Here is a 57,671-nt window from a genome sequence, read left to right on the forward strand (position 1 = left end):
GGATGTTGCTTGATGCGGGTTTCGATTTCCCGGGTGTGGTGGGGTTGACCGGTGGTGAGGAGTTGCCGGTGGGGTTGGGTCGGGAGTTGCGGTCGCGGGTGTCGCGGTTGGTGAATGTGTACGGGCCGACGGAGACGACGATCTGGTCCACCCTTGCGGAGGTGCCGGTGGGTGTGGGTGGGGTGTCGTTGGGTGCGCCGATCGGTAACACGCAGGTGTATGTGGTGGATCGGGGGTTGCGGCCGGTGCCGGTTGGGGTGCCGGGTGAGTTGGTCATTGGTGGGGCGGGTGTGGCGTGGGGGTATGTGGGGCGGGCGGGTTTGACCGCTGGTCGGTTCGTTCCTGATCCGTACGGGGCGCCGGGTGGGCGGTTGTATCGGACGGGGGACCGGGTGCGGTGGCTGCGGGGTGGGGGGTTGGAGTTCCTCGGTCGGGTGGATCATCAGGTGAAGGTGCGGGGGTATCGGATCGAGTTGGGTGAGGTGGAGGCCCGTTTGGTGGGGCATCCTCTGGTGGGTCAGGCGGCGGTGGTGGTGGCGGGTAAGGGTGAGGACGCCCGTCTGGTGGGTTACGTGTCGCCTGCGGCGTCGGGTGAGTCACCGTCGGGGCGGCAGTTGCGGTCGTATCTGGCGGAGTTGTTGCCGGGGTACATGGTTCCGGGGCAGGTGATGGTGTTGGACGCGTTGCCGTTGAACACCGCCGGCAAGATTGACCGACGCAACCTCCCCACCGGAGAGCTCGACGACCCCGAGGTGCACGACTACGTCGCGCCGCGTACGGAGATCGAGGAACTGGTGGCGGCGACCTGGGGTGAGGTGCTCGGACGGGAGCGGGTCGGGGCGCTGGACGACTTCTTCGACCTCGGCGGCCACTCCCTGCTCGCCACCAAGGCGGTCGCCCGACTCGGCGCCGCACTGGAACGGGACGTACCGATCCGCATCCTGTTCGTACGGCCAACCCTGGAGGGCTTCGCCGAGGCGATCGAGGAACTGCTCCGCGGGGAGGGCGGGTCAGCCCTTTCCGCGTGAGGTCCCCTCCGGGCGCATGCCGGTCTCCTCCTCGAGCGGGTTGTCGGCCAGGGAGCCGGTCGAACTCTCGTCCGGGAACGAGTGACGCCCCGGCGTGTCGGGGGTCAGGCCCGGTCCGCCCTCGTGGAACGGGGTCGGCTCGACCGTACCGAGGCCGTCGCCGCCCGCGGCGGCCGGCTCGCCGGCCCGGCGTTCGCCCCGCCGTCCCTCGCTGACCGCGGTCGGCTCGCTGCCCTCGTCGATCGGTGAGTCCTCCTCGACCCCCCAGGGCGCGTCCTGGTCGAGGCCACGGGTGGTGCCCCACGGGCCGACCGACTCCGGCCCGCCCTCCCCTGCGTTCACCGCCTCGCCGTTTGTCGTGGACTGCTTCTTCGCGGCCATGACTCTCACCTCGCTGACGGGTCTGTAGCGGTGCCCGTGTGTGTGCCCACTCCCACCCCGGTCATGCGGACGACACCGGAGCAGCCTCGACGTTTGCCAGCCCCCGAGACGGGTACCGGCCGCCCCGTCCCGAGAGACCGGCACCGCCGATCCTGCTGCCGCCGTGCCCCCGGATGGTCGGTTTCTCCACGGCGGCGGTCCGAGCCGGGTGACGATGGCTCGCGGCGGGGCGATTGGCCGCCCGAGCGGGGGAAAACGACGTGGCGGGTCAGACGATGGGGGAGCCGGGAGCGGGGCGGCCCGTTGGTGGGCTGCGCCGCTGGCTGCTGCACGGTCTGCAACCGGGGAGGGCCAGCGGGCCGTACACCACCGAGAGCGTCGAGCACCAACGGCCGTGGTGGCGCGTCATGTGCCTGACCGGCCTGGACTACTTCTCCACCCTCGGTTACCAGCCCGGCATCGCCGCCCTGGCCGCCGGGGTGATCTCGCCGATCGCCACCCTGGTGCTGGTGGCACTGACCCTGTTCGGCGCGTTGCCGGTCTACCGGCGGGTGGCCCGGGAGAGTCCGCACGGTCAGGGGTCGATCGCCATGCTGGAGCGGCTCCTGCCCCGCTGGAACGGCAAGCTGCTCGTCTTGGCCCTGCTCGGGTTCGCCGCCACCGACTTCATCATCACGATCACGCTCTCCGCGGCCGACGCCAGCGCGCACATCATGGAGAACCCGTACCTGCCGGAGTCGCTGGGCGGCCTGCAGGTCGAGATCACCCTGGTGCTGATCGCCCTGCTCGGGGCGGTCTTCCTCAAGGGCTTCAAGGAGGCCATCGGGATCGCGGTGGTGCTGGTCGGCGTCTATCTGCTGTTGAACCTCGTCGTGATCGTCGTGTCGTTCGGTCACCTGCTGGCCAATCCGGCGCTGGTCTCGGACTGGCGGCGGCTGCTGTTCAACGAGCACCCCGACGTGCTCGGCATCGTGGTGGTCGCGCTGGTGGTCTTCCCCCGGCTGGCCCTCGGCCTGTCCGGCTTCGAGACCGGGGTGGCCGTCATGCCGTTGATCAAGGGACACCCCAGCGACATCCCGCGCCGGCCGGAGGCGCGAATCCGGGGCGCACACCGGCTGCTCACCACCGCCGCGATCATCATGAGCGTCTTTCTCATCACCAGCAGCTTCGTCACCACCGTGCTCATCCCGCACCGGGAGTTCGAGGCCGGCGGTGAGGCCAACGGTCGGGCGCTGGCCTTCCTCGCCCATCAGTACGTCGGCAACGGGTTCGGCACCATCTACGACATCAGCACCGTGCTGATCCTGTGGTTCGCCGGTGCATCGGCCATGGCCGGGTTGCTCAATCTCGTACCCCGGTATCTGCCCCGGTACGGCATGGCGCCCGACTGGAGCCGCGCGGTACGCCCGCTGGTGCTGGTCTTCACCCTGATCGCGTTCCTGATCACGGTGGTCTTCGAGGCCGACGTCACCGCCCAGGGCGGCGCGTACGCGACCGGGGTCCTGGTGCTGATCACCTCGGCCGCGCTCGCCGTCACCCTGTCCTCGCGCCGTCGCCGCCGGCGCGGGGCGACCGTGGCGTTCGCGCTGATCACGGTGGTGCTCGGCTACACCACGGTCGCGAACGTGATCGAACGTCCCGACGGTGTCCGGATCGCCTCGCTGTTCATCGCCGCGATCATCGCCACCTCCATCCTGTCCCGGGTGTTCCGGGCGACCGAGTTGCGGGTCACCGGTGTGCACCTGGACCCGGTGGCGCAACAGTTCCTCGCCGACGTGGTCGAGCGTGGGGAGATCCACATCATCGCGAACGAGCCGAACGAGCGCGACGAGACCGAGTACCGGGAGAAGGAGGCCGAGCAGCGTCACGACAACCACATCCCGGTCGGGGAGCCGGTCCTCTTCCTCGAGGTGACCGTCCGCGACCCGTCCGAGTTCGAATCGGAACTGATCGTCACCGGCGAGGAGCGGTTCGGGTACCGGATCCTTCGGCTCGAGGGCGCCAGCATCGCCAACGCCATCGCCGGTCTCCTGCTGCACATCCGGGACACGACCGGGAAGCTGCCGCACATCTACTTTGCCTGGACCGAGGGAAACCCGCTGATGTACCTGCTCCGGTACCTCTTCTTCGGCGACGGCGAGGTTGCCCCGCTCACCCGTGAGGTGCTCCGTCAGGCCGAACCGGACCGGCGTCGCCGCCCCCTGGTCCACGTCGGCTGACTGACCCGCCGCCCGGCACAGGCGTCGGCGGATGTCGGGCGTGGCGTAATGATCGAGCGATCGGGGCAGGAAGACTCCTGTCCGGAGCCGGCCGTCCGATGGGCGGAGCGGCTGCGGGTCGCCGGAGACCAGGAGGACGCGTGGATTCGTCGGTTGTTGTCGCGCTGCTGATCGTGGCAGCCGCCGCGACACTCGTTGTCGCGATCGTGCTCGTCGTCAGGCTGCTCAGGATGAGGGCGTTGATCCGGAGCAGCCGGATGCCACTACCGGGCAAGTTCGCCTTCTGGGCGGCGGTGGTCTACAGCATCTCGCCGGTGGACGTCCTGCCCGATCCGATCTACCTGGACGACATCGGGATCCTGCTCGGCGCGATCACCTATCTCGGGCATCTCGCCAGACGGCACGGCATCATCGGAGGTCGGTCCACCGCAGGCCAGCTCGAGCAGCCGGCGGTCAAGAAGGTCGGGACGAAACCCTAGTCGCGGTCGTCGTCCGGCGAGTGCACGTCGCCGTCGACCTCGAACGGGGTACGCAGGCGCGTCATCGCGGCCAGGCTCACGTCCACGGTCGGCCGCTGGTCGACCGAGGGGTCGCCCTTCGGCAGGTCACCGAACGGGTTGGGGTCATGGGTGGTCACGTCGGTCAACATCTGCTCCAATGCTTGCGCGCCGGTGCTCGGCTCACCCGATGGCAGGCGCGAGTCGGGTGCGGAAGGGAAAGAACGAGCGGGGTGGATCCGGTCGGGGTGGATCCGGTCATGCCGGAAGATGCATCCCATTCGTGCCATGAGCGTACCCGTAGCCTGCGACACGACTTTGGCGTACGGTCGTCGTCCGTTCCCGGGCGGCGGGTAGAGTGGTACGTGCAGCCCGCTGGTCTCGACCGCTACCTGCGCTGATGTCGACCACCACGCGCCGCGACCGGAACGGTCAGCGCCGTGCAGGGCGATTCCTTCCACGTTCGGAGACACTCCATGGCGGCACGCCGCCCCAGTAAGACGCTCGATTCCGTACCCAGCTCCTTCGCCGAACTCGGCGTGCCCGCCCCGCTCGTCGCCGCGCTCGATCAGGTGGGCATCACCAGCCCGTTCCCGATCCAGACCGCGACCCTGCCGGACGCGCTGTCCGGGCGCGACGTGCTCGGCCGAGGCAGGACCGGGTCCGGCAAGACGTACGCCTTCGCCATCCCGCTGCTCGCCCGGCTGACCGCCACCCGCCCGACCCGGCGGCCCGGTCGTCCGCGATCGCTGATCCTGGCGCCGACCCGTGAGCTGGCCACCCAGATCGAGGCGACGATCGCCCCGCTGGCCGCCGCCCTGTCGCTGCGCACGATGACCGTTTTCGGTGGGGTCGGCGCACGGCCCCAGGTGAACGCCCTGCGGGCCGGGGTCGACATCGTGATCGCCTGCCCCGGCCGGCTGGCCGACCACGTGTCGACCGGCGAGGCGGTTCTCGACGCGGTCGAGATCACCGTCCTGGACGAGGCCGACCACATGGCCGATCTCGGCTTCCTGCCGGTGGTGAAGCGGCTGCTCGACCGCACGCCGGCCGCGTCCCAGCGGCTGCTGTTCTCGGCGACCCTGGACGCCGGGGTCGACGTGCTGGTCCGGCGGTACCTGACCAACCCGGTCACGCACAGCGTCGACTCCGCGACGTCCCCGGTCGCCGCGATGACCCACCACGTGCTCCGGGTACGCCACGACGACCGGCTGCCGGTCCTGATCGACCTGGCCGCCGCACCCGGTCGGACGCTCGTGTTCACCCGTACCAAGCGGGGGGCGAAGAAGCTGACCAGCCAGTTGGTCGCCTCGGGCGTGTCGGCCGTGGAGTTGCACGGCAACCTGGCGCAGAACGTCCGTACGCGCAATCTGGCGGCGTTCTCCACCGGCGACGCCCGTACGTTGGTCGCCACCGACATCGCCGCCCGCGGCATCCACGTCGACGACGTGACCCTGGTGATCCACGCCGACCCGCCGGCCGAGCACAAGGCCTACCTGCACCGCTCGGGGCGGACCGCCCGGGCCGGAGCCAGCGGCACGGTGGTCACCCTGATGACCGAGGACCAGGTCGCCGACGTCCGTGACCTCACCCGTCAGGCCGGCATCAACCCGACGATCACCCCGCTGCGGCCCGGTCACGCGTTGCTCGCCGAACTCGCCCCGGGCGAGCGGCTGTTCACCGCGCCGCCGGCACAGCGCCCGGCGTCGTCCGGGTCCCCGACCCGCAGCACCTCCGCCTCCGGCGGTACGGGTCGCGGCGGGTCGGCCCACGGTGGCTCGGCCGGTGGCGGAGCCCGTGGCGGCTCTGGCGGCGGTGGATCGGCCCGTGGTGGCGCTGGCGGTGGGGCGGCCCGTGGTGGCTCCGGCGGTGGGGGATCAGCTCGTGTGGGCTCTGCCGGTGGCGGGGCGGCCCGTGGTGGTTCGGCGCGCGGGGGCTCGAAGCGCGGTGGATCTCCCCGTAACGGGACAGAACAGCACGAAACCACCCGAGATACTGCGAATCACGCTGGCTCGGCGCGTCCGACCCGAGTGGCCGCGTCCCCGGCGGGCAGTGCGGCGGCGTTCTCCGCCGGCAGCCGGGTGGGTAGCCGCGGCCGGCGCTGACCGCACGCCTGAGCGTACGGCCCACGCCGGCCGGGGCGAAGGGGAAGAGGGTATGACCAGCGGTGAGGGCCGCTGGCCGTGGTCCGGCACGGGGGTAAGTGCCGTCATGATCGAGTAGCGCGGGGCGATGTTCGGTCGCCCCGCGCCGGCCGGCTGCCGGGCCTCAGGCCCGCGGCGGCCCGTCGTAGTCCGGTGCCACGTAGACCGGGAGGCGTTCGCCGCCCCCGCGGGCGTAGCGACGGGTGTAGGTGACGTGCCCGCGTGGCTGCGGCAGCCGTGAAGCCGCCGTGGCCGGGTCAGCGGACTCGCCGCCCTCAACCGCCGTTACCGGAACTTTCAGGTACATCGGCAGCGAGCGCGCCGCAGCCACAGATCGAGCGGGAGTCACCTCGTGGCGTTGGTCGTGCCACGGACCGCCAAGGAATAGGACCTTCATCCGCTTATCGTCCCCTGTCCAGGGCTCCAATGCCTCATCCGTCGGCCCTTGAATCCGTGGGACGCCCGAAAATCGTCCGATCAGGCGGTAAATACCGCACCACCGCCGGACGACAGAGGGTCTATCGTCCTGGCGGTGGCGGATATTGGAGCGGTCGGGCGCTTCACCTTCCGGAGGTGTCTTCCGGCAGGTCAACGGTGAGTGGTCGGACAGTTACCCGCCGATCAGGTCGAATCGTTCCCATGCTCCGATCGCACCTCTGTTCGCGATCAGAGGCGCGGCGCCGCTGTTTTCCGCGGCGACGTACTGGTTGTTCCCGATGGAGCGGAGACTGACGCTGCCGTCGGTGTTGCGGACGAGTTGGAACGTCTCCCAGGTGCCGATGGTGGTTTTGTTGGCGATCAGGGGAGCGGTGCCGTTGGCGGCGGTGACGATCAGCCCGTTGGCCTTCGACCTCAGCGCGATGTTGCCGTTGCCGGCGTCGAGGCGGTCGAACTGCTCCCAGGGGCCGATCGCGGCCCGGTTGGCGATCAGGGGCGCCGCCCCGGCGTTGTCGGCGGCGACGTACTGGTTGTTGATCCGGGCCCGCAGGCTCACCACCGGAGCCGTCGGCGCGCTCGGGTTGAACCGTTCGGCCCAGTAGCGGGTCCGGTCCAGGTACGCCGTCTGCGCCGCCGCCCCGGTCAGCCCGTACGCGCCGGAGTAGGTCAGGTAGCCGTGTCCGGCCGGCGGAGTGGAACTCGCCGGCTCGATCGTCGAGCCCTCGTGCCACTCGTTGAACGACGTGATCGACACCCAGTCCGGCGGGGTCGGCGTACCCAGGGCGTTGGTCCACTGCCGGTCGTACGCGGCCCCGTTGTCCCGGCCGAGCGTGGGAGTGGTGTTGCCCGGCACCGCCCGGTCGTCCAGGTAACCGGGCGCCACCGAGGGTGCCCAGACCAGCCCGTTCGCCCGGCAGTACGCCGCCGCGTTCGCCCAGCCCGGCGCGGTCGCCCCGGCGATGCCATCATAGGTGTACATGCCGCCGAAGTTGGCCACCTTCGAGGTGTCCGTCGTCTGGGCCAGGACGATGTTGTTCACCCGCACCTGGGCCAGCGGGGACCAGTCGGTGATCCGCAGGCTCTCGAAGACGTAGAACGCCGGGCGGTTGCCGTGCGCGGCGTCCCGGTAGAAGGCCGGGCTGGACCCGTACCGGGAGTTGATGTAGTTGATGTCGGCGACCGTGCTGGCCGCGGTCCGCCCGCTGTACGGCTCCAGGTGCCAGGCGACCTTGATGCCGTACTGGGCGGCGGCGGTCATGACCCGGGCGGTCAGGTTGTCCTCGTACGAGCCCTGACCCCACCAGCTGTAGACGATCGTGCCCACCCCGGCCTGGCTGATCCAGGCCATGTGCTGGTTGATCGTGGCGACGTCGCCGGAGTCGTACGCACCCCGGGTGGGGTAGTAGTCCGCGCCGATGTCCTGCGGAGGGGTGTGGTTGCCCTGCTGCCAGTGCCGGTAGCTGCCGGCGACGGTCGGGTTGCCGTACCAGGAGTAGTAGAAGATGTGGACGTTGGACGCCGGTGCGGCCAGCGCCCGGACGGGTTCCTGTGCTCGCGGCGCCGCCTGCGACGCCGGGCCGGGTGCGCCGACGAGCCCGACCGCGGTCAGCAGCAGGGTCGCCAGGGCGGTGCGCCCCCAGCGGGAGATCCGGTGCATGTGTTTCCTCCGTGGTTGCCGAGCCTGGCCCTGACCGGTGCGGGCGGTGGCACGCCCGCACCGGTCACGGGTGCGGCGATCAGCCGCCGATAAGGTCGAAGCGTTCCCAGGCACCGATCGCCGCTCGGTTGGCGATCAGCGCCTGGGCGCCGCCGCCTTCGGCGGCGACGTACTGGTTGTTGCCGAGGGAGCGCAGGCTCACGCTGCCGTCGGTGTTACGGACGAGTTGGAACGTCTCCCAGGTGCCGATGGTGGTCTTGTTGGCGATCAGGGGAGCGGTGCCGTTGGCGGCGGTGACGATCAGCCCGTTGGCCTTGGCCCGCAGGGCGATGTTGCCGTTGCCGGCGTCGAGGCGGTCGAACTGCTCCCAGGGCCCGATCGCGGCCCGGTTGGCGATCAGGGGTGCCGCCCCGCCGTTGTCGGCGGACACGTACTGGCTGTTCACCCGGGCCCGCAGGCTGATCACCGCGGGCGTGCTGGTGGTGCCCGTGGTGAAGGTGAACGCGTCCACGTCGAACAGGTTCCCCTGCCCGGTCACGCCCTTGAACACCAGGTAGAGCGTGGTGCTGCCGGTCGGTGCGTTGGACAGGTTGGCGGTCACGTTCGTGAACGTGTCCCAGCCGCCGGTCGGCGCGACCGCGACGCTACCGAGCAGGGTGCCGGTGGCGGAGCCGGTACGCACCTCGATGGTCCCGCCGACACCGCCGGAGGAGACCCGGGCGGTGAACTGGGTCGCGTTGCCCAGCAGGTACGGCTGGTACGAGATCCAGTCGCCGTTGTCGACGAAGCCGGCCGTACGGCCACCCTCGGCGGCGGCGTGGTCGGCCGTCTGGATGCCGGACTGGGCGCCGAAGTGCTCACCCTGCCGGTGCTTCGGCTGGAGCGTCCGGGTGCTGCGCGAGGTCAGACCACCGTTGTCGGTGTACGCGGCGTCGAAGACCCCGAAGATGTTCGCGGCCGAGTCGTGCTCCCCGTCGACCGGGATGGTGATCGTCCCGGTGCAGCCGGTCTTGGAGGTGATCTGGTGGGCATGGCTGTCATGCCCCAGCGAGTACGTCACCGTCACCCGGGCGCAGTTGATCGTGCCGTCCTCGTTGTCGGCGGCGCTGACCGTGAACGGGACGGTGTCCCCGAAGTTGAACAGCTGGCCGTTGGCCGGCAGTTGCAGGTTCACCGTCGGCGCGGTGTTGCCGACCGTCACCACCAGGCTCGCCGTACCGGTGAGCCCGGTCGGGTCGGTGACCCGCAGGGTCGGCGAGTACGTGCCGTTCGCGGTGTACGTCTTGGTCGGGTTGGCCGCCGTCGACGTGGTCCCGTCGCCGAAGGTCCAGAGGTAGGACAGTGCTCCGCCCTCGGGGTCCGAGCTGCCGGCCGAGGAGAACGTCACGGTCAGCGGGTTCGGTCCGGAGGTCGGGTTGGCCGAGGCGACCGCGACCGGGCTGCGGTTGCCGCCGCCGATGTACTCGACCCGGATCAGCGCCTGGTTGTTCGAGCCGGTGCCGTAGTCGAGCACGTAGAGCGCACCGTCCGGGCCGAACGCCATGTCCATGACCTGGGTGCCGGTCCACGGGAAGGCGGAGATCTCCCCGGGGGTGCCGTTGGAGTTGACCGCGATCGCCTTGATCCAGCGGCGGCCGTACTCGCCGGCGAAGTACTGGCCGTCGAGCGACTGCGGGAACTTGACCGGGGAGTTCAGCGAGGCGTTGTACCGGTAGACCGGGCCGCCCATCGGCGACTCCGAGCCGCCGCCGAACTCCGGCGGTGAGCCCGCGTCGCCGCCGTACCGGATCCAGCTCGCCTTGGCCGGCGGGAGGGTGGTCTGGCCGGTGTTGCGGAACGAGTTGTTGGTCGGGCCGGCGGTGCAGTTGTACTTCGCCTGCGAGGGGCCGGACGGGAAGGTGTACTCGTTGTACGTCTCCGCGCTGGTGTTCGTACCGGTGCAGTACGGCCAGCCGTAGTTGCCGGGCGCGGTGATCCGGTTGAACTCCACCTGGCCGCTCGGTCCCCGGTTCGCGTCGCTGACACCGGCGTCCGGGCCGTAGTCACCGAGGTAGACGATGCCGGTGGGCTTGTCGACACTCATCCGGAACGGGTTGCGGAAACCCATCGCGTAGATCTCCGGCCGGGTGTTGGCCGTCCCCGGCGCGAACAGGTTCCCGGCCGGGACGGTGTACGTCCCGTCCGCCTGCGGCTTGATCCGCAGGACCTTGCCGCGCAGGTCGTTGGTGTTGCCCGAGGAACGCTGGGCGTCGAACTGCGGGTTGCGGGTGGTCCGCTCGTCGATCGGGGTGTACGAGTTCGACTCGAACGGGTTGGTGTCGTCGCCGGTGCTCAGGTAGAGGTTGCCGGCGGCGTCGAAGTCGATGTCACCGCCGACGTGGCAGCACTGCCCCCGGTCGTTGTTCACCTGGAGCATGATCCGCTCGCTGCCCATGTTCAGCGTGTCGTCGCTGTTCAGGGTGAACCGGGACAGCCGCAGGTGCCCCTTCCACGCGTCGAAGTCGGCCGCCGTACCGGTGGTCGGTGCGTCCCCGCCGGGTGTGCTCAGGGTGGGGGAGTAGTACAGGTAGATGAAGCGGTTGGAGGCGAAGTTGGGGTCCGCCGCGACGCCCTGCAACCCCTCCTCGTCGTGGGTGTAGACCGGGATGTTGCCGGCGACCTTGGTGTTGCCGGCCGCGTCGGTCACCCGGACGGTGCCGTTGCGGGCGGTGTGCACCACCGAACGGTTCGGCAGCACCGCCAGGCCCATGGCCTCGCCGATCTCGGCGGAGCCGGTGGCCAGGACAACCTGCTGGTAGTCGGCGGGCGGGATCACCACGGCCTGGGCCGCGCTCGGGGCGGCGGCCACGGCGAGCGCGGTGCTCGTCGCGGCGACCGTGGCCGCGACGAGCAGTCGCGACCAGCGGTGGAGGGTGGGGGACATCTGGTTCCTTTCCGGGGGTGGTGCCGGTGGGGGTGAGGGGAAGCGCAGGGTCAGGAGCCGTAGACCTCGAACTCCCAGAGCGAGTAGCCGTAGGGGGTCAGGGCGCGCTGGGTGCCGTACACCCGCACGTAGCGGCCGGTGCCGGTCAGGGTCAGGTCGTCGATCCCACCGTCGGAGGCGGTGGTCGAGTAGGCGGTGGTCCAGGTGCTGTTGTCGGTCGAGGTCTGGACCTGGTACGCCCGCCCGTACGCGGCCTCCCAGTTGAGCCGGACCCGGCTGATCGACCGGGTGGCGCCCAGGTCAACGGAGATCCACTGCGGGTCGGCGTACGCGCTGCCCCAGCGGGTGGCCGGGTTGCCGTCGACCGCGTTGGCGGCCACGTGCGCGCTGCCGGTCTCGACGCTGGAGGTGGCGGTGGGCCGACCCGTCGACAGGAGCGTGGGCGTGCCGGTGACCGGGGTGCCGTACACGTTCAGGTCCCACAGGGAGTAACCCCAGGCGGTGGCGCGCTGGGTGCCGTACACCCGGACGTAGCGCCCGGTCCCGGTGAGGGTGACGTCGTCGACGCCGCCGTCGGAGGTCGTGGTCGAGTAGGCGGTGGTCCAGGTGCTGTTGTTGGGCGAGGTCTGGATCTGGTACGCCCGCCCGTACGCCGTCTCCCAGTTGAGCCGGACCCGGTTCAGGTTGTACGTCGCACCGAGGTCGACCGAGATCCACTGCGGGTCGGCGGAGAGGCTGCCCCAGCGGGTGGCCGGGTTGTTGTCGACCGCGTTCGCCGCCACGTGCGGGCTGCCGGCCTCGACACTGGAGGCGGTGGTGGGCTTGCCCTGGGCCAGGTCGGTGCCGGGCTGCGGCGGGTTGCCGCCCTCGGCCTTGATCCGGATGTTGCGGTAGTTGATGTCCATCCCGGCGCCGTCGTTCTGCACGCCGATGTAGCCGTTGGCGATGTTCCGGGTGCTGGTGTAGTCGTTGATCTTCACCCCGTTGAGCCAGATCTCCACCCGCTGCCCGTGCACCCCGATCTCGTACGTGTTCCACGACCCCGGCGGGTTCAGCGCGGCGGCCCGCAGGGCGGTGTCCGGCGCCCTGAAGCTGTAGACGCTCCCGGTGGTCCGGGACGGGTCGGCGTCGGTCGCGTCGATCTGGATCTCGTGGCCGGCGTCGACCGGCTGCCACGGGTCACCCTGCGGGTCGGGGAAACCGATGAACACCCCGCCGTTGTCGTCGCCGGGCATCATCCAGTCGAGCTTCAGCGAGTAGTTGGCGAACGTGCGGACCGGGTACCAGAGCAGGCCCATCCCGCCGACCGAGGTCAGCGTCCCGTCGGCCAGGGTGAAGCCACCCGGACCGGCCTGACGCCACTGGTTCAGGCTCGCCTGGGTCCCGTCGAACAGCGCGGTGTAACCGACCTCGGGACGGCAGTCGGCCGGCTTGGCACCGGCCGCGATCTGGATCCCGCCGAGCAGCATCCGGGTGAAGTTCGCCTCGGTGTACGTCTGCTCGGTGTGGCCGAGCCCGGTGTACCAGGACCGCCCGCCGCCGTAGTTCTGGCACCAGGTGATCGGGTGGTCCCCGCCCATCGACCCGCCGCTGTACGACGACTCGTCCAGGTTGGACAGCACCTTGACGTTCGCCCTCGGGTTGGCGCGGTAGTTGTACCACTCGTCGGTGCGGGTCCAGCTCTGCGGCAGGTGCGCGGTGGAGACGTTCGACCGGTCCTCGGTGCGTACGGTCGCCTGCTGGGTCGCCGGGTGCGAGGCGAAGTAGCCGCCGACGAGTCCGCCGTACCAGGCCCAGTCGTACTCGGTGTCGGCGGCGGCGTGCACCCCGACGTACCCCCCACCGGCGGCGATGTACGCCTGGAAGGCGTTCTGCTGGGTGGTGTCGAGCACGTCACCGGTGGTGGAGAGCCAGACCACCGCCTGGTACTGGGCCAGGTTGGCGGTGGTGAACTGACCGGCGTCCTCGGTCGCGGTGACCGTGAAACCGTTCGCCGCGCCGAGCTGCTGGATGGCGGCGATGCCGTTGGGTATGGACGAGTGACGGAACCCGGCGGTCTTGGAGAAGACGAGGACCTTGGTCAGGGGTGCCGCCGACGCCGCCGGTGGTGTCACCCCGACCAGGGCGGCCGTCGCCACCAGGGCGACGCTGAGGACCGTGGAGAGCGCACGGATGCGCATGGTTGCTCCTTCGCGGAGGACTGGAGGGGCTCGGGTGGCTCGCCGTCCATGGGCGTGGACGGAACCGGTCGTCCGCCCGGACGGAGGTCGTCAACCTGGCATCGCCCGCAGGGCGATCCTCGCGGCTGCCGACCCCCGCCGGGCGGCTCGTAGCGGGGGCGCTAGCTGGAGACCAGGGTGAACTTCTCCCAGGGGCCGATCGTGGCGCGGTTGGCGATGAGCGCCCCCGCACCCCCGTTCTCGGCCGACACGTAACTGTTGTTGACCGTGGCCCGGAAGCTCACCGTGCCGTCCGAGTTGCTCACCTGCGTGAACGTCTCCCACGAGCCGGCCGAGGGCCGGTTGGCGATCAGCGCCGCCGCACCGGCGTTCTCGGCGCAGACGAACTGGTTGTTCGCCCGCGACCGCAGCGCCACGTTGCCCGAGCCGACGGCGACCACGTCGAACTGCTGGGTGGTGCCGACGGTGGTGGAGTTGGCGATCAGCGGTGCACTGCCGGCGGTGACGTACTGGTTGTTGGCCCCGGCCCGGATCGCGGTGCCACCGGTCGGGGTGCCGCCGGTGAGGATCCGCAGGGCGTCGACCATGCCGACCGAGGTGGCCTTGTTGACGATCCGGATCGTGTGCGAGCCGTTGGTCAGACCGGTCTTGCTGTAGACCACCGCCTGCGCCTGTCGGGCGCCGCTGACGTACAGGTTCACGTTGGCCTGGAGGACGTTGTCGATGTAGACGTCGACGTTGCCCATGTCACCGTTGCGCTCGGACAGGTACTCCACCCCGGTACCGGTGAAGGTGTACGAGGCGGTCGCGCCGACGGTGTTGGTGTGGTGGGTGTCGTCGTTGTAGTCGCCGTACCCCCGGGCGGTGGTCAGGTGCCAGTTGGCGTCGTAGGTGAGCAGGGTGTTGTTGACCAGCCCGCCACCTCCGGTGCCACCGCCGAGGCCGAGGGTCGAGGCCGTGTTGAGCAGGCTCTTGGCGCCCTGGTTGGCGGTTCCGGTCAACGTCGTCGAGCTGTAGCCGCTCAGCGGCTTGGCGGTCCGCTCGACCACGTACACCGCGTTGGCCGCGGTGGCGAAGGTGATCTCGCCGGCCGAGCTGGTCGTCAGGATGGCGTTGTCCGACGTACGCCGGACCCGGACCTCCTGGGTGCCCCACGGGTTGACCACCCGAGCCTGCTTGCCGTACAGGCTCTTGATCCCGACGTACTTGGTCTCGTTGGCCTCGCGCTCCGAGCTGACCAGGAAACCGTCCTTGGCCAGGAGGGTGAACTTGCCGACGAAGCCCGACGGGATCGCCGGGAAGACCCGGATCTTGTCGTTGTAGCTCTGCATCAGCGACTCGTTCATCGCCGCCAGGTGGATGCCCAGGTACTCGAACACCCCGTTGGTGTTGTTGGTCATGCCGTTGGGGTAGTTCTGGTACTTCTGCAGCATCGTCCGCATGCCCTGGAACGCCTGGTCGGCGAGGCCGAGCCGGGCTGCGTGCACGTGGTCGTTGGACCAGACGTTGCCGTACGGGTGCGGCCGGACGTTGAACGTGTTGATCGCGGTCTGCTGGTCGGCGTACCCGATCCCGGTCTGGTCGTAGGGCCAGACCAGCTCCAGGGCAACGTTCTCGTTGTTGCGGGTCTGTGAGATCGGCGGGTCGTGCGGCAGGTAGGCGCCGTTCTGGATCTGGTATGGGGCCAGGTTGTTGACGATGTTCTGCCAGTTCGCCCGCAGCCCGCTGTCCAGCCCGAGCTGGTTGCTGACCGAGATGGTGAGCGGGAACAGCAGCCGTACGGCGGCCAGGTCGGTGATCGCGTTGCGCACGTCCCAGTACGTCTCGTGCGAGTTCGAGTTCGCCATGTAGTACCGGCCGCTGCCGTCGACCGACAACCGGTCCTCGTAGAACTTCACCGCTTCCCGCATGTACGGGTACGCCGTGTTGCGCAGGTAGTTCTCGTCGTTGGTGTACCGGTACTGCAGGTACATGTTGTACGCGGCCTCGGTGCCGGTGGAGTACAGGTCGTTGACGTAGTCGCTGTTGACCGTCCCGCGCGCGTTCCCGTCCCAGCCCATCGTCTCCGGCACCCAGAGCCCGTCACTGCCGTACCGGGTCGTCGTGTACGACTTCAGCGCGCTCAGGTTGCGGCTGTAGAGCCGGTTGAACCCGCCCATCAGTTCGGTGTGGTTCGAGGCGTAGAACGAGTTGTAGACGTCGCGTTGGTTCCAGTACCAGTACCCGTTGCTCCACTTGCTCTGGTCCTGGGTCGCCCGGAACACACCGTTGATGAAGTGCAGCGGGTAGTTGCCGTAACCACCGGCGGCGATCATGTACGTGGCCAGGTAGTAGACGTTCTCCAGGTAGTCGGCGTCACCGGCCGAGTTGGAGTACTGGACGAACGACTTCTCCCAGAACGCGTGCCACCAGTTGCGGTAGTTGTTCAGGGTGGTCGCGTACCCGGTGCTCTTGACCGAGGCGAGCTGGTTGCGGGCCTGGGTGACCGAGTTGAGGCCGGGGGAGTTGATCCGGCTGGCCGCGGTGAACCAGACCGTGTAGCTGGAGGTCGGGGTGATGTTCAACCGGACCTGCCGGCCGTTGACGACCTGGGAGGTGTAACTGGCCCCCTCGACCGTGGCGGCGAGCGTGTAGCCGAAGTTGTTCGGGTCGCTCTGCCCCCGGCTGATTCCGACCCCGCTCGCGTCCGCGAACGTCGAGTACGTCCGCCATGTGTTCAGGTCCGGCACGTCGGCGATGTTCTGGACCGTGTTCGGGTCCCACAGGCTCAGGTCCAGCCCGACGCTCGTGACACCCGGCCGGGTGTCCTCGACGTGGATGCCCATCACCTCGGAGTTGGGCGAGCCCATCACGGTCACCGTACGGTTGCTGTCGTACTTCGTGGTGAGCGTGCCGTCGTAGAGCGAGAGCCGCTGCTGGAACGTGGAGTATCCGGTGTCCATCTGCGGGTTGCTGAACAGGTTCACCAGGCCGGCCGCGTACGTCGACTGCTGCGACAGGTCGACCCCGGACACCTGCATGGTGAGGCCGTTCTGGTTCCAGGCCATCGCCCCGGTGCGCCCGTTGCCGACCGTCAGGCCGTGCAGCGGGTTGGTGTTCGGGCGGTTGTAGACGATGTCGTGCTTCGACAGGTAGTTGGCGTAGTTGACGTTCAGTGTTCCGGTGCCGGAGTTGAACGCGGCGTCCGTCGGTGACGCTGCCGCCGGGGTGCTCTGTCCGCTGACCGCCAGGCCGACCACGAGCAGGGCGGCGGCGGCGATGCGGGTCGGCGTACTCATCTTCATCGACACGATCCCCTCTAGATCGCTCGTTGGCGATGTGCCCGTGCCACGGACGCGGTGCGTCCGTGCGACTCCCCATCCGCCGAAGTGGGGAGCTACCACGAGCTGGTTTTACGTGAGTTCGGACGGGTTTTCCGGCGCGATGATCCGCCCCGGATGTCCAACCGACCCACATCTGTCACATGCAGTTAACATCGGATGTCTTTGCTAGTCAATCCTTGGCCGTCGATGTTCTGTCGCCCCAGCTCAGGCCGGGTGAAGTCGCTTCGCTGCGGGGTGATCCTTGGTAGCGGGGCAGGCACCGGAAGCCACCACGGCCCCGACCCGACCGGTGAACCATCCGATGTCGGGTCCCTCCTGGTGGCCGGAATTCATCCGATGACGTCCGCCTCCCGAGCTGTCGTGGCAGGACAGGTGGGCGTCCCGTGAGGGCGTGGCGGGTCGGACCCGGAGCCGTACTACGGGTGCCAGCGGACCCGTGGTGGGTCGACCGCCGGTCCGGGTTCCGGCGGATCCTCTTCGCCGGAGCGCGGCCCCGGCGTGCGGGACGGAACCCGCGTCGGATCGTCACCGACCGGATGGCGTTGCTCCACACTGGCCCGGATCGCCGCGAACGCGGTCTTCGACCGGCGGCGGATGTACCAGACATGCCCGGCCGTGCCGCCCAGCAGGACCAGCAGACCGCAGGTGCCGGCGGCCCATGTCGGCGCACCCGCGCGTCGCAGGGCCAGGCCGCTGCCGAGGGCGAGCAGGGCGCTGTTCACCAGGCCGATGGTGCCGGAGAGCCCGACGACCTCGCGCAGCCACGGCCCGCCGGGTGGCCGTCCCTGGTAGATGCCGCGATCGTCCAGGGTGGGCATGACGATGTACGGGGCCACCTCCGGCGCCCGCCGGGCCAGGTAGGTACGGATCGAGTCGGTCGCCACCGCGTACAGCCGGGCCCGGTTGGTGAACTCGACCTGCCGGACGAAGATGGTCGACCCGAGCAGCAGCACCAGCGCGCCGATCCCGGTCACCGCCCCGGTGATCGCCGGGCCGCCGCCCCCGCCGGTGATCAGGGCCGCCGCGACCGCGGTCGCGGCCGAGGTCACCACCAGGAAGAAATTGAACCTCGCGGTGGCCTGGTCGGTGTTCGCCCGGCGCGCCTCGCGCAGGTGCTCGTACTCGGCCAGCGCCACGGTCAGCGCGGTGTCCGGATCCTCGGCCACGGCCACTCCCGTCGATCGGCGACCGGGCCGAGCCTAGCCGTCCCGGTCGACGCGGAACGGACCGTCCAGGGCGGCCCACTGCAACAGCATGATGGTCTTGGCGTCGACTATCCCCCCGGTACGGGTCAGCTCCAGCGCCTCCCGGAACGGCACCTCGACCACCTCGACCACCTCGATCTCCTCGCCCTCGTCGGGCGACCGCGCTGTTAGAAGCGTGAGATCTGTGTTCGAAAGCGGATCGCCGATCAGGCGCGCCCGGTCACCCCCAGGTATTTCCGCAGGTGTCGGGCGGTGAGCGAGTCCCCGCCCGCGACCAGGTCCGCCGGGGTACCGGTGAACACCACCCGGCCGCCGTCCTGCCCCGCGCCGGGACCGAGGTCGATCAGCCAGTCGGCGTGTGCCATCACCGCCTGGTGGTGCTCGATCACCACCACCGTGTTGCCGTCGTCGACCAGCCGGTCCAACAGGGCGAGGAGCTTGTCCACGTCGGCCAGGTGCAGCCCGGTGGTCGGTTCGTCCAGCACGTACGTGGTGGCCTTCTCCGCCATCTGGATGGCCAGCTTGATCCGCTGCCGCTCCCCGCCGGACAGGGTGGTGAGCGGCTGCCCCAGCCCGATGTAGCCCAGGCCGGCGTCGGCGAGCCGGTCGAGGATCGCCCGCGCCGGTCCGCTGGTGAAGAAGTCCCGCGCCTCGGTCACCGACATGGCCAGGACCTCGCTGATGTCCCGGCCGCGCAGCTTGTGGGTGAGCACCTCGGGGGTGAACCGCTTGCCCTCACACTGCTCGCAGACCGACGCCACCCCGGCCATCATGGCGAGGTCGGTGTACACGAGGCCGATGCCCTTGCAGTTCCCGCACGCACCCTCGGAGTTCGCGCTGAACAGGGCCGCCTTGACCCCGTTGGCCTTCGCGAAGGCGGTCCGGATCGGGTCGAGCAGGCCGGTGTAGGTGGCCGGATTGCTGCGCCGGGAGCCCCGGATCGGGGACTGGTCGACCACGGCCACCCCCTCGCGGCGAGGCAGCGACCCGTGGATCAGTGAACTCTTGCCCGATCCGGCGACCCCGGTGACCACGGTCAGTACGCCGAGCGGGATGTCGACGTCGACGTCCTTGAGGTTGTGCAGGTGGGCGCCGGTGATGTGGAGCTGCCCCTGCGGCTGCCGTACGCGCTCGCGCAGCCGGGCCCGGTGACCCAGGTGGCGGCCGGTGAGCGTGTCGGATCTCCGGAGTCCGGCCACGTCGCCGGTGTAGCAGATCCGGCCGCCGGCCGATCCCGCGCCCGGTCCCAGGTCGACCACGTGGTCGGCGATCTCGACCACCTCGGGCTTGTGCTCCACCACCAGTACGGTGTTGCCCTTGTCGCGCAGCCGGATCAGCAGGTCGTTCATCCGCTGGATGTCGTGCGGGTGCAGGCCCACGGTCGGCTCGTCGAAGACGTAGGTGACGTCGGTGAGGCTGGAACCGAGGTGCCGGACCATCTTCACCCGTTGCGCCTCGCCACCGGAGAGGGTGCCGGACTCCCGGTCCAGGCTCAGGTATCCGAGGCCGATCTCGACCAGTGAGTCCAGGGTGTCGCGCAGCGTCCTGACCAGCGGCGCCACCGAGGGGTCCGTGATGGCGCGGACGAACGTGGCCAGGTCGCTGATCTGCATGGCGGAGCACTCGGCGATGTTGCGGCCGTCGATGGTCGAGCCCAGCGCCGCCGCGTTGAGTCGGGCGCCGCCGCAGGCCGGGCAGCCGGTGAAGGTGACGGCCCGGTCGACGAAGGCCCGGATGTGCGCCTGCATCGACTCGCGGTCCTTGGCCAGGTAGAGCCGCTGCACCTTGACCAGTAGGCCCTCGTACGTGGTGTTGAAGTTGTTCGTCATGATCTTGGTGGGAGGCTTGTGCAGGAAGTCCTCCCACTGCTGCGGGGTGTAGTCCTTCAGCTTCGTGTCCGGGTCGAAGAGGCCGGACTGGGCCATGGTCTGCCAGTACCACCCTCCGACGGCGAAGTTCGGCGCGGTGATCGCACCCTCGTTGAGCGACAGGTCGATGTCCACGAGCTGGTGGACGTCGATGGTGGACACCCGGCCGAGTCCCTCACACTCCGGGCACATGCCCTCGGCGCTGTTGAAACTGAACGCGGTCGAGGTGCCGACGTGTGGGGTGCCGAGACGGCTGAAGATGATCCGCAGCATGGTGTGGGCGTCGGTCGCCGTACCGACGGTGGAGCGCGAGTTGGCGCCCATCCGCTCCTGGTCGACCACGATCGCCGCGCTGAGGTTGTGCAGGGCGTCCACGTCCGGCCGGCCGAGGTTCGGCATGAAGGACTGGACGAAGGCGGTGTAGGTCTCGTTGATGAGCCGCTGGGACTCGGCGGCGATGGTGCCGAACACGAGCGAGGACTTCCCGGAACCGGAGACGCCGGTGAAGACCGTGAGATGGCGCTTGGGAATGTCCACGGAGACGTCGACCAGGTTGTTCTCCCGGGCGCCCCGTACCTCGATCATCCCGTGGCTGTCGGCGGGGCGGGTCGGGTTGGTGCGGTCGAGATCGGCGCGCTGACCGGGGGCGGCATCAACGGCGGCGCGTGGTTCCGGTCGGTTGCCGTCGGCGAGCAGCAGTCCGCCGCCCGGCCCGCCCCCGTTGCCCGACGGTTGGCTGGCGCGGTCGTTTCCCATACCGTTCCCCCTGATATTCTTACGGCATAAAAAGATAACCTGACGAGGTTAGTTTATGTGCTAAGGAGTTGCAAGTGGTGGTCTTTGCCGGCCAGGGCGATCCCCGCCGTTCGATGGCCCTGCTGTGGCGTACGCCGGGCTCGCCCGAGGTGCGGACCGGTCCGGGGCCCAAGCCGGCACTGAACGTGGACGAGATCGTGGACGCCGCGATCGAGGTGGCCGACCGGGACGGCATGGCGGGCCTGTCCATGCGCGCGGTGGGCGAGCGGTTCGGACGTACGGCGATGGCGCTCTACACGTACGTGCCGAACAAGGCCGAACTGCTCGACCTGATGTACGACCGGGTACACGCCGAACTACCCACCGGGTACGCCCCGGAGCCCGGCTGGCGGGCCACGCTCACCGCCTGGGCCGGGGACCTGTGGGAGTTCTACCTGCGCCACCCCTGGGTGCTCCAGGTGTCCCAGGCCCGACCGGTCCTCGGACCGAACGAGTACGTCGTACTGGAGACCCTGCTGGGGATCCTCTACCGGACCGGGCTGGACGCCAAGGCGCTGCGACGCACGGTCGGCACGCTGTTCCACTTCGTCCGGGGCATCGCCCAGACGGCGACGGAGGCCCGGCACGCGAAGGTGGCCACCGGGATGTCGGACGAGGACTGGTGGTACGCCCGCTCGGCCCTGCTGGCGGAGGTCGCCCCCGACTTCGCCGAGCGGTTCCCGACCGTGACCCGGATGGAGGGCGACCAGGGTTTCCAACTCGACGACGAGACCGTGCCCTACCTGGAGCAGGAGTCGCGGGAGACGTTCAGGTTCGGCCTCACCGTGCTGCTCGACGGCATCGAGTCCGCCAGGGCGACCTCCGCGTAGGGACGGTCGCCGAAATGCGCTGGCGGTCGGCGGCGGACTCGGCGACCATGGCCGGCGTGCCACAGACCCCGACAACCATCTCGATCACCCTGGTACGCCCCGACTCCGACGTCGGCAGCAGGATCCTGCGCGACTACTACGACGACATCGTGAGCCGCTACCACGGCCGCCGGGCGACCTCGGCCGAACTCGACGCGGTGCTGCTCGACGAGCCCAGCGACGACCTCGTTCCCCCGCACGGTTACTTCTGGGCGGCCACCGACGGCACCGCCCCGGTCGGTTGCGCCGGCCTGCGCCTCCTGCCCGACGCCCTCGGCGAGGTCACCCGCGTCTTCGTCGCCGGGACCGCCCGTCGACAGGGGATCGCGTCACGGTTACTCACCGGGTTGGAGGAGGTCGCCCGGAGCCGGGGGCTGTCGCGGCTGCGGCTCGACACCCGCCACGACCTGGTCGAGGCACGCCGGCTCTACACCGGGCACGGGTACGTCGAGGTGGAGCCGTTCAACACCAGCCCGTACGCCGAGCACTGGTTCGCCAAACCGCTCGACTGACGACCAGGGTCTCGCCGGGGCTGCGTCGACTGCTCACGGCTTCTAGGCTCGCGGGATGGTGAAGGTTCTGATCACCGGGATGTCGGGCACCGGCAAGTCGACGGTGCTGCGGATCCTCGCCACCCGAGGGCACCGGAGCGTCGACACCGACACCGACCGGTGGAGTCACTGGGTGACGCTGCCGGACGGATCGTCCGACTGGATCTGGCGCGAGGAGGCCATGACGGACCTGCTCGCGGGCCATCGAACGGGACACCTGTTCGTGGCCGGCTGCAAGAGCAACCAGGGCCGGTTCTATCCGGAGTTCGATCATGTCGTGCTGCTCAGCGCTCCCGTCGAGGTGCTGCTGTCGCGCATTGCCGCCCGGACCGACAACCCGTACGGCAAGCGGCCCGACGAACGGGCTGCCATCCTGGAACACGTCGCCGTCGTCGAACCCCTGCTCCGGGCCACCGCCACCGCCGAGATCGACGCGTCCGCCCCGATCGAATCGGTCGTCCGGCAGGTGGAGGACCTCTCCCGGGAGAGACCACGTCCGGTTGACACCCCTCAGCGGTGGGAGGAAGTGCCGTGCGGCGTTCGTACGTGGTGACCGGTGGTGGTCGAGGGGTCGGCCGGTCCATCGTGGAGCGACTCCTCGCCGACGGTCACGCGGTTGTGGTGATCGAACTCTCGGCGCCGGCCCTGACCTGGACGGCGGACCATCCGGCCGGTCCACGGCTGGTCGCGCTTCCCGGCAGCGCCGCCGACGAGGCGGTGACCGAGGCCGCCGTCGATCTCGCGGCGACGGCGGGGACCTTCGCCGGCTGGGTCAACAACGCCGCGATCTTCCGTGACGCGGCGCTGCACTCCGCCCCGGCCCGCGAGGTCGCCGACCTGATCGCCGGCAACGTCGAGCCGGCCGTGGTCGGGTGCGCGACGGCGGTCCGCCGGTTCCTCGCCGCCGGTACGCCTGGGGCGATCGTCAACATCTCCTCCCACCAGGCCCAACGCGCGGTACGCGGTGCCCTGCCCTATGCCACGGCCAAGGCCGCCGTGGAGGGCCTCACCCGGGCGGCGGCGGTCGACTACGGGCCGTACGGCATCCGGGTCAATGCCGTCGCGCTCGGCAGCATCACCACCGAGCGCTACGAGGGGCTCCTCGCCGGTCTCCCGCAGCGGGAGGCGGCCGGGGTGGAGGCGGAGATGGCCCGACTGCACCCGGTGGGGCGGGTGGGCCGACCCGACGAGGTGGCGGCGACGGTCGCCTACCTCCTCTCCGACCAGGCGAGTTTCGTCAACGGCGCGATCCTGCCGGTCGACGGCGGCCGGTCGGCGCTGGGACTGGACCCCGAGGCCACCTGACCGCGCCGACGCCGTCCACCCCATCGGTCCTCTCGCGGCGCCGAGCGCGACCGCCGGGCAGATCTTTACAGTGACAACATGCCGTCGCCCGGAATGACTTTGCAATGACAAGATTTGCCTGTCGGTGGTGGTACGGGGAGACTTCCTGTCGTACCCCGACGGCACGATGACGTGATGTCCGTCCCCGCCGCGCCCCGCCGACCCGGACAGTCCCGTCAGAGCGGACAGGGGAGTAGGTAGGCTCGCGGGCAGCGCCGGCCCGCCGACCGACGATCATGCCGATTCTCGGCGTGTAACACCGCACCTCTGGGAGTTCAGCTCGTTGACTGCACAGCCTGAGATTCTGTACGGGGCAGACGACCTCACCCATCTGGAAGGCCTCGACGCCGTCCGGAAGCGACCCGGCATGTACATCGGGTCGACCGACAGCCGTGGCGTGGGTCACCTGTTCAACGAGATCCTGGACAACTCCACCGACGAGGGCGTGGCCGGTCACGCCACCCACGTCGAGGTCACCCTGCACGCCGACGGTTCGGTGCAGGTGGACGACGACGGCCGAGGGATCCCGACCGACCTGCACGCACGGTCCGGGCTCTCCGGTGTCGAGCTGGTCCTGACCCGGCTGCACGCCGGCGGGAAGTTCGGCGGCTCCGGCTACAAGACCTCCGGCGGTCTGCACGGTGTGGGCGCCTCGGCGGTCAATGCGCTCTCCCACCGGTTCGACGTCACCGTCGCGCGCGGCGGACAGGTCCACCAGATGTCGTTCCAGCACGGCGTACCGGGTGTCTTCGACGGCGCGGGGCCGGATGCGACCTTCACCCGGCAGCCGGGCCTGCGGCCGTTGGGCCGGATGAAGCGCGGCGCCTCCACCGGCACCTCCATCCGCTACTGGCACGACGCCCGCTACTTCGAGACCGGCGCCTCGCTCGACGTGGACGCTGTCCGGACCAAGCTGCGCAACACCGCGTTCCTCGTGCCCGGCGTCACCTACGCGTTGCGGGACAACACCGCCGAGACGCCCACGACCGAGACGTTCCACTTCCCCAACGGCCTCGGCGACATGGTGGACTTCCTGACCCCGGCCGGGGACAAGCCGGTCTCCGGCACCCTCCTCATCAACGGCGAGGGCACCTACCGGGAGAACGCCGCCGACGAGCACGGCGTGATGCAGAGCAACGTGGAGCGCCGGGCCGAGGTCGAGGTCGCGCTCAAGTGGGGGACCGGTTACGAGCGGACGGTGGAGACCTTCACCAACACCATCCGCAACGTGCACGGCGGCACCCACCGCAAGGGTTTCGAGCGCGGTGCCGTACGTGCGTTGACGACCGCGATCCGCAACACCCGTGGTCTGCTCAAGCCGAAGGAGGATCCGCCGATCCTCGACGACGTGCTCGAGGGCATGACCGTCGTGGTGCACGTGCGGATCCCCGAGCCGCAGTTCACCTCGCAGACCAAGGACGAACTCTCCACCGCCCCGGTCACCAAGGTGGTCCAGACGGTCGTCGAGCAGCAGGTCAAGGCCTGGCTGGAAGACCGGCGGACCAAGGCCGAGGCGCGTACGGTGCTGCAGAAGATCGTGGACGCCGCGCGGGTCCGGCTGACCCAGAAGCAGCAGAAGGACGCGGCCCGGCGCAAGACCGCGCTCGAGGGCGCCTCGATGCCGCCGAAGCTGGTGGACTGCCGTTCCACCGGGGTCGAGCGCAGCGAGCTGTTCATCGTCGAGGGGGACAGCGCGCTGGGCACCGCCCGGCTGGCCCGATCGTCGGAGTACCAGGCACTGCTGCCGATCCGGGGCAAGATCCTGAATGTGCAGAAGGCCAGCCTGCAACAGGTCCTGGACAACGCCGAGTGTTCGGCGATCGTCCAGGTGCTCGGGGCAGGCTCGGGCCGTACCTTCGATCTCGACGCCCTCCGGTACGGCCGGATCATGATCATGGCGGACGCGGACGTGGACGGCTCGCACATCCGTACCCTGCTGATCACCCTGTTCGCCAAGTACATGCGACCGGTGATCGAGGCCGGTCGGCTCTTCGCCGCGGTGCCACCGCTGCACAAGGTCAGCACCAAGGGCCGCAACCCGGAGACCCACTACACCTACACCCAGGCCGAGATGTCGAGCACGGTCGCCCGGCTGGAGAAGGCCGGCAAGCAGGTCGTCACCCCGATTCCCCGGTTCAAGGGTCTCGGCGAGATGGACGCCGACGAGTTGTGGGACACCACGATGAACCCGGCCACCCGTGCGGTCCGCCGGATCAAGCTCGACGACGCCGAGGCGGCCGAGGAAGTCCTCGAACTGCTCATGGGGGAGAAGGTCGAACCCCGCAAGAACTGGCTCATCGACTCCGCCAGCCGGGTCGACCAGGAGACCATCGACACCTGACGGGCCGAGCCGGCCGCCGGCTCCGCCACGCCCGAGTCGTCGTGTAACAAGAGCGGTCGCCGAACCGGCCGACGGATGGAAGAGAGCACGCAGTCATGGCACGCCGTACCGGCAAACCCTCGAAGGTCGACCTGTCCGCCTTCGACCAGGCGGGGGCGCGGGTTCTCGACAACCCGCTCGCCACCGAGGTGGAGGACTCCTACCTGGAGTACGCCTTCTCGGTGATCCACTCCCGGGCGCTGCCGGACGCGCGCGACGGTCTCAAGCCGGTGCACCGCCGGATCCTGTACTCCATGAGCGAGCAGGGCTACCGGCCGGACCGGGGGCACGTGAAGTCGGCCCGCGTCGTCGGTGACGTGATGGGTAAGTACCACCCGCACGGTGACACCGCGATCTACGACGCGATGGTCCGGCTGGCGCAGAACTTCTCCCTCAACGTCCCGCTGATCGACGGCCACGGCAACTTCGGCTCGCCGGACGACGGCCCGGCCGCCGCCCGGTACACCGAGGCCCGGATGTCCCGCGAGGCGATGCTGCTGGTCGGCGAGCTCGGCGAGGGCACGGTCGACTTCCGGCCGAACTACGACGGGTCGCTGTCCGAGCCCAGCGTTCTGCCCGCCGCCTTCCCGAACCTGCTGGTCAACGGCACCTCGGGGATCGCGGTCGGGATGGCCACGAACATGATCCCGCACAACCTCGGCGAGGTGGTCGCGGCGGCCCGTTGGCTGATCAGGCACCCGGACGCGTCCCTGGACAAGCTGATGGAGTTCGTCCCCGGTCCGGACCTGCCGACCGGTGGCCTGCTGCTCGGCCTGGACGAGGTGCGCAAGGCGTACGAGACCGGGCGTGGGGTGGTCCGGATGCGGGGCCGGGTGACGATCGGCCCGCTGGAGGGCAGCCGGGGCCGGCAGGCCATCACCGTCACCGAACTGCCGTACGGCGTCGGCGCGGAGAAGGTCATCGAGGCGATCACCGACGAGGTACGCGGCAAGCCGATCACCTCCGGCCCGCGCAAGGGTCAGCGCCAGCCGGCCCGGTTGCAGGGCATCGCCGACGTGAAGGACCTGACCGACCGGGAGAACGGCACCCGCCTGGTCATCGAGTGCAAGGTCGGGGTGAACCCGCAGGCACTGCTCGCCGACCTCTACCGGCTCACCCCGCTGGAGCAGTCGTTCGGCGTGAACAACCTCGTCCTGGTGGACGGGCAGCCGCAGACCCTCGGGCTCAAGTCACTGCTCGAGGTGTTCCTTGCCCACCGCTATCAGGTGGTGACCCGTCGTACGACGTTCCGCCGACGTAAGCGCCAGGACCGGCTGCACCTGGTCGACGGCCTGTTGATCGCACTGCTCGACATCGACGAGGTGGTCCGGCTGATCCGGGGCAGCGACAACGCCCTGGCCGCCCGGGACGCCCTGATGGGCCGGTTCCAGCTCTCCGAGATCCAGGCCGGTTACATCCTCGACACCCCGTTGCGCCGGCTCACCAAGTTCGACCGGATCGAGCTGGAGGCCGAGCGGGACCAGTTGCGCAACGAGATCGCCGCGCTGTCGGCGATCCTCGACGACGAGGCAGTGCTGCGCCGGGTCGTCTCGGACGAACTGGCCGCCGTGGTGAAGGACTTCGCGACCCCACGGCGTACGACCCTGGTCGACGGGGACCTCAAGGAGGTGCTCGCCGCCTCCGCTCCGGCCGGTCCGCTGGAGGTCGCCGACGACCCCTGCCAGGTGATCCTCTCCGCGACCGGTCTGGTCGCCCGGACCGCCGCCGAGTCCGAGGAGACCTCCGAGGGGCGGCGCCGCAACGGCCGTACCAAGCACGACGCTGTCCGTACGGTCGTCCGGGCCACCGCCCGTGGCCAGGTGCTCCTGATCACCAGCGCCGGTCGGGCGTTCAAGACCGACGTCCTTCCGCTGCCGGTCCTGCCCGAGCAGGCCGGCACGGTGTCGGTCAGCGGCGGCATGTCCGCCTCCGAGTTGGTGTCGTTGCAGTCGGGCGAGACCGTCGTCGGGCTGGTGCCCCTGGGCGACCAGGGGGCCGGGTCACCGGGGCTCGCCCTGGGCACCCGACAGGGCGTGGTCAAGGTGTGCGCGCCGGAATGGCCGGTCCGGGCGGACGAGTTCGAGGTGATCGGCCTGCGCGAGGGTGACGAGGTGGTCGGTGCGACCTGGCTCGCCGACGGTACGGAGTCGCTCGTCTTCGTCACCTCGGACGCCTCGCTGCTGCGGTTCCCGGCGCAGCTCGTACGCCCGCAGGGGCTCAAGGGCGGCGGCATGGCCGGCGTCAACCTCACCACCGACGCGCAGGTCCTGTTCTTCGGGGCGGTCCGGACCAACGACCCGGAGCAGGGCGACCCGATGGTGGTCACCAGCACCGGCAGTGGCGTGAAGGTCACCCCGTTCGCCCTCTACCCGGCCAAGGGCCGAGCCACCGGCGGAGTACGGGCACAGCGGTTCCTGAAGGGCGAGACCCGGCTGGTCGTGGCCTGGGTGGGGCCGCGTCCGGTCGGTGCGAGCAAGCGCGGGGAGCCGCTCGCCCTCCCCGCCACCGACGAGCGCCGCGACGGGTCCGGCACCGCCATCTTCGGCCCGGACATCATCGGCCACCTCGTCGAGCGCGGCTGACCCGACCGTTCACAGCACCGCCGGTCGGCCCTCGCGGCCGACCGGCGGATGTCGTTCCGGGGCCGTTCGGGTCGCACAACGTGTACGGCAGATGAACGGACTTCCACCGTGGACCGCCGGCACCCGTCCTCGAGCAGTGGCCTGTGCCACTCGTCGGCCCCATGATGCGGCGGTCGCCTGACCCGGCCACAGCCCCAAGCATCACGAGCGTCACGGACAGTGACCAAATAGGACCCCGTTGGCGTATCGATCGCGTTCCAGGCGACGGATTGATACATCCGTTACCGGGCAATGGGTTGGCGCCGGGACTCTTCCCCTACCGGCCGACAAACTCTGCCAGATGCGCCGCTGGCGGAACGGCTATGGCAGCCGTATCCTGCTCCCGGCGCGTTTCCTGTTGCGCCAAACGGGGAGGTCATAAACATGTCGAGCTGGCCGACGGTGCGCCAGGATTCGGTCGGGCAACCCATCGACGAGGCGAACGGCCAGTCGGTACCGGTACCCGGCCAGGGGACGGCGGTCGGCGAGTTCGACACCGAGACGACGATCCCCAAACCCCGTACGGCGCGTGGACGGGCCACTGCACCGGGTAACTCGGGTCCCTCGCCGTACGCGACCACTGCGGTTCTGCCCTATGTCAGTTCCCGCGCTTCGGGACGTACCCGTGGTTTGCGGGCCTGGATGCTCACCGCGCCGGTCGACATCGTCGCCCTCCTGGCGCCGCTGCTGCTGACCGACCGCTACCAGCGCGGAACGTTGTTCGCCGCCGCGCTGACGGTCACCATCTTCGCCACCGGTGGCCTCTACCGGGCCCGCCGGCACGTGAGCATCCTCGACGAGCTGCCCAGCATCTGTGGCCGGCTGCTCGCCTCGGCCGGCATCGTGGCGGTCATCGCGGCCTCGCGGCACGACGAACTCCAGTACCTGGTCGGGTTCATGCACGGGGTGGCGCTCTCCGCCGGGCTGGTCATCGTCGGGCGGGCAATCACCCGGAAGATCGCGCTGGTCGCGCGCAAACGACGGTGGGCGGAGCACAACGCCATCATCCTCGGTGGCGGTCCGATCGCCCTCGAGATCGCCCGGTTGCTGCGCCGCTACCCTCAGTACGGCCTCCGCTTCGCCGGCTGTGTCGACGCCGAGATGCACAACGAACCCGGTGCACCGCCGCTGATCGGTACCTTCAACGACCTCGAGAAGCTCATCTCGGTTGTCGAGTGCGACGTGCTCATCATCGCCGACCCCACCTCCGACGAGGGCACTCTGATGGAGATCCTGCAACAGCCGGGCTCCGCGAGCTGTGACCTCTGGGCGGTGCCCCGGCTGTGGGGCTCCCGTTCCTACGCCGGGCTCCCGGACCACATCGGCGCGATCCCGGTCGTGCAGATCCGGCACACCACCCTGTCCGGCCCCAGGTGGGCGGTGAAGCGGGCCTCGGACATCATCTTCGCGTCCATCGCGCTGCTCGCGCTGAGCCCGATCCTGTTGCTCTGCGCAATCGCCACGTTCCTCGACGGTGGGCGCGGGATCTTCTTCTACCAGGAGCGAATCGGGCGTTACGGCCAGCCGTTCAACGTGATCAAATTCCGCTCGATGCGCCCGGTCAACGAGCGGGAGTCGCAGACGAACTGGTCCATCGCGAACGACCAGCGGGTCAGCCCGATCGGTCGGTTCATGCGGCGTACGTCGCTGGACGAGCTGCCTCAGCTCTGGAACATCCTGCGCGGTGACATGACGGTGGTCGGTCCGCGTCCGGAGCGTCCCTTCTTCGTGGAGAAGTTCTCCGCCGAGCACCCCGACTACGCGATGCGCCACCGGGTGCCGGTCGGTCTGACCGGGCTTGCCCAGGTCAGTGGCTTGCGCGGGGACACCCCGATCTCCGACCGGGCCCGGTTCGACAACTACTACATCGAGAACTGGTCGCTCTGGCTGGACATCAAGGTCGTGCTGCGTACGGTGGCCGAGGTGTTCCGTGGTGGGGGTCGCTAGCGGGGTTTAGGGGTTGGGGCGGCATGCCCCGCTCCGGGCGTTCAGGCTTGATTCCTCCGCGGGGCATGCCGCCCCAACCCCTTAGCCGCTTGGGTTGTGGCGGCAGCAGGGGTTGTTCTGTCTGAAGATGTGTTGGAGCGCCGGGTCACCTTTGGTGGGCCGGCGTTTTTGTGTATTGGTTGCGGTGACTATCTGTTGAGTGGCATGTGTCTTTGTGTGGTTGGGGTGTGTTGGGGTGGTGCGGTGGCCTGGTAGGGTCCGGCGTTGTGAAAACGACTTTCATTTCGATTATGGCCGTAGTGGCCCTTGGTGGTCTGGCTGCCTGCGGTGAGTCCCCGGCGCCGGAGGCGGCGGGGGTGACGGCGGGCGCGAGCCCGGTGGTGGTGAGTAGTTGTGGGTTGCCGCTGACCGTGGCGGCACCGCCGAGCCGGGCGGTCGCCCTGGAGCAGAACGCCACCGAGATCATGCTGACCCTCGGGCTGGCCGATCGGATGATCGGCACCAGCTACCAGACCGACCCGGTGCTGCCCGAGCTTCGCGCCGACTACGACCGGGTGCCGGTGCTGGCCAAGCTCTACCCCTCGCGGGAGGCGGTACGCGCGGCGAACCCCGACTTCGTGTACTCCACGTACTCGTCGGCGTACGCGCCGGACGCGGCGGGGGAGCGTAAGGAACTGGGTGCGCTCGGGGTGCCCGCGTACCTGTCCGCGTTCGCCTGCGAGGACCAGGCCATCGCCAGGGACGAGGTGACGTTCGACGGCATCTTCGCCGAGATCAGGGACATCGCCACCATCTTCGGTGTGGCGGCCAAGGGCGACCAGGTGGTGGCCGGACAGCAGGCCCGGCTGGACGCGGCGAAGCGAACCGGTACGGCCGCACCGGACACCTCGCTGCTCTGGTACTACTCCGGCACCAGCACCCCGTACGTGGCCGGACACGGTGGGCTGCCGGACACCATCAGTTCGCTGCTCGGGGCGACCAACGCGTTCACCGACGCGAAGCAGAAGTGGCCGGCCGGCAACTGGGAGGAGATCGCCCAGCGCAACCCGGACGTGATCGTGCTGGCCGACCTGACCCGTGGCGGCGACGGCGACAGCGCCCAGTCGAAAATCGACTTCCTGCGGAAGAACCCGGTCACGGCCAAGCTCGACGCGGTGGTCAACGGGCGGTTCATCACCGTGTCCGGCTCGTCGATGGACCCCTCGATCCGCAGCGTAGGCGCGTTGGAGCAGGTCAGCGCCGGTCTGCACACCCTCGCCCCGAACCTGCGATGAACACCGGAGAAGCCATGCTCGACCAGACCACCACCCACCCCGCCCGGCGGCTGCTCCGGCTCTGGGACGACCAGCAGGCCGCGTACGTCGCCAACCGCGAGGACCGGTTCGCCGCCATGCTCGACGTACTGCGGTTGCTGCTTCCGGACGACCTGACCGTGCTCGACCTGGCCTGCGGTCCCGGTGCGATCTCCGACCGGGTGCTCGGGGCCCTGCCGAACGCCCGGACCGTTGCCGTCGACTACGACCCGATCCTGCTGCACGTCGCCCGCGGTGTGCTCGCCGAGTACGGGGCACGGGCGCAGGTGCACGAGGTTGACCTGGTCGCCCCGGACTGGAGCCGGTTCCTCGACGGGCGGCGGATCGACGCCGTACTCAGCTCCACGGCGCTGCACTGGCTCTCGCCCGAGCAACTCCTGCGGGTGTACACCGCGGCGGCCGAGCTGCTCCCGCCCGGCGGCATCCTGCTCAACGCCGACCACCTCCGGTTCGCCCCGTCGACCACCCTGCACGACCTGTCGCGACTGCACGACGCGAAGGTGCAGCAGGCCGGCTTCGCCGGTGGTGCGCTCGACTACCAGCAGTGGTACGCCGAAGCCCTCGCCGATCCGGAGATCGCCCCGCTGGCGGTGGAGCGGGAACGGCGTTTTGCCGACCGGCCACCCCAGCCCCTGGCACCGCTGGAGTTCCACCTCGCCGCTTTGCGTACGGCAGGGTTTGCCGAGGTCGGCACGGTGTGGCAGTACCTCGACGACTACGTGGTGTTCGCCCGCCGATGAGGACGACATGGATGGGCGGGTCGGCAGGAGTCGCCGACCCGCCCCGGCCCCGGGCCACTGCCCGGCCGGGAGGTGGACTCGCCGGACCGGTCCTCGCCGGTGGTCTGGTGCTGCTCGGGCTGAGCGCGGCGGCGGCGGTCACCATCGGCACCGCCGACCTGTCGGTAGCCGACGTGGTACGCACAGTGGCCGCGCATCTCGGCGTACCGGTGCGACCGCTGCCCCGGCTTGCCGACAGCATCGTCTGGGACCTGCGGATGCCCCGGGTCCTGCTGGCCGGGCTGGTCGGCGGTGGGCTGGCGCTCTGCGGCGCGGTGTTGCAGGCGCTGACCCGTAACCCGCTGGCCGACCCGTTCCTGCTCGGCATCTCGTCCGGGGCCAGCACCGGTGCGGTCGCGGTGCTCGTGCTCGGGCTCGGGGTCGGCTCGGTCCCGCTGTCCACCGGGGCGTTCCTGGGCAGTGCCGCCGCGTTCGGTGCGGTGCTGCTCTTCGCCGGCCGGCAGTGGACCCAACCGAGCCGGATCGTGCTCGCCGGTGTCGCGGTCTCCCAACTCTTCAGCGCCGTGACCAGCCTGATCGTGGTCTCGGACGCGAGCGTGCAGAACACCCGCAGCGTCACCTTCTGGCTGCTCGGCTCGCTCACCGCGGCGTCCTGGCCGGCGGTGACCCTGGCCGCCGTGGTCACCGGCGCAGGCTTCCTGGCCTGCTGGTGGTACGCCCCCGCGCTGGACGCCTTCGCCTTCGGCGTCGACACCGCCGAGTCGCTCGGCTTCGCCGCGGCCCGGACCCGGCTCGTCCTGTTCGGCACCACCGCCCTGGTCGCCGCCGTGCTGGTCGCGGCGAGCGGCGCGATCGGTTTCGTCGGGCTGACCATCCCGCACGCGGCCCGACTCCTGGTCGGGGCGCAGCACCGGATCCTGCTGCCGACCTGCGTGGTCACCGGTGCGGTCTTCCTGATCTGGGCCGACACCGCCGCCCGGACGGTGTTCAGTCCGCAGGAACTGCCGGTCGGTGTGCTGACCGCCTTGATCGGGGTGCCGGTGTTCGCCCTGGTCATGCGCCGCCGGAGCCGACCGTGACGCGCCCCGACGACAGCGGTGCCGAGCTGACCGGGCGGGACGTCGACAGCGGTGCCGACATGGTCGCCCGGGAGGTCGACTGGGGGGCGCGTGGGGTGCGGATCTTGCACCAGGTGGCGCTGCGGGCCGTACCCGGCAGCACGGTCGGGCTGCTCGGCCCGAACGGGTCCGGCAAGTCGAGCCTGCTTAGGCTGCTCGCCGGGTTGGGTCGGCCCGACGCCGGAGGGGTGCTGCTCGACGGGGAGCCGCTGGTCGACCTGCCGCGCCGCCGGCTCGCCCGCCGGATCGCCGTGGTGCACCAGCAGGTCAGCCCGGACGTGGACATGTCGACGTTGGACGTACTCCTGCTCGGCCGGATCCCGCACCGGCCCCGGCTGGCGGCGACCAGCGCGACCGACCTGGACCTGGCCCGCCGGGCCTTGGCCGACGCGGGCCTGGCCGGGTTCGAGCGGCGTCGGTGGTCCGGGCTCTCCGGCGGCGAACGGCAGCGGGTCGACATCGCCCGCGCCCTGCTCCAGGAGCCGGACCTGCTGCTGCTCGACGAACCGACCAACCACCTGGACGTACGGCACCAGCTCGAACTGTTGCACTTCCTCGCCGGGTCACCGATGACGGTGGTGGTCACCCTGCACGACGTCGACCTGGCCGCCCAGTACTGCGACCGGATCGTCCTGCTGCACGAGGGGCGGGTGGCCGCCGCCGGCACCCCGGCGGAGGTGTTCACACCGGAGCGCCTGCTGGCGGTCTACCGGGCGGACGCCGAGGTGAGCATCGGATCCGACGGCCGGCCGAGGGTACGTTTCCGTCGCCCCCGTACGCCGGCCGCCGGTCCCGAAGCCGGTGACTAGTCCTTCGGCTTGCCGTTCGGTGCGGTGTCCCACTCCGGGTTGCCGAGCGTGGTCACCCAGTCCCGTACCCGGTCCACGTTGGTGGGGGCGAAGGCGAGGCTGAGCAGGAGGAGCAGCCGCGCCTTCTGGGGCAGCAGGTCGTCGCCGGCGATGATCGGCGCGGTGGTGCTGCTGCCGTAGACGGAACCGGAGCCGGTCCGGGTCGTACTCACGAAGACCACGCCCTGCGCGGCGGCGGCGGTCCGGGCGCTGCTCTGCGCGGACGACAGCCCACCGGCGCCGGTGCCGGCGGTGACGATGCCCTTGACCCCGGCGGCGGCGAACCCGCTGATCGCCTCACCGCCGGCCTGCTGGTAGCTGTAGACGACCTCGACCCGGGGCAGCGCGGTCGGCTGGATCCGGGACAGGTCGAACGGGGTCAGCCAGTCCCGGGTACGGTCGCAGTCGTCGACCCGCGCCGGTGCCCGCCCGACCTTGATGTTCGGCCCGTCGACCCAGCCCAGTACGCCGAACTCCCGGCTCTGGAAGGTGTCCATCCGGCTGGAGTTGGTCTTGGTCACGTCCCGGGCGGCGTGGAACTCGTCCCCGAGCAGCAGCACGGTGCCGTAGCAGTAGGTCGTCTGGCTGGCGGCCAGGACGATCGAGTTGTACAGGTTCGCCGGACCGTCCGCGCCGATCACCTGCGGCCCGTCCGGGGTGACCGCCGCCCAGGGCCGCATCGCACCCGTGATCACCACCGGCTTGCGGCTCTGCACGGTCAGGTCGAGCCAGTACGCGAACTCCTCCATCGTGTCGGTGCCACTGGTGACCACCACCGCGTCGGCCGACTTGAGCGCGTTCTGTACGGCGAGGGTGAGCGCGTGGAACTCGGCCATGGTGTAACCGCCGGAGCCCTTGTTGCCGAACTGCACCGTGCTGACGTCGGCGACCTGCCCGATCTCCGGTTGGAGTTGGCCGACCATGCTGGAGATCGCGATCTGGCCGGACCGGTAGTCGGTGAAGCTGCTCCGCGAGGTGGCGACGCCGGAGATGGTGCCGCCGGTGCCGATCACGGTCACCTTCGGCTTGCGGGTCTTCGCCGTGGCGAGCGCCTCGGTGTAGGCGACGCTGACGATCCCGGTGGGGGCCTGCACCCCGGTCACCGCGCCGGGCGGGGGTGCTCCCGCCTCGGCGGAGTCGACCTGGGTGGTCAGCCCGAGGACGAGGGCGGCGCCCAGGGTCGCGCTGAGCAGCGGCGTGAGTACGGCACCGAGTCGCCACGGCGCCGGTCGCGGCCGGGACACCGGTTCGGCGGTGCTGTGCACGGTCGTTCCGGGGCCGACGATCGGCTCGGAGCCGACGATCGGCTCGGAGCCGACGGTCGGTTCGGACGGGATGTTCGGGTCGGACATGGTGGCCTCCGCGGTGGGGTGCGGTGGAAGGGGAAACCGCATCCTCCGAGTCAGAGTTTTCGATCTTGTTAAGCATCGATTTCACCTCGTCCCCGCCGGCTGGCTCGCCTCCCGGCGGGCGCGCCTCTAGCCTGTGCGGGTGCGGATCAAGACTGGATCGTTGCTGCTCGCCGTCGGTGTCACCGTCGCCCTCCTGCCCGGCTGCGGGCGTACGGCCGATGTCGACCCGTCGTCGCCCACGCCGGCACCGAACGGGAGTGCGGCGGCGGCCGGGCCGGTGGCGGGTACGAGCGATGGGCTCGGTGCGGCACCGACGGGTAGCCCGTCGAGCACGCCGAGCAGGGCGGCGGTGGTGCCGGCGCGGGCGGGCAACCCCGGCGGCGGTGCCACGGTCCCGGCCGAGGGCCGCGCGGTGGACACCAGCCGCCCGACCCGCAAGGTCGGCACCGGCACACCCGCGAGTTGCACGAGCAAAGCGGTCGTCTCGGCGGTCGCGGCCGGTGGGATCATCACGTTCGACTGCGGCCCGGAGCCGGTGACCATCACCCTGACCGAGACCGCCAAGGTCAGGAACGCGAACGGTCCCCGGGTGGTGCTCGACGGCGGCGGAAAGGTCACCCTCAGCGGTGGCGGCAAGCGCCGCATCCTCTACATGAACACCTGCGACCAGGCGCAGGGCTGGACCACGTCGCACTGCGACAACCAGGACCACCCGCAGCTCACCGTACAGAACCTGACGTTCGCCGAGGGCAACTCCACCGGGGAGAAGACCGAGGGCGGCGGCGGGGGCGCGATCTTCGTCCGGGGCGGGCAGTTCAAGGTGGTCAACTCGCGCTTCGTCCGCAACCGGTGCGACCGTACCGGGCCGGACCTGGGCGGGGCCGCGGTCCGGGTGCTCAGCCAGTACCAGGGCAAACCGGTGTACGTGGTGGACAGCACCTTCGGTGGTGCCGCCGGTCAGGGTGGCTCCTGTTCGAACGGTGGCGCGCTGAGCAGCATCGGGGTCTCCTGGGTGGTGCTCAACAGCGTGTTCAGCCACAACGAGGCGATCGGACAGGGGGCCAACCCGGCTCGTGGCGGCACACCCGGCGGGGGCAGCGGCGGGGCGATCTACTGCGACGGCAACAATTTCACCGTACGGATCGCCGGCACCATCGTCGAGAACAACCACGCGAAGGAGGGCGGCGGCGCGATCTTCTTCGTCAGCAACGATCGCAGCGGAACGATGCGGATCGAGAAGTCCACCCTCCGGCGAAATCCGAGTGACGGTTTCGAAACCCAGGGCCTGCCGGGGATCTTCTTCCTCGGTGCGAGCCGGCCGACCACCACCGGATCGACATTGAGCTGATCTCCGCGGCGAAATACCGCAAGGGAAAGGAAAACAGCAAGAATTCAACTATGGCGGCCGGCCACGCGTCTCTATGTTCGGATGCATGAGTCTCCCGACCGAACCGATCGGAAGCATTCCCCGACCGCCGGCACTGCTCGCCGGCATCGCCGACTTCGAGAACGGGCGAATCGGGCGCGAGGCGCTCGACGCCCTGTACGACGACGCCGTCCGGGACACCATCACCCGGTTCGAGGCGCTCGGCTCACCCGTCGTCACCGACGGCGAACAGCGCAAACCGAGCTTCGCCACCTACCCCGTACACGGGTCTTCGGAACTGGCCGACGACGGTGTCGTCATCCCGTTCGCGGACGGCCACACCCGTACGCTGCCGAGCCTGACCACAGGTCCGTTCCGGTACGCGACCCGCGCCGAGGGCTACCTGCGCGCCGCCCAGCGGCACGCGACCGCCCCGGTCAAGCAGGCCGTGATCGCGCCGTCGGCGCTGAGTCTGCTCTACCCCGCGGCCGGCATCCCCGGCTACGACCGGGAAGCCTTCCTCGACGACCTGGTCGACGAGGCCGAGGCGGACGTCCGGGGCGCCCTCGACGCGGGCGCCCACGCGGTCCAACTCGACTTCACCGAGGGGCGACTGTCGGTCAAACTCGACCCGTCCAAGGGCATCCTCGACTCGTTCGTGGCGCTGAACAACCGGGTGCTGGACCGGTTCACCCCCGAGCAGCGGGCCAGGATCGGCGTACACACCTGCCCCGGTGGCGACCAGGACTCGACACACAGCCTCGACGTCGACTACGCCGAACTGCTGCCGAGCCTGTTCGCCCTGCACGCGGGAGTCTTCTACGTACAGCTCGCCAGCGAGTCCGAACCGGACCGCGTACTGGCGACGATCGCCGCCCACGCCCGTCCGGACCAGCGGGTGTTCGTCGGCGTCATCGACCCGATCGACCCGGTGGTCGAGACACCCCGGCAGGTCCGCGACCGGGTGCTGCGGGCCGCCGAGTACATCCCGCCGGAACGGCTCGGCACCTGCGACGACTGCGGGTTCGCCCCGTTCGGCGACGACCTGTCGACCTCGCGAGAGACGGCCTGGGCGAAGGTACGCGCCCGGGTGGAAGGCACCGAACTGGCCGCACGAGAACTGGGAGTGTGACAACGTGGCGCACATCAATCTGGGTATCGACGAAAGTGAGTTTCCGGGCATCACCGGCCCGATGCGGTACCGTCCGGAGACGGCCAAGCCGCTCAACGAACTGGCCGAGGTGCTGCTCCGGCAGGGCTCGGACACCTTCACCACCGGTGAGCGTGAGCTGGTCGCGGCCTATGTCTCCGGGCTCAACGACTGCGACTTCTGCTGTTCGTCGCACTCCGCGTTCGCCGCCCGGCAACTCGACGAGGGCATGACCCTGGTCGACCAGGTACGGGCCGACCTCGACAGCGCGCCGGTGTCGGCGAAGCTGCGTACGCTGTTGCGGATCGCGGGGGCGGTGCAGAACAGCGGCCGTAAAGTCACCCCCGACCTGGTCGAGGCCGCCCGCGCCGAGGGAGCCACCGATCTGGAGATCCATGACACGGTCCTGATCGCGGCGGCGTTCTGCATGTTCAACCGGTACGTCGACGGGCTCGGCACCCTGGTACCGGCCGATCCGGCGACGTACTACCCCGCGTCTGCGGAACGGATCGTCACGATCGGGTACGGAGTCTGAGCAGCCGTCACCGCTGACGGGTCTGGGTGAGCCGGTCCTGTAGGCGGGCGTGCCGGAACTGGTAGACCGAACCCACCACCCGCAGGATCTCCCGCTGGTGGGCGTTCTCCAGGAACCGCATTCCGCGTACGGGACCGTCTCCCCGGACCCAGAGCTGCAGGAACAGCAGCCCGGTCCGCCAGGTGCTGGACACGGTGATCGTGGCGGCGACCGCGGTCGCCAACCCGAGGGTCAGTCCGGTGATGATCCCGACCCCGGCGGCGACCGGGAGCGGGTCGTGCCGGACGGTGGCCATCGCGTCGGTGAATCCGGCGGCGAAGCCGACCACGAGTCCGAAGATCGCGCCGACCGACAGGCCACGCCGCCGGTCCTGCTGCCATGCGGTGATCGGGTCGATCGGTGCGGCGACGTCCAGCGACGCCGCCGAGAACCCGTCGATGAGCCCGAACGCGAGTACGAAGGCCAGCCCGATGACCAGCCCGGTGCCGAGCCCGGTCGGCAGCCCGTACGCGAGACCGACGGGTACGCCGGTCGCCAGCCCGATCGGCACCCCGGTCGCGAGTCCGGCCGGCAGCCCGTGGGTGAGCCCGGCCCGGATGGTCCGGCCGAGCCCGGACTGCGGTGCGAGTGCCGATCCGGTCGGCCTGATCCCGATCCCGGAGGCGATTCCGGTCGCGATCCCGGCGGCGAGGGCGGCGCCGACGCTGACCGTGAGCGCGGTGACCGCGCCGAAGCTCGGGCCGACGGTCAGTACGGTGGCGATCCCGACCGCGAGCCCGGAGACCAGCCCCATGCCGAGGCTGAACCGGGAGCCCGCGGAGCCGGAGAAGCCGCCCACCGGGGACTCCCGGCGCTCGACGGCCAGCCCGATCGCGAGCCCCAGCACCAGACCGATCACGGTGGCCGGCAACGGGTCCATGGTGGAACGTTCGCCCAGTTCCTCGGTGAACCGGGCGACGACGGCGGCGGTCGTCCCGGCGGCGAGGCCGACGAACAGCACGGTGGCGAGGATCCGTACTGGCGCCGAAGCCCACCGGTGCATCCGCCACCAGGCGAGGTCACGGGTGTTGTGGCTGGTCATCTGGGCTGCCGCGTGTCCGAGCCAGCGCCTGGCCCGAACCAGGTCGTACGGACCCACCGGCTTGCCGGGGCGGGGCCGGTACGCGGCCGGCAGCACCCGGTCGAGCAGGAAGTCCTCGATCTCGGTCGAGTCGTGGAAGCGCTCCGGTGCCAGTAGTTCGTCGACCTCGGCGGCGTCGACGAAGGTGTCCCGGAGCAGGGTCACGGTCAGCGGCGAGGAGAGGGCGTGGGCGAGCGGGCTGTCCGGCTGCTCGCGGAGCCGGGCCAGCAGCCGTCGCCAGGCCGGGGGAGGGTTGTTCACCAGCCACCGGGCGAGATAGTCGGCGGTGACGGTGGCCGGCAGCGGGCGCAGTTCGAGTGCCGCCGCGTCGTGCAGGTGCCCGGTCCGTACGGCCTCGGTGAACTCGTCGCTGCGGGTCAGCAGCACCAGCCGGAAGTTCGCCTGCTCGTCGATCGACTCCAGCGCGCTGGCCCGCGACTCGGCTGCCATCTCGTCGAAACCGTCGAGGAAGAGGGCGATCAGGCCCTCGTCGACCAGCCGGGCGGCGGCGTTCGGTCCGTACTTCGGTGCGTTCAGGAAGGCGAATTCGCTGACCAGCCGGCCCACTAGCCAGTGCCGCAGGGTCTGTTGCTGCGGCTCCCAACTCTGCGGGGTGAGCAGCACCGGCACCGGCACCCGCCGGCGTACGTCCGGGTCGAGCCGGCGCCGTTGGTGCAGCGCCTCGACCAGGGTCAGGATCGCGGCCCCGGTCTTGCCGGCGCCCTGGTCGCCGAGGATCACCAGCCGGCCGGAACTCAACCCGGCGTAGATCCGGAAGAGTTGTGCCAGCCCACCTGCCTCGATCATCTCGGCGGTCACGGTTTCGACGCCCGGCAGCGGCTCGAACCGACCCAGGGACAGGCCCTCGGGGTCGGCGACCGCGTCCTCGATCCGCCCGGTGACCGGCCGGGTCGACCAGACCCAGCGGACCGGGATCGGCGCGGGCCGGTACAGCCGTCGATCGGTTGCCGCCTCCTCCCACTGCTCCCGCAGCGCCTTGGCGAGGGCGTCGGCGGCCAGGGCGAGCGAGTCGGCGTCGTCCTGCCCGTGCAGCCGCCGGTGCCGCCACAGCACCGCCACCAGCCCGCTGATCAGGGGGGTGACGATCGCCGTGACAACGGAGATGACAATCCCGGTCGCCTCCCTGTTGCCCGCGGCGAGGGTGAAGGCGAGCACCGCCCCGCCGATCAGCAGGAGCCCGAGCGTGGCCAGACCGACCACTGGCCACAGTCGTAGGCGTTCGGCCGGCGGCATGTCTCGAAGTGTGACAGCCGGGCGTCACCGCCCACTACCCGAAAACGGTCGGCGGCGCCCACCGGCCGGTCAGGGTGATCTGCCGGCGGTCGGGACCTCGGTTGTGCCGGCTATTCGCCGGCGAGGAGGGCTGCCCGGACGGGTTCGGGTGTCATCTCCGGGAACCGTTCCTGGAAGTCGAGGGTTCCGACCCAGGTGGGCCGCAGACCGATCCGGACCATTCGCAGGCCGGGCTTGTCGATCGCCTCCAGGTAGGCGTTGCCCGCCTCGTCGCCCATCCCGGTGCGCTGCATGGTGGCGTACTCGGGGAGGACGCCCTCGACCTCGGTCAGGGTGACCTTCCCGCGCAGGGTGAGCACCTGCGGAAGACCGTCGGCGGTGTCGATGCAGATCGCGACGTCCGGTCGGACCCGCAGGTCCCGGATCTTGTACGTGCCGGCGAACGCGCCGACGACCACCTCTTCGCCGGTCCACAGGTAGTTCACCGGAATCAACCGGGGTGTCCCGTCCCTGCTGGTGTAGGCCAGACGGGCCACTGCGGTCATGGTGAGCAGGCGTTGCGCCAGCGGGGTGTCCAGCAGTCTCACGTCACCCTGCGGCAGGCTCGCGGCTCGCGTGTTGGGGAGGCTCATGGGAGTCAAGCTAGAGGAATAACTCCTGTAGAACAAGCACAACTCCTAGATTAGGATCTGAGGTAGCCTGAGGGCCATGGGCGGCATGCGTAGCTATGGGGATCCGTGTGGTGTGGCGCGTGGACTCGATGTCCTCGGTGAGCGGTGGGCGGTGCTGGTGGTGCGGGACCTCCTGCTCGGTCCCAAGCGCTTCAACGACCTGCTCGGCGGCCTGCGCGGCGTGAGCCCGAACGTGCTCAGCCAACGGCTCCGGGAGCTGACCGAGGACGGCGTCGTCCAGCGGCGGGACCTGGGTCCGCCGACCCGCGTCCGCCTCTACGAGCTGACCGAATGGGGCCGCGCCCTGGAGCCCCTCCTGCTGCAGCTCGGACGCTGGGGAAGCCAGGCCCCACCGCTGCCCGAAGGCGCACTCGGCATCGACTCCCTGCTGCTCAGCATCAGGGCGGCCTTCGACCCGGCTCGGGCGGCGGACCTCGGCGGCGTCTACGAGTTCCGCGTCGACGCCGACACGTACGTCGCCGAGGTCGCCGACGACTCGGTTCGGATCCGTCGCGAAACGGCACCCGGGCCGCCCGACGCGACGCTCACCACCGATATCGACACGCTCCGGGCCGTCTGCGACCACCGGATCACCCTGGCGGCGGCACTGGATTCCGGCGCGCTGCGGCTGAGCGGTGACATGCATGCCCAGCGGCGCCTCACCGATCTGCTGATGGCCCCGTTCGCGCCCCCACCCGAGCCGACCGCCATCACGTAGTCGCGTCGGCCACCGCGATCCAGGCGTCGGCCCGGAACCCCTTGCTCGGGATCTCCACCGTCACCGGACGGAACCGATCGGCGCGCAGGTCACGGGGCTCGTGCCGAACGATCTCGTCGTAGACGATCGCGGAGACGGCCACCACCAGGTCCGCCCCGGTCGCCTCCCGCAGCGCCGTACGGAGTGGAGTGCTGTCCAGCAGCCGGCTCACGTGGATGACGGCGTCGCCCGCGTAGCCGTTGTGCGCGGGGTAGACCAGGCCGGTGTGGATCGCCAACCGAAGCCGCAGCCGGGCGTCGTCGCGCAGGTCCCGGTTCAGGTGCCGCAGCGCCACCGCCAGTTCGCGCAGGAGGTCGGCGACCGCCCGTGGCTCGTCGAGCCCGAGCGGAAGCAGGACCAGTTGCCCGTCGCCCTGTTCCTGCCACTGCCAGAGTCCCCGGTCGAGGCCGGCGTACCGGGCGGCGGTGTCGAGGACCTCGACGAACCGGCGTTGCAGCGCGAGCTGGCCGGGCACGTCCCGCGAGCTGTACGCCTCCGCGTCGGCGGCCAGGCACAGCCTGGTGGTGCCCGTACCGATCGTGGACGGGCCGGTGTGGACCGGCGCGGTGGCGGCGGGCGTCGGCACCTCGTCCGGGTCGAGCAGGATGATCGGGGTGGAGAACTGTTCCGGGTGACGGGTCCTCGGCCGGCTGAGCTGCATCGATCCGAGGTAGGGCCAGCGCAGGGAGGCCAGGGCGGACAGCTCTCCGGACACCGTCGTGGCACCGGGTGGCATCCGCAGGACGGCCGCCACCACGTAACTCCCGTCCGCCAACGGGCCGCCGTCCGCGTCGCGCAACGACCAGCCGAGCGAGTCGCTGCCGTACCCGTTGACCTCGACGGCGATGGTGCCGGCGAGGACCGGCCCGCCCGGTGCCGCCGGCAGGTGCAGCGGGATCGGCACCGCGCCGAGCACGGCCGGCAGTCCGCCCGGACCGATCGGGCGCGGTGGCTCCAGGTCCAGCCCGATCGCGTCCGGCCCGGCCCGGCGGAGCCGGATCGTGACGTCCAGGAACTCCTGCCGTTGCGCCCGTGCCTCCAGCGCGAACGGCAGGACCAGCCGGACGTATCGCCACTGCCGGGCGTCGCGCAGCTCCCGGAACGCGGGCGGGAAGACCTCAAGACCGATCTCGTACGCCAGCGGCCGGCCGAACGTGATCGCGCCCTGCCGGATCGGTCGGACCGTATCCCCGCCGAGCATCTGCTCGAAGTCGCAGAGGTCCAGCCGGGCGAGCGGGTCGTCGACGGCCGGCGCGGCGACGGGTGCGGTGGTGACGCCCTCGCCCTGAACCGGCCCGGTCATGCGCTCGCTCCGAACAGGACGAACCCCAGCCACAGTTCCGGGTCGTCGGGATGGTCCTCGATCAGTTCGAGGTGGGCCCGGCGAAAAGCGGCCGGTACGGGGCGCCCACCGCCGAGCCACTCCCGGTGGAAGCCGTACATGATCTTCATGCTTGTCTCCTCTCCTACCGAACAGAGGCTGGTCAGCAGTTTGGTCGGTCCGGTCAACAGAAAGGCCCTGGTCATGCCGATGATGCCGTCGGCGGCCACGGCACCGCGTCCACCTCGGCAGCAGGAGAGCACGACGAGGTCGGCGTCGAGGCGCAGTCGCCGCAGGTCGCGCATGCGGACGATCCCGTCGTGGTCGGCCGTACCGGCCAGCGCCACGAACGGCATCCGCGCCTCGGACCCGGCGAGCTGGTCCGGTTCCGGCGGCAGCTCGACCAGTTCCGCGTCGGCGTGGGTGGCCAGGTAGAGCACGTCGGCGGGGGATCCCGGTGCGCGCAGGGCGGCCAGATTCGCCTGGTTGCCGTACCGCACGTTGGCGCCCGCGGTGTAGTGGCGGCTGATCGCACCGAACGCCCGCTCAGTCGCGGTCAGGGCCGGGAGGGTGCCGGAACCGTACGGCACCGGTGGCATCGGCTGCGGGTTGACCAGGGCCAGCAGGCGTGGCTCCCGAGCCGGACGGTGATCGAGCCGCTCCCGCAGCCCGCCCAGTACCGCGAGGCTGGGCAGCAGCTCGATCGCGTGCCGGGCGGCGAGCGGCCTTCCGTCCGGTCCGGTGAGGGCCGGGAACGGCACCCGGAGGGTGATCCCGTGCGGGACCACCGTGACCGGCTCGTCCGGATCGGCGGGGAGCAGCGTGGCCGCGACCGGTTCCCACAGCAGTGCCCCGAGGCGGGCGAGGATGTCCAGCATCTCCGGCCGGTCGGCGGGACCGAGATCGGTCTCCTCGGCCAGGCTGAGCAACCGGTTGACGTCCGTGGCGAGGGCGTCCGGGTCGATCACACGTACGGCGGTCACCGGCTCGCCGTCGCCGCGTACGGTCCAGACGGTCAGCCGGGACCCGTGCAGGAAATACTCGACCACGGTGCGTCGGTGGGCGCGGAGGATGCCGCGCAGGGTGGAGCCGTTCAGGGCCGGTGCGGTGCCGGGACTCGTCCCACCGGTGGGGTCGTCGCCGGTACGGTGCAGCAGGTCGGCGAAGGCTCGGGCCCGGCTCTCCTCGCTCGCGACCAGGGCCTCCCGGTGTGCGCCGAGATCGGTGAGCAGGTCGACCAGCCGGGCGAAGAACGGCTGCGCCCGTTCGGCCGCGAAGATCTTGTCCCAGTCCCGGTCGAGCAACGCCCGCCATCGTTCGACGTACCCGGTCAGCGGGCCGACCGCCGCGGGCGTTGCCCGTCGGACGTGCTCGGTGCTCCGGGCCACCCGTGCCCGGTGCAGCGCCGACCGCCGCTCCTCGGCGATCTCGGCGGCGGTACGCAGCACCACGACCGTTTCGGCCCGATGCTGGTGGCCGGTGCCGGCTGGGCGGCGGAGGGCCGGGGTGTCGGTGGCGTACTGATCCGGTGCCGGTTCTCCGGCCAGGAGGCGTATTCGTCGGGCGGTCGTCTCCAGGACCGTGATGCAGGCGTTGCCGGCGGAGGCGATGGTCGCCGGGTCGGTCAGCGCGGCCGTGGCAGCGGCGGCGACCAGGTCCCGGAGGGTGGCCGCGCAACCGGCGACGACCGCCACGGCATCGTCGGGAATCGACCCCGCCCTGTCGGCGGGTTGCGCCGGGTCGGTCGAGTGGCCGGAGGCCGGGGCGAGCGCGCGGAGCAGATCGGCCCGGGTGTCGAGGAGTTCGGCGGTGTCCGTGGCGAGCCGGAGCAGCAGGGTGAGTCCGGGCGGGGCGGTGGCGTACCGCTGCTGGATCTCGACGGCGGTGCCGAGCGCCTCGACCAGGGCGGGATGGTCACGCAGCGCGAACGCACCGACGATCTGGTGGTTGACCAGCAGGGCGAGGTCACCCAGTGCATGATCGGCCGCCGGGGTGCCGGGCGCATCGGTGAGCACCGCCCGGTACCGCGCGACAGCCGCCGCTGCGAGCGGAGCCGCCTGCGCCGGCCGTCGGGTGCTGTACAGGTCGAGTGCCAGTTGTCGAAGGGAGGCGGGATCCGTCGTGTCCGGCACCGGCGGCTGGAGCACCACCGCCCGCCAGCCCTCCCGCGCGGGCGCCAGGCCCACGGCGAGCCCGATGGTCGGCAACAGACGCAGCACCGTCGCACCGGACGGGGTGGACCAACCGGTCCGGTCCGGGTCGCTGCCGTCGAGCACCGACTCCACCGTGATCGGTCCGGTCGGGTCGTCGACCGGGAGCCACCGTCCGCTGAGCGTTGGTCGGGCCAGCCAACGGCGGTACCGCTCGACGTCGTGTCCGCGTACCGGGCCGGTGAACGTGATTTGCCGCTGTTCGTTCCGGTCGGTGACGATCCGGAGTTCGCCGGAGAGGACCAGTTGGTCGGGGTCGAACCGGAGGGTGAGTTCGGCTGTCGTCGGCTCGTACCGGTGCTCGGCGTCGTACCAGGTCGGGAGCGGGGCGACGGTCCGCCGTACCCGCAGTGGGGTGGCCTTGGCGAAGGTCTCGGGGTCCAGGTCGCCCAGCGACCACCAGAGCTGGTCCCCACCGCCGCGACCCGTCGTGGCCAGGGTGAAGGTGAACCTGCCTCGACCGTCGGGCAGGGTGAACACCGCCTCGGCGGGCGATGGTGACCCTGCCTGGTCCAGCCCGACGAGTTCCAGGTCGAACACCGGCATCAGCAGGTCGAACGGCGTACGCGGTGGGTGTGCCGCCGAGGCGGTCCGGAGGACCTCGAACGGCCACGGCTCGGTGACCGGGCCGGGCGGCGGTTCGGTGCCGACGGTGTCGAGCGGCCGAAGTGTCTGCGTCAGCCAGGTCACCACCGGACCGTCCAGTGTCGATCGAACGAGGATCGCGGCCAGCTCGATCTGTTCGGGTGACCGGTCAGTACCGCGTGCGAGCAGCGCGTCGAGGGTGGTCCCGGCGTGGGCGGCGGTCACCTCGACGGTCCCGTCGTCGTGCTGCCACCAGCGGCCGGCCAGGTCGAGGTCGGCGGCCCGGATCCGGGCGGTGCCGTCGGGCCGGAGTTCGTACCGGGCCTCGGGGGCGACCGGCTCCGGCTCGGGTTCCCAGTGGGCCCGGAGCCGGTTCGCCGACCACGACCGGCGCAGGGTACGCCCGTCGGCGACCTCGGCCCCGTACGCCGCCTCCATGGTCACCCGTTCAGGTCCGGCGACTGCCAGGCGCGCTCGAACGCCTCGTACGGGTCCTCCGGTTCATCCGCGACCAGGGTCCCCTGCACCTCCGCCCGGTAGTCGACCACCCGGTCGTCGCGCAGTCCGCTCGCCCGTACCTCGCCGGTGACGAGGGTCCCGGTGAAGTGCAGCGCCATCATGGCCCGGCGGGCCGACACCGGTAGCGGCGGCGGCACCCAGTCGAGGTGAAGGCCGGACGGCACCGGGGTCGGCGCGGTCCAACTGACGGTGGATACGCCCGCGTGCGGGGCGGACAGTTCGGCCCGGAGCCGCCCACCGGTCAGGTCCAGCGTGTACCGGCCGATGTCCTCGTGACCGCTGTCGGCGGTGGCGGCGAGCCAACTGATGTCGCCGATCACGCCGATGTCCTCGCCGAACAGCGTCACCTCGAGCAGTTCCGAACTCGTGGGCGGGAGCAGGGCCAGCTCCGCGACGACGGAACGGAACGCGACCCCGTCGGTGACCCCGGTCAGCTCCACCCGGTAGACGGCCGGTAGGGGGATCCCGCCGACCCGTCCGAAACCCGTACCGGCGCCGGGTTCCTCGGTACGCAGGAGCTGGGTGAGGGTGACCCGCTCGTCGTGCACCGGGGTCTGGATGTGGTACTCGGCGGTCAGCCGCATTGCCCCGTCGGCCGGTGCGATCCCACCGGCCATCGAGGCTCGGGCGGAGCCGTCGGGGCTGTTCCGGGCGGCGACGAAGCGTACGCCGGGACCCTCCGGCCGGTGCATGCCCGGCAGCGGGAAGAGGTCGTCCCGGGCGAGTCCCGGACGCGGTACGACGAGCAGGCGCCCGTCCGGGTGCAGCCACCACCCTGTCCCCTGCAACATCCGGTACAGACCCGGCCTCGCCCGTGCGGTGCCGTGGGTGTCCACCCGAGCGGGGCCATCCGGGACCAGCCGTCTCATCACGCCACCTCCGCCGAACGGGCCGTCACGTCGCATCGGGAAAGCCGTCCCGCATGGGAATCCGCGCGTTCGGCGTAGCCGTGCCGTCAGGGATGCGGTCGGGAAACCCCTGCCGTCAGGAAAGCAGAAGCCCGCTCGCGCGATCCGCTCAGTTGAGGGAATCCCGACCCGTCGTCGGTGCGATGCTCGGACGGTGATGGGACGACGGGCGAGACAGCAGGTACGTCGTCGCCGGGCAGCCTCGGGCGTCCGGGCGGAGCCGGGACCGGGACCGGGGGAGAACTTTGCCTGGCAGGTGCATGCGGCGCAGGAGTCCTGGACGGCCCAGCTCGACGTGAAAGCCTCGATCCTGCTCGCCTTCGAGGGCGGCACGATCGTCGTGTCGGTGCCGACCCAGGGTTGGCTCTCCGCGGCGGCCACCGACGGCTGGCCACGCTACCTCGGCCTCGCCGGGATCGTCACGCTGGTGGTGGCGATGGTCCTGACCGCGGTCACGATCGCGCCCCGGTTGGGCTCACCCCGCCGGCACCGGATCGAGTACCGCGACAACCTCGTCTACTTCGGACACCTTCGGCTCTGGTCGCCGCCGGCCCTCGGGCGCCGGTTGGACCGGCTGACCCTCGCCGATCACAACCAGATGCTCTCCCGGCAACTGGTCGTGATGAGCCGGCTCAACTGGCGCAAACACCGATTCCTTCAGGTGTCGATCGTCGCGCTCCTGCTCGCGCTGGGTGCGCTGAGTGGTCAGGTGTTCCTCGCCTGGCAGGGCTGAGCCGTCCCTCCGGGTCGTGCTGTCGGGTGTCCGACCGACGGGATCCGCTGCCTGACCGGCGAATCCCGTCTTTTGATGCGGAGCCGTCGCCGTCCTGCCGTGAACCTGTAGTCAGCGCCGGTCGACCGGGCCGCATACCCGGTCGACCGTCGCGTGACCGGCTGCGGGAGTGTGAGAGGCGGTTCAGCGATGGCGTCCAACGTCGAGGCAAAGATCATCGCAACCATAGAGAGTCGGGCCCGGCACCGTCCGGGCATCGAGCGGATCCGCTCCGCGTACGAGGTGATGGTCGGCCGGCTCACGTCGCTGCAACTGCTGGCCAACGAGGTACTGGGCGAGGTGCACCGCCATCCGGGGCGCCCGGAGTACGCGGACCTGGCCGGGGACCTGGGCGCCCTGCTGTTCGGGCCGGGTTCGCTGGAGGCACTGGTGCCGTCGGCGGTCGAGTTCGGTGGGCAACTGGGCGTGGTGCACGCGCGGGTGCACCGGGAGACGGTCAACATCGGCGTGCTCGGACGTACGCGGGCGGGCAAGAGCACCATCCTGCGGGGGATCACCGGGCAGGGGCGCAACGTCATCCCGTCCAGTACGGACTTCCCGACGACCGCCGCGCGTACCCGGATCCACCACTCGACGGACCGGCAGGAGGCGGTCATCTCGTTGCGTACCTGGGAGGCGTTCCGGGACGAGTACCTGCGGCCGTTGCACGAGGGGGCGAAGCTGGGCCCGGTGCCGGGTACGCCGGAGGAGTTCGTCGCCCGGTCGTACCCGGAGGCGGTCAACACCGACGCGGGCCCGGACCGACAGACGGACGCCGAGGGCAAGGTACGGGCGCAACCGTTCCTCGACAAGATCAACGAGGCGCAGCGGAGCTTCGGTGACTACCGGGGCATGCTGCTCGGCGAGCGCCGGACGATGACCGTGCCCCTGGCGGAGCTGCGGCCGTTCGTCGCGTATCCGGAAGGCGGGCGGGGGGACAAGCGCCTCTACCACGCGGTGCGCGACGTGCACATCTACTGCCCGTTCCGCCAGGTCGACCGGGCCCGGGTGGCACTGGTGGACCTGCCCGGCGCGAACGAGGCGGGCCTCGACATCGACCGGCACTTCCTCAGCGACCTGAACAACGACGTCGACCTGCTGATGTGCGTCAAGAAGCCGAACTCGGACAACGTGCACCACGGCAACGACGACTTCCAGATCCTGCAACTCGGCCAGGACGCCGGCCACGACGTCCGGCTCGCCGACTTCCTGGTCATGGTCGTGAACCGGGACAAGGCCCTGGCCGAGTCGTCCTTCCGCAACGCCTTCGCCGAGGTGGAGAAGGTGACCCGGCGCCAGGGCATCACGACGTTGGAGTGCAACGCCGCCGACGAGGCGAGCGTCCAGGACCGGGTGCTGCTTCCGGTGCTCGGTCACCTCGCCGACCGGCTCGCCGGTATGGACGCGATGGTCATCGCCGCCATGCGCCGCCGGTTGGACGAGATCATCGGTGAGACCCGTACCGTCGTCGGCCGGCTCGACCACCAGGTCAAGCGGTGGCGGCAGACCCTGCCGGACGAGGACGACCAGGTCCGCGCCCTCTCCTACGAGCTGCGCAACACCCTCGGCCAGGCGTTGTTCGAGTTGCAGGGCGCGTACGCCGACGCCGTCCGCCAGGAAACCCCGATCGAGCAGATCGAGCTGGCCATCGACACCGCCGAGGAGCAGGTACGCAAGTGGACCGAGGAGGGATTCGGCCGGGGGCAGCACACCGAGTGGGAGAGCCGGGCCATCGCCGGCCTGACGGTCGAACCGTTCCGCGAGTACGAGCGGCAGTTCAACCGTGCCCGGCAGGAGATCACCCGGCAGTTCCAGTTCGTCGACGCTTCCCTGCACGCCGCCGTCGAGAAGCTCTGGGCGGACGTTGCGGTGGTCCTGCGTACGCAACTGAGCAGCGAACTTGTGCCCGAGGGCAGCGACGCGCTGCCCCGCCTGCTCGCCTCGATCGACCACCTGAAGGTGCCGGCGTTCAAGCAGGCCGCCGAGCGCCTGGCGAGCCTGCAACGCGACTACGGCAGCCTCTTCCTGCGGGTGGCGACCCCGATCATCATCAAGGTCGACCTGGGCAGGTGGAAGGGGCGCCTGGTCGGTGCCGGCCCCGACGACCCGGAACCGGCGCCGCGCACGGACGGCCGAGCCGACCGGTCCGACGGTCGATCGACCCGGGCGGAACGCACGTCGTCGCGTGAGGAACGCGCGCCCGACAACGACGACGAGTGGTGGCTGAGCTACGACAAGCCCGCCGGGGGCGTACGGGAACAGCCGCCACGAGAGGCCGCGCAACCGCCACCGGCGGCGGAGCGGTCGGCCCCGGCCGGCAACGGCTCCTACGCCCCCGGCCCGTGGTCCGGTCGGCCGGCGCAGGAGGTGCACAACCTGGAGTCGATGTTGCGCGAGGTGATCGAGGAGACGGTCGCGGAGCTCGTGAAGGACCTGCGGCGCGAGTCGCTGTCGATCGCCCAGGTGCTGGCCGCGACCCTCTGGGTGTTCGCCGACGGTGCCGGTCGCACACCCGACGGCGAGTTCGAGTACCAGCGGATCTGCAAGCCGTACCGGACCAAGATCTGGCCTGGCGTGTTCGACGGGACGGTGGCGTTGATGGCGGACGGGATCGTGGCGCTCGACGACGGTGGCCGGGGCCTGGTCGACTCGGTGACCGCGCTCGACCAGGCGCTCGTGAGCAGTGCGGCCGGCTAGCGATGTCCGACGACACCTCCTGGCCGTCCCTGCGGGACTACCTGACGGCCATGCAGCGCCCGGCCGGCTCGCTGCTGGGCGAGAAGCCCGGCAGGTTCGTGCCGCTGCGCGAGGCGGACGACACGATCATGCCGGTCCAGGGGCAGTCGGCGTACGTCTTCTACGGTGACCTCGACGGCACACCGACCGTGCTGCGCTGCTTCAAACGGCCGCCGGACGAGTTCCTCCGGGAGCGTTACCTGCGGCTGGCCCGGTACACGGCGGAGGTCGGGTGCCCGTACTTCGCCGACTTCGAGTGGTGGGACGGCGGACTCTACGCCGGTGGCCGGCACACCCCAGTGCTGTTGATGGAGGACGTCGGCGGCCGGTCCATCCGCCAGCACCTTGCCACGGTTCGTGGCGACGAGGAGAAGCTGGACAAGCTGGCGGACCAGTGGTCCGGGCTGACCACCGACCTCACCACCAGTGGGCTGGCCCACGGCGACCTCCAGCAGGACAACATCTGGATCGCTCCGGACGACCGGCTGCGCCTGATCGACCTCGACGCGGTGTGGGCCCCGCCCCTGGCCGACCTGCCACCCCGGGAGGTCGGCCACCCCAACTTCCAGCACCCGAAGCGGATCGCCGACGGTTACTGGGGCTCCGACGTGGACCGGTTCTCCGCCCTGGTGGTCCTCATCTCGATCAGGGCACTTGCCCGGGATCCGGGTCTGTGGGACGAGTACCACCTCGACGAAAACCTGATCTTCACCGAGGAGGACTTCACCCGGAGCATGGCGTCGCCGATCTGGTTCCGGCTCGCCTCCAACAGCGATCCACGCGTACGCGACCTGACGGCACAGTTGGCCGAACTCTGCGCCGCCGGGTTGGCCGGCTCGGCGTCGCCGTACCAGGTGACCCGGCCGGCGCGGAGCACCGCTTCGGTCCCCCTGGTTGTCGCCCAACCGGTGCCGGCCGAGCCCGAGCCGGTTCCCGCCGACCGGACGTCGCCGTGGGCGGAGCCGGTCGTACTCAAGCCGCCGAAGGTCAAGGTCCCGAAGGTCAAACCACCGAAGGTCAGGGTGCCGAAGACCGAGCCGGTTCGAGTCCCGACACCGAGGACGACGCCAGGCCGGTCCGGTTCGACCGCACGCGTACGCCGCAAGCGCGGCTGGGTCGGGCCGCTGTTCCTGCTGGCGCTGGTCGTCGGCGTGATCACGGTTATCGAATCTTTGATCGGTTGATGGGGATGAGGATGAGCGACGCAGAGCTCTCGAAGCAGCGCCCCCGGCAGACTCTGTCGGTTCCGCTGCCGTACGCCGTCGGGGCCGTGCTGCTCGCGGTCGCGCTCGTGCTCGCGGTGTCGGCACTGGGCACCCGGCCGGCCGAACGACCGACGGTCATGGTCGTGGAAGCGGGCTGGCCCGTTGCGGACCAGGTGGCAGAGCGGCGACAGGAGGCTGCGCGACTGGGCGCGGACACCCTGGTCATCGTGGTCCACCTCGAACCGGCCGGTCGAGCCGCGGTCGCCGTCCCGGTACACAAGGACGACACCCTCGACGGCCTGGCGAAGAGGTGGGGAATCGACCCCAGGACGCTGGCGGCCGACAATCCGCGGCGCTTCGACAAGGGGAAACTGGTCAACCCGGCCGCGCCCATCTCGGTCCGGCTCACCAACCCCTACCAGGTCCCCGAGGGTCAACAGTTGTTCCGGTCGTGGGCGGTGGGCGGGCCGGCAGGGGAAACCGGTCCGGCCGCCGTCTCGGTCTTCACCACGGCCGGTGCACAGCCGATAGTGGACGCGCTGTCGTCGACCGTGGTGGTGCTCGATTCGACCGGGCAGGTGTGGGCCGGCCCGCCCGACCCTGCCCCCACCGGGGCGGCGTGGCGGTGGGTCCTGGTGGTGTTCCTGCTCATCCTGGCCGCCCTCTGCCTGGTGGTCGGACGGTTCCCGGCGGTGGGCCAGGTCGACGCGGCTCTGGCGCGGTTGACCCGGATGTGGCCGGACCGGTCCGTTCGGGGCCGGGAATCGTCCACCGGCGGGCCGTCCCCGGCGGCGCACCCCAACCCCGGTGGGCCGCCGGGTCCCGTCCGGACACCCCCGCGCGAGGACACCACCCCGCCCACCACCATGCCGCCCGCTGGTCCGCCGATGCCCGCGGCCGGTGCGGTGCCCAGGAGTGACATGCGGTCCTCGGCGGGAAAACCACCGGCCGTCGCGAGTCAGGGAAAACCACCGGTCGTCGCGAGCCAACCGGGGAACCTGCGCACGCACGCGGGATACGACGAGCCGGAGCAGCCACGACGGCCGGCTCCGGCTCCGGCCAATGCTCCGGCTCCGGTCGCGGCTCCGGCTACCGGCACGGCTGCCGGGTTCGACTTCACCCCCTGGATCGACCGGCAACGAGGGCCGGAATCAGCCGCCCAGTGCCCCAGGTGCTTCAGCTTCGGTCTGTTCCGCCGAGAGAGCGAATACCGATGCGACCGGTGCGGCGAGGCGGGCAGGGTCGCATCGGGGGTCTGGCCCGGCGTGGTGCTGGGCGGCGCCGGGACGTACGGCGGCAGCAAGCCCAGTCACTGAAAAGGAGGTACGGAAATGCAGGTGAATCGCAAGACCCCCGGTTGCTTCGTGTTCCTGCTCGACCAGTCGGCGTCGATGAGCCAGCCGATGTTGGGCGCCGAGAAGAAGACCAAGGCCCAGGCGTTGGCGGACATCGTCAACGAGCTTCTCCAGTCGATCGTCATGCGCAGCGTCAAGTCCCGCAACGAGCCGCCCCGGCACTACTTCGACATCGGTCTGATCGGATACGGCACCGGCGCACGCCCGCTCTTCTCCGGTGCACTGGCCGGCCGCCTGCTGGCTTCCGTCGCCGAGGTCGCCGCCGGAAAGATCCGGGTCGACCGCGACGCGGACGGTCACGTCCAGCCGATCTGGTTCGACCCGGTGGCCTCGGGGGTGACCCACATGTGCGCGGCCCTCGACCTCGCGGGCAAGATCGTGGAGGGGTGGACGAACAGCCATCCGGAGTCCGGCCCACCGATCATCGTGAACATCACCGACGGTTACGCGACCGACGGCGACCCGGTCCCGGTGTCGCGCCGGATCACCTCCGGCGGCACCAACCACGGCTCGACCCTGTTGTTCAACATCGCGCTCTCGTCCAGCGAGGCGACCACGGTGGCCTACCCGTCGACCGACCGTGCCCTGACCGACGAGCGGGCCAAGGCCCTGTTCCAGATGTCCTCCCCGCTACCGCCGCTGATGCGCCAGTACGCGGCCGAACTCGGCGCCGACGTACAGGACAACGCCCGAGGGTTCGTCTACAACGCCGACCTGGAAGCGATGATCCAGGCGATCGACGTCGGCACCAGGACCTGAGACCGATGACCACGGTCGGTCGGACGGACGGCTTGAGGTTCGTCGCACACGCCTACTCGTTCCCCAAGGACGAGGACCATCCCACCGAGTGGGAGGACGGTGCCGGCCACTATCTGGGGCGCGGGCGCGGCTGGTTCGCGGTGGCCGACGGCGCCAGCAGCGGATTCCACGTCAAGGAATGGGCGAAGCGGCTGGTCACCGGGTTCGTGACCCGACGGCTGGATTCCTCGGTCGCGTTGCAGGACCTCATAGACGAGGAGGGTGAGCGCTGGTCGGACACGCGGGACGCTCCGACCCGTGAGCAGGTCGAGCAGCAGTGGTGGCAGGAGGCCGCACCGCTGCGACAGGACACCGCCGCGGCGTTCGTCGGCGCGTACGTCAAGGCGACCGGTCCGCGTACCGGGATCTTCCGGGCATTTGCGGTCGGGGACTGCTGCCTGATGCACGTCAGGGAGTCGACGCTGCTGATGTCGTTCCCGTTGTCCAGCCCGGAGGCCTTCGCCCAGAATCCGGCGTTGGTCTACAGCCGGCCGGAGAAGATGCCGGCGGGCGTCGAGGGCATCCAGCTCTCGTCGGGTCAGCTCCGTCCGGGGGACATGCTGATCCTGGCCAGTGATCGGCTCAGCCAGTGCCTGCTGTGGCATTCCGCGAGGTCCGACGGGGCGGTGTGGGAGGCGCTGCGGGCGGTCGACCGGCAGTCCTTCGAGAGCCTGGTACGCGCCCTGCGTACCCACGGCAGCCTGGAGGTCGACGACGTCACCCTGCTCCGGATCGCCGTGCTCGCGGAGTAGAGCGGGGGCGGTGACCGACGGCAATCGGTCGCCGCCCCGCCAAATGGGCCGCTTCAAACGAGGTAGATATCGACGATGGATCCGTCACTCCGTACCACCCGAAGTTGATCGTCCGGGGCGATCGTGTGCAGCACGGCGGCGACCCGCAACGCCCGGTTCACGGCATCGGTCTGGGTGACTCGCCACCCGGAGGTCAGCGCATCGCGTGCGTCCAAGGCAGCGGGGGTCAGGTTGCAGGTCATCTTCGTCAGTCGCGACATCCCGTCACCGGGCTCGGCGGTCATGGGGCCGATCCCTGTGCCGCCGGCTCATCCAGCACCGACACCGCCCAGGCCAACTGGGGGCACCCAGCCGGGGTGCACTGTCGGCACGTTCCGGGCTGCCAACTGTTGCCACCAGGCTGGTGCTGCCGTCGCGTCATGTCAGCCGACATCCAGATCGCTGCCCGCGTCAATGGCTCATCCATCCGGCTCATCCCGCCGCCACCTCCCGCACGATCGCACTGGCGCGGACGTAGTTTCCGAAGCACGGCAGATGCCCCTGCCGCATCGGGTCCGTGCAGGTGGACCAGTGGGCGGACACCCACACCTCCGGCTCGCCCTCGCGCGTACGGGGGTCGGTCCTGTCGATGGCGACCACCTGGATCTCGGTCTCCTCCATGGCCGGGACACCGCCGGTGTACCACTCGCCCGCCCGGAGGTGTAGGAGCGTGCCCGGCGGCACGCTGGGCAGGATCACCTTCATGCCTGGGCCTCCCGCTCGGCCGCGAGCATCTGCGGGTCGGCTACCAGCCGGCGGGCTCCCGCCAGTCGGGAGCACCTTCCTGCTTGATACGACGGGCACAGTTTGCACTCCTCGCCGCGTTCGTGCGCCTCGACGGTCGCCCGCGCGATGCCCAGCAGCGCCGGCCACAGCGACCGGGACAGTGTCGTCAGCGGATGCGGCTTCTGGGCGGGACTCATCGGGTCCGCCACCACGCGGCCTGGCGGGAGTTGAGTCGCGCTCGCCTCTCCTGCGCGCTGGTCGTCTGCATGCCGGCCACACCGGAAGACATGGTTGGTGCGTCGGCGGCGGGCCTACGGGGCGGCCGATCGCGAAATGGCCCGATCGGGTCCGGATTGTCGCCGGCAAACCACTTCCATCGCATCGCATACCTCCGGTCCACTACCGACGGGGCAGGTGCGGCGCCACCGCCAACAGGGGCGCCACACCCGCTCATCAGGCAGCCGGGCTGCCCCTCTCCCGTAGCCTTGCCGATACTCTGAGCACACGGCAGCAGGTCCGCGTCTCCACTCGTCTCCAAACACCGGGGCCTCGACTTGAGAGGGCGGGAGGCTTGGACGGTGTCGGTACCGTATTGAAGACCATGAGGGAGACCGCAGGTCTCTCCCTGGCTGCACTCGCGGCCCGATCGGTCGTCTCCAAATCTCACCTCGGGCACCTGGAGACCGGCGAGCGAATGCCCACGGCGGATATCGCCGCCGTACTCGACACGACCCTCCGGGCCGGTGGGGTACTGATGGAGCTGGCCGCACTGGAGCGGGGAGGTAGAGACGACATGCGACGCAGAGCCCTACTCGCGACCGTTGGCGCGGCCGCGAGTCTCGGTGCGATCGGTGGACCGCACGCGCTCGGGGACATGGTGCGGCACGGGCTGTTGGATGCGGCGGGCACTGAGGAGGACTGGGACGAGGTGCTCGCGACCAACACCCGGTTACTGGTGACTGATCCGTCCCCGCTGCTCGGAGCCTCGCTGCTGACGAACCTCATGGTGATCAAGCAGCAGATGCGGGAGAACCCGGCACGCGGGCTGTTCCGGTCCGCCGCCGGCCTCGGCATCATCTACGGCCTCTGGTTGGGCAACCATGACCAGCTCGGCGGTGCCGGCCACTGGTACCGGACCAGCGCCACCCTCG

At 70.3% G+C, this 57,671-nt stretch carries 43 protein-coding genes and 1 pseudogene (1 of these 44 running past the window's edge); 26 read left to right on the forward strand and 18 right to left on the reverse strand.

What is annotated here, in order from left to right; translation table 11 throughout:
* Positions 1-2 precede the first annotated feature (2 nt).
* Positions 3-1,028: an AMP-binding protein gene (locus ACWEFB_RS09970; protein ID WP_452284075.1), complete on the forward strand. Its 1,026-nt coding sequence runs from the start codon at positions 3-5 to the stop codon at positions 1,026-1,028.
* Here ACWEFB_RS09970 and ACWEFB_RS09975 read toward each other — a convergent pair.
* A complete protein-coding gene (locus ACWEFB_RS09975) occupies positions 1,011-1,409 on the reverse strand; it encodes a hypothetical protein (protein WP_452284077.1) in 399 nt (132 codons plus the stop codon). The two genes, ACWEFB_RS09970 and ACWEFB_RS09975, sit on opposite strands and share 18 nt — an antisense overlap.
* Positions 1,410-1,669: 260 nt before the next feature.
* On the opposite strand from ACWEFB_RS09975, the gene ACWEFB_RS09980 reads away from it, so the two are divergent.
* Together ACWEFB_RS09980 and ACWEFB_RS09985 are read left to right on the forward strand one after the other, a co-directional pair.
* A complete protein-coding gene (locus ACWEFB_RS09980; protein WP_452284079.1) occupies positions 1,670-3,628 on the forward strand; it encodes an amino acid transporter in 1,959 nt (652 codons plus the stop codon).
* A gap of 140 nt (positions 3,629-3,768) precedes the next feature.
* Positions 3,769-4,107: a YkvA family protein gene (locus ACWEFB_RS09985; protein ID WP_452284081.1), complete on the forward strand. Its 339-nt coding sequence runs from the start codon at positions 3,769-3,771 to the stop codon at positions 4,105-4,107.
* Here the strand turns inward: ACWEFB_RS09985 and ACWEFB_RS09990 are convergent.
* On the reverse strand, positions 4,104-4,277 hold the full coding sequence (locus ACWEFB_RS09990) for a hypothetical protein (RefSeq protein WP_452284083.1): 174 nt from the start codon (positions 4,275-4,277) through the stop codon (positions 4,104-4,106). The two genes, ACWEFB_RS09985 and ACWEFB_RS09990, sit on opposite strands and share 4 nt — an antisense overlap.
* 324 nt (positions 4,278-4,601) lie before the next feature.
* Between ACWEFB_RS09990 and ACWEFB_RS09995 the strand changes: the two are divergent.
* Positions 4,602-6,011 (forward strand): annotated as a pseudogene (locus tag ACWEFB_RS09995) (DEAD/DEAH box helicase); the annotation flags it as partial.
* 868 nt (positions 6,012-6,879) lie between these two features.
* On the opposite strand, the gene ACWEFB_RS10000 reads toward ACWEFB_RS09995, so the two are convergent.
* The 7 genes from ACWEFB_RS10000 to ACWEFB_RS10030 all read right to left on the reverse strand — a co-directional run bounded on the left by ACWEFB_RS10000 (position 6,880) and on the right by ACWEFB_RS10030 (position 20,448).
* Positions 6,880-8,364 (reverse strand): hypothetical protein, encoded by a 1,485-nt coding sequence (locus tag ACWEFB_RS10000; RefSeq protein ID WP_452284085.1) that lies wholly within the window; start codon positions 8,362-8,364, stop codon positions 6,880-6,882.
* A 79-nt stretch (positions 8,365-8,443) separates the two neighbouring features.
* Positions 8,444-11,287, reverse strand: coding sequence for a PQQ-dependent sugar dehydrogenase (locus tag ACWEFB_RS10005; protein WP_452284087.1), 2,844 nt, complete (start codon positions 11,285-11,287; stop codon positions 8,444-8,446).
* Positions 11,288-11,337: 50 nt separating this feature from the next.
* Positions 11,338-13,467: a ThuA domain-containing protein gene (locus tag ACWEFB_RS10010; RefSeq protein ID WP_452284089.1), complete on the reverse strand. Its 2,130-nt coding sequence runs from the start codon at positions 13,465-13,467 to the stop codon at positions 11,338-11,340.
* Between the two features lie 161 nt (positions 13,468-13,628).
* Positions 13,629-16,751: a glycosyl hydrolase family 95 catalytic domain-containing protein gene (locus ACWEFB_RS10015; RefSeq protein WP_452284091.1), complete on the reverse strand. Its 3,123-nt coding sequence runs from the start codon at positions 16,749-16,751 to the stop codon at positions 13,629-13,631.
* A gap of 455 nt (positions 16,752-17,206) precedes the next feature.
* Entirely contained in the window at positions 17,207-17,956 is a 750-nt protein-coding gene (locus ACWEFB_RS10020; protein ID WP_452284093.1) for a hypothetical protein, read from the reverse strand.
* A gap of 33 nt (positions 17,957-17,989) precedes the next feature.
* The gene (locus ACWEFB_RS10025; RefSeq protein ID WP_452284095.1) at positions 17,990-18,127 is read right to left on the reverse strand and encodes a hypothetical protein; all 138 of its coding nucleotides are present in this window, start codon (positions 18,125-18,127) and stop codon (positions 17,990-17,992) included.
* Between the two features lie 74 nt (positions 18,128-18,201).
* A complete protein-coding gene (locus tag ACWEFB_RS10030; protein ID WP_452284596.1) occupies positions 18,202-20,448 on the reverse strand; it encodes an ATP-binding cassette domain-containing protein in 2,247 nt (748 codons plus the stop codon).
* Between the two features lie 245 nt (positions 20,449-20,693).
* Between ACWEFB_RS10030 and ACWEFB_RS10035 the strand changes: the two genes are divergently transcribed.
* The 11 genes from ACWEFB_RS10035 to ACWEFB_RS10085 all read left to right on the forward strand — a co-directional run bounded on the left by ACWEFB_RS10035 (position 20,694) and on the right by ACWEFB_RS10085 (position 34,350).
* Positions 20,694-21,488 (forward strand): TetR/AcrR family transcriptional regulator, encoded by a 795-nt coding sequence (locus tag ACWEFB_RS10035; RefSeq protein WP_452284097.1) that lies wholly within the window; start codon positions 20,694-20,696, stop codon positions 21,486-21,488.
* Positions 21,489-21,502: 14 nt separating this feature from the next.
* Positions 21,503-22,039, forward strand: coding sequence for a GNAT family N-acetyltransferase (locus tag ACWEFB_RS10040; protein ID WP_452284099.1), 537 nt, complete (start codon positions 21,503-21,505; stop codon positions 22,037-22,039).
* 55 nt (positions 22,040-22,094) lie between these two features.
* Positions 22,095-22,631 carry an AAA family ATPase gene (locus ACWEFB_RS10045; protein WP_452284101.1) on the forward strand — a complete coding sequence of 179 codons (537 nt, stop codon included), beginning with the start codon at positions 22,095-22,097 and terminating at the stop codon, positions 22,629-22,631.
* Entirely contained in the window at positions 22,610-23,383 is a 774-nt protein-coding gene (locus tag ACWEFB_RS10050) for an SDR family NAD(P)-dependent oxidoreductase (protein WP_452284103.1), read from the forward strand. Before ACWEFB_RS10045 ends, ACWEFB_RS10050 begins: the two co-directional genes overlap by 22 nt.
* Positions 23,384-23,705: 322 nt before the next feature.
* A complete protein-coding gene (locus ACWEFB_RS10055; protein WP_452284105.1) occupies positions 23,706-25,763 on the forward strand; it encodes a DNA gyrase/topoisomerase IV subunit B in 2,058 nt (685 codons plus the stop codon).
* Positions 25,764-25,858: 95 nt separating this feature from the next.
* Positions 25,859-28,384 carry a DNA gyrase/topoisomerase IV subunit A gene (locus ACWEFB_RS10060; protein WP_452284107.1) on the forward strand — a complete coding sequence of 842 codons (2,526 nt, stop codon included), beginning with the start codon at positions 25,859-25,861 and terminating at the stop codon, positions 28,382-28,384.
* A gap of 423 nt (positions 28,385-28,807) precedes the next feature.
* Positions 28,808-30,370, forward strand: coding sequence for a sugar transferase (locus ACWEFB_RS10065; RefSeq protein ID WP_452284109.1), 1,563 nt, complete (start codon positions 28,808-28,810; stop codon positions 30,368-30,370).
* 290 nt (positions 30,371-30,660) lie between these two features.
* Positions 30,661-31,644, forward strand: a complete 984-nt coding sequence (locus ACWEFB_RS10070; RefSeq protein WP_452284111.1) for an ABC transporter substrate-binding protein — start codon at positions 30,661-30,663, stop codon at positions 31,642-31,644.
* Positions 31,645-31,658: 14 nt separating this feature from the next.
* Positions 31,659-32,423 (forward strand): class I SAM-dependent methyltransferase, encoded by a 765-nt coding sequence (locus tag ACWEFB_RS10075; protein WP_452284113.1) that lies wholly within the window; start codon positions 31,659-31,661, stop codon positions 32,421-32,423.
* A gap of 11 nt (positions 32,424-32,434) precedes the next feature.
* Entirely contained in the window at positions 32,435-33,502 is a 1,068-nt protein-coding gene (locus tag ACWEFB_RS10080) for a FecCD family ABC transporter permease (protein ID WP_326557793.1), read from the forward strand.
* Positions 33,499-34,350, forward strand: coding sequence for an ABC transporter ATP-binding protein (locus ACWEFB_RS10085; protein ID WP_452284116.1), 852 nt, complete (start codon positions 33,499-33,501; stop codon positions 34,348-34,350). Before ACWEFB_RS10080 ends, ACWEFB_RS10085 begins: the two co-directional genes overlap by 4 nt.
* Here ACWEFB_RS10085 and ACWEFB_RS10090 read toward each other — a convergent pair.
* Positions 34,347-35,741, reverse strand: coding sequence for an asparaginase domain-containing protein (locus tag ACWEFB_RS10090; protein ID WP_452284118.1), 1,395 nt, complete (start codon positions 35,739-35,741; stop codon positions 34,347-34,349). The genes ACWEFB_RS10085 and ACWEFB_RS10090 overlap by 4 nt on opposite strands.
* 145 nt (positions 35,742-35,886) lie before the next feature.
* On the opposite strand from ACWEFB_RS10090, the gene ACWEFB_RS10095 reads away from it, so the two are divergent.
* From ACWEFB_RS10095 to ACWEFB_RS10105, 3 genes are all read left to right on the forward strand, one after another.
* Positions 35,887-37,089: a hypothetical protein gene (locus ACWEFB_RS10095; RefSeq protein WP_452284598.1), complete on the forward strand. Its 1,203-nt coding sequence runs from the start codon at positions 35,887-35,889 to the stop codon at positions 37,087-37,089.
* An 85-nt stretch (positions 37,090-37,174) separates the two neighbouring features.
* Positions 37,175-38,239, forward strand: coding sequence for a cobalamin-independent methionine synthase II family protein (locus ACWEFB_RS10100; RefSeq protein ID WP_452284120.1), 1,065 nt, complete (start codon positions 37,175-37,177; stop codon positions 38,237-38,239).
* A 4-nt stretch (positions 38,240-38,243) separates the two neighbouring features.
* A complete protein-coding gene (locus ACWEFB_RS10105; protein WP_452284122.1) occupies positions 38,244-38,792 on the forward strand; it encodes a carboxymuconolactone decarboxylase family protein in 549 nt (182 codons plus the stop codon).
* A 7-nt stretch (positions 38,793-38,799) separates the two neighbouring features.
* On the opposite strand, the gene ACWEFB_RS10110 is transcribed toward ACWEFB_RS10105, so the two are convergent.
* Together ACWEFB_RS10110 and ACWEFB_RS10115 are read right to left on the reverse strand one after the other, a co-directional pair.
* A complete protein-coding gene (locus ACWEFB_RS10110; RefSeq protein ID WP_452284124.1) occupies positions 38,800-41,166 on the reverse strand; it encodes a hypothetical protein in 2,367 nt (788 codons plus the stop codon).
* A gap of 110 nt (positions 41,167-41,276) precedes the next feature.
* Entirely contained in the window at positions 41,277-41,798 is a 522-nt protein-coding gene (locus tag ACWEFB_RS10115; protein ID WP_452284126.1) for a pyridoxamine 5'-phosphate oxidase family protein, read from the reverse strand.
* 112 nt (positions 41,799-41,910) lie between these two features.
* On the opposite strand from ACWEFB_RS10115, the gene ACWEFB_RS10120 reads away from it, so the two are divergent.
* A complete protein-coding gene (locus ACWEFB_RS10120; protein WP_452284128.1) occupies positions 41,911-42,555 on the forward strand; it encodes a winged helix-turn-helix transcriptional regulator in 645 nt (214 codons plus the stop codon).
* Here the strand turns inward: ACWEFB_RS10120 and ACWEFB_RS10125 are convergent.
* The 3 genes from ACWEFB_RS10125 to ACWEFB_RS10135 are packed head-to-tail and all read right to left on the reverse strand — an operon-like array spanning position 42,548 to position 48,098.
* Complete coding sequence (locus ACWEFB_RS10125; RefSeq protein WP_452284130.1) at positions 42,548-43,897, reverse strand: hypothetical protein; 1,350 nt, start codon at positions 43,895-43,897, stop codon at positions 42,548-42,550. The genes ACWEFB_RS10120 and ACWEFB_RS10125 overlap by 8 nt on opposite strands.
* A complete protein-coding gene (locus tag ACWEFB_RS10130) occupies positions 43,894-47,148 on the reverse strand; it encodes a CHAT domain-containing protein (protein WP_452284600.1) in 3,255 nt (1,084 codons plus the stop codon). The genes ACWEFB_RS10125 and ACWEFB_RS10130 overlap by 4 nt, the downstream gene beginning before the upstream one ends.
* Positions 47,149-47,150: 2 nt before the next feature.
* Positions 47,151-48,098, reverse strand: coding sequence for a hypothetical protein (locus ACWEFB_RS10135; protein ID WP_452284132.1), 948 nt, complete (start codon positions 48,096-48,098; stop codon positions 47,151-47,153).
* A gap of 196 nt (positions 48,099-48,294) precedes the next feature.
* Here ACWEFB_RS10135 and ACWEFB_RS10140 point away from each other — a divergent pair, with 196 nt between their 5' ends.
* The 6 genes from ACWEFB_RS10140 (at position 48,295) to ACWEFB_RS10165 (ending at position 55,755) form a co-directional block, all read left to right on the forward strand.
* On the forward strand, positions 48,295-48,870 hold the full coding sequence (locus ACWEFB_RS10140; protein ID WP_452284602.1) for a Pycsar system effector family protein: 576 nt from the start codon (positions 48,295-48,297) through the stop codon (positions 48,868-48,870).
* Between the two features lie 189 nt (positions 48,871-49,059).
* Positions 49,060-51,606 carry a hypothetical protein gene (locus tag ACWEFB_RS10145; RefSeq protein WP_452284134.1) on the forward strand — a complete coding sequence of 849 codons (2,547 nt, stop codon included), beginning with the start codon at positions 49,060-49,062 and terminating at the stop codon, positions 51,604-51,606.
* A gap of 2 nt (positions 51,607-51,608) precedes the next feature.
* Positions 51,609-52,829: a hypothetical protein gene (locus ACWEFB_RS10150; RefSeq protein WP_452284136.1), complete on the forward strand. Its 1,221-nt coding sequence runs from the start codon at positions 51,609-51,611 to the stop codon at positions 52,827-52,829.
* 11 nt (positions 52,830-52,840) lie between these two features.
* On the forward strand, positions 52,841-54,166 hold the full coding sequence (locus ACWEFB_RS10155; RefSeq protein ID WP_452284138.1) for a hypothetical protein: 1,326 nt from the start codon (positions 52,841-52,843) through the stop codon (positions 54,164-54,166).
* A gap of 15 nt (positions 54,167-54,181) precedes the next feature.
* Positions 54,182-54,964: a vWA domain-containing protein gene (locus ACWEFB_RS10160; RefSeq protein ID WP_326557809.1), complete on the forward strand. Its 783-nt coding sequence runs from the start codon at positions 54,182-54,184 to the stop codon at positions 54,962-54,964.
* Between the two features lie 5 nt (positions 54,965-54,969).
* Entirely contained in the window at positions 54,970-55,755 is a 786-nt protein-coding gene (locus ACWEFB_RS10165) for a hypothetical protein (RefSeq protein WP_452284140.1), read from the forward strand.
* Positions 55,756-55,808: 53 nt separating this feature from the next.
* Here the strand turns inward: ACWEFB_RS10165 and ACWEFB_RS10170 are convergent, their stop codons facing one another.
* The 3 genes from ACWEFB_RS10170 to ACWEFB_RS10180 all read right to left on the reverse strand — a co-directional run bounded on the left by ACWEFB_RS10170 (position 55,809) and on the right by ACWEFB_RS10180 (position 56,717).
* The gene (locus ACWEFB_RS10170) at positions 55,809-56,039 is read right to left on the reverse strand and encodes a hypothetical protein (RefSeq protein WP_452284142.1); all 231 of its coding nucleotides are present in this window, start codon (positions 56,037-56,039) and stop codon (positions 55,809-55,811) included.
* A gap of 187 nt (positions 56,040-56,226) precedes the next feature.
* A complete protein-coding gene (locus ACWEFB_RS10175) occupies positions 56,227-56,499 on the reverse strand; it encodes a hypothetical protein (protein ID WP_452284144.1) in 273 nt (90 codons plus the stop codon).
* On the reverse strand, positions 56,496-56,717 hold the full coding sequence (locus tag ACWEFB_RS10180) for a hypothetical protein (protein ID WP_452284146.1): 222 nt from the start codon (positions 56,715-56,717) through the stop codon (positions 56,496-56,498). Before ACWEFB_RS10180 ends, ACWEFB_RS10175 begins: the two co-directional genes overlap by 4 nt.
* Here ACWEFB_RS10180 and ACWEFB_RS10185 point away from each other — a divergent pair.
* A protein-coding gene (locus tag ACWEFB_RS10185) for a helix-turn-helix domain-containing protein (RefSeq protein ID WP_452284148.1) crosses the window boundary here: on the forward strand, positions 56,681-57,671 show its 5' portion. Its footprint extends 623 nt past the window's final position; only the first 991 of its 1,614 coding nucleotides appear in the window; the start codon lies at positions 56,681-56,683; its stop codon lies off the right edge, out of view. The two genes, ACWEFB_RS10180 and ACWEFB_RS10185, sit on opposite strands and share 37 nt — an antisense overlap.

It is taken from the genome of Micromonospora sp. NPDC004704, from assembly GCF_053601675.1.

Bases quoted from the DNA above. Each gene is read 5' to 3' on its own strand.
- ACWEFB_RS10110 (WP_452284124.1), bottom strand. From the start codon at position 41,166: ATGCCGCCGGCCGAACGCCTACGACTGTGGCCAGTGGTCGGTCTGGCC.
- ACWEFB_RS10045 (WP_452284101.1), top strand. From the start codon at position 22,095: ATGGTGAAGGTTCTGATCACCGGGATGTCGGGCACCGGCAAGTCGACG.
- ACWEFB_RS10040 (WP_452284099.1), top strand. From the start codon at position 21,503: ATGCGCTGGCGGTCGGCGGCGGACTCGGCGACCATGGCCGGCGTGCCA.
- ACWEFB_RS10070 (WP_452284111.1), top strand. From the start codon at position 30,661: ATGGCCGTAGTGGCCCTTGGTGGTCTGGCTGCCTGCGGTGAGTCCCCG.
- ACWEFB_RS10090 (WP_452284118.1), bottom strand. From the start codon at position 35,741: ATGTCCGACCCGAACATCCCGTCCGAACCGACCGTCGGCTCCGAGCCG.
- ACWEFB_RS10180 (WP_452284146.1), bottom strand. From the start codon at position 56,717: ATGAGTCCCGCCCAGAAGCCGCATCCGCTGACGACACTGTCCCGGTCG.
- ACWEFB_RS10165 (WP_452284140.1), top strand. From the start codon at position 54,970: ATGACCACGGTCGGTCGGACGGACGGCTTGAGGTTCGTCGCACACGCC.
- ACWEFB_RS10155 (WP_452284138.1), top strand. From the start codon at position 52,841: ATGAGCGACGCAGAGCTCTCGAAGCAGCGCCCCCGGCAGACTCTGTCG.
- ACWEFB_RS10145 (WP_452284134.1), top strand. From the start codon at position 49,060: ATGGCGTCCAACGTCGAGGCAAAGATCATCGCAACCATAGAGAGTCGG.
- ACWEFB_RS10005 (WP_452284087.1), bottom strand. From the start codon at position 11,287: ATGTCCCCCACCCTCCACCGCTGGTCGCGACTGCTCGTCGCGGCCACG.
- ACWEFB_RS10015 (WP_452284091.1), bottom strand. From the start codon at position 16,751: ATGAAGATGAGTACGCCGACCCGCATCGCCGCCGCCGCCCTGCTCGTG.
- ACWEFB_RS10150 (WP_452284136.1), top strand. From the start codon at position 51,609: ATGTCCGACGACACCTCCTGGCCGTCCCTGCGGGACTACCTGACGGCC.
- ACWEFB_RS10080 (WP_326557793.1), top strand. From the start codon at position 32,435: ATGGGCGGGTCGGCAGGAGTCGCCGACCCGCCCCGGCCCCGGGCCACT.
- ACWEFB_RS10175 (WP_452284144.1), bottom strand. From the start codon at position 56,499: ATGAAGGTGATCCTGCCCAGCGTGCCGCCGGGCACGCTCCTACACCTC.
- ACWEFB_RS10010 (WP_452284089.1), bottom strand. From the start codon at position 13,467: ATGCGCATCCGTGCGCTCTCCACGGTCCTCAGCGTCGCCCTGGTGGCG.
- ACWEFB_RS10100 (WP_452284120.1), top strand. From the start codon at position 37,175: ATGAGTCTCCCGACCGAACCGATCGGAAGCATTCCCCGACCGCCGGCA.
- ACWEFB_RS10170 (WP_452284142.1), bottom strand. From the start codon at position 56,039: ATGACCGCCGAGCCCGGTGACGGGATGTCGCGACTGACGAAGATGACC.
- ACWEFB_RS10000 (WP_452284085.1), bottom strand. From the start codon at position 8,364: ATGCACCGGATCTCCCGCTGGGGGCGCACCGCCCTGGCGACCCTGCTG.
- ACWEFB_RS10140 (WP_452284602.1), top strand. From the start codon at position 48,295: ATGGGACGACGGGCGAGACAGCAGGTACGTCGTCGCCGGGCAGCCTCG.
- ACWEFB_RS10060 (WP_452284107.1), top strand. From the start codon at position 25,859: ATGGCACGCCGTACCGGCAAACCCTCGAAGGTCGACCTGTCCGCCTTC.
- ACWEFB_RS10135 (WP_452284132.1), bottom strand. From the start codon at position 48,098: ATGAGACGGCTGGTCCCGGATGGCCCCGCTCGGGTGGACACCCACGGC.
- ACWEFB_RS09975 (WP_452284077.1), bottom strand. From the start codon at position 1,409: ATGGCCGCGAAGAAGCAGTCCACGACAAACGGCGAGGCGGTGAACGCA.
- ACWEFB_RS10065 (WP_452284109.1), top strand. From the start codon at position 28,808: ATGTCGAGCTGGCCGACGGTGCGCCAGGATTCGGTCGGGCAACCCATC.
- ACWEFB_RS10030 (WP_452284596.1), bottom strand. From the start codon at position 20,448: ATGATCGAGGTACGGGGCGCCCGGGAGAACAACCTGGTCGACGTCTCC.
- ACWEFB_RS10125 (WP_452284130.1), bottom strand. From the start codon at position 43,897: ATGACCGGGCCGGTTCAGGGCGAGGGCGTCACCACCGCACCCGTCGCC.
- ACWEFB_RS10115 (WP_452284126.1), bottom strand. From the start codon at position 41,798: ATGAGCCTCCCCAACACGCGAGCCGCGAGCCTGCCGCAGGGTGACGTG.
- ACWEFB_RS10130 (WP_452284600.1), bottom strand. From the start codon at position 47,148: ATGGAGGCGGCGTACGGGGCCGAGGTCGCCGACGGGCGTACCCTGCGC.
- ACWEFB_RS09990 (WP_452284083.1), bottom strand. From the start codon at position 4,277: ATGTTGACCGACGTGACCACCCATGACCCCAACCCGTTCGGTGACCTG.
- ACWEFB_RS09970 (WP_452284075.1), top strand. From the start codon at position 3: ATGTTGCTTGATGCGGGTTTCGATTTCCCGGGTGTGGTGGGGTTGACC.
- ACWEFB_RS10160 (WP_326557809.1), top strand. From the start codon at position 54,182: ATGCAGGTGAATCGCAAGACCCCCGGTTGCTTCGTGTTCCTGCTCGAC.
- ACWEFB_RS10075 (WP_452284113.1), top strand. From the start codon at position 31,659: ATGCTCGACCAGACCACCACCCACCCCGCCCGGCGGCTGCTCCGGCTC.